Consider the following 55489-nt stretch of genomic DNA (forward strand, 5'->3'; position numbering starts at 1 on the left):
CCCCAACCCCCCCTCCCCTTCGTCACCCCCCCTCTCCCTTCCCTCCCTTCTTTTCCCCTCCCCTCCTCCCCCCCCCCCCCCCCTTTTCCCCCCCCCCCCCCCCCCCCGACGCGTCAGTCGGACAGCCCCGCGAGGTCGCGCAGACGGCGAGCCTGGGCGGCGCGCTCGGCGGTGCGCTGGTCGTCGTACGGGCGGGAGTGCGCGGCGCGCAGGAGTGCCTTGGTCTCGATCACGGCGTCCCGCGGCGGGGCCAGCAGGGCGGTGGTGAGGTCCTGGACGGCGGCGTCGAGCTCGTCGGCGGGGACGACCAGGTTGGCGAGGCCGACCCGCTCGGCTTCCTCGGCGTGCACGAAGCGGCCCGTCGCGCAGATCTCCAGCGCGCGGGCGTAGCCGACCAGGGAGGTCAGGGGCTGGGTTCCGGCCAGGTCGGGGACCAGGCCCAGGCTGGTCTCGCGCATGGCGAACTGCACGTCGTCCGCGACCACGCGCAGATCGCACGCGAGCGCGAGCTGGAAGCCGGCGCCGATCGCGTGCCCCTGCACGGCGGCGACGGAGATGATGTCGTTACGCCTCCACCAGGTGAACGCCTCCTGGTACTCGGCGATCGTGGAGTCGAGCAGTTCGTCCGATCCACGTGCCAGATCGAGGAAGGACGGCTCGCCCTCGAAGCCTTCGGGGGTGAACGCCTGCCGGTCGAGCCCTGCGGAGAAGGACTTGCCCTCACCGCGCAGCACGACGACCCGGACGGTGCCCGGCAACGACCTCCCGGCCTCGGCCAAAGCCCGCCAGAGCGCGGGGGATTGGGCGTTTCGCTTGGCCGGATTGGTCAGTGTCACCGTGGCGACCGTGTCGTCGACGGTGAGTCGTACGCCGTCCTTGTCGAGCAGAGCCATCTGTGTATGCCTCCGGTGTGCAGTCGGCCGCAAGCCCGGCCTAAGTGACTGCACAGTAACCACCCAGCCGGCCACGGGGCCGACCGGGGGTCACCGAAGGAAACGTCGGAACAAGTGAGCTGTGAAGCCGTTGGAGCCTTGGAGCGTTGGAACCGATGGGACCGGGGTCAGGCCGTAGCCGCCTTCTTACCGCGCGTCGCGCCTCCGCGACCGCGCAGCGAAACCCCGGACTCACTGAGCATCCGGTGGACGAATCCGTAGGACCGGCCGGTCTCTTCGGCCAGCGCCCGGATACTCGCACCGGAGTCGTACTTCTTCTTCAGGTCTGCCGCGAGCTTGTCGCGCGCGGCGCCGGTTACCCGGCTGCCCTTCTTCAGAGTCTCGGCCACCCGTGCCTCCTCATGGGAAGTGCGCTCTGGACTTCTCATGATCACCCCTCCCACGCTTCCTGGCCACCCATTCAGCAAGGTCGGTACGGCGGCATTTCTCAAGCGGTGGACACGCGAGCAGAACGGAATCTTCTCTTCCGCCGCATGACTTCCGTCACACTTCGCCGCCCCCGCCGGGAATCGCCAGGTCAGAGGCGGGGCAGCGGAAAACGAACGGCCCCGGTCGCGCACCTTCACGGGTGCGGCCGGGGCCGTCGAACGACGCGCAACGGTACGAGACCGTCTCACTCAGATGATGGATCACCCCTGAGCCGAATGATCCATAAGGAACTGGATCAGGGTCACCGCAGGCCCGGACCGTGATCGGACGGGACCCTTCCGGGGTCAGGCGAGCGCCACCAGGTCCCGGTAGTCCGGGCCCCACAGGTCCTCGACGCCGTCCGGGAGCAGGATGATCCGCTCCGGCTCCAGCGCCTCGACGGCGCCCTCGTCGTGCGTGACGAGGATGACCGCGCCCTTGTACGTGCGCAGGGCGCCCAGGATCTCCTCGCGGCTGGCCGGGTCGAGGTTGTTCGTGGGCTCGTCGAGGAGCAGCACGTTCGCCGAGGAGACGACCAGCGTGGCCAGGGCCAGGCGGGTCTTCTCGCCACCGGAGAGCACCCCGGCGGGCTTGTCCACGTCGTCCCCGGAGAAGAGGAAGGAGCCGAGCGTCTTGCGCACGGCGACCAGGTCCAGGTCGGGCGCGGAGGAGCGCATGTTCTCCAGGACCGTGCGCTCCGGGTCCAGGGTCTCGTGCTCCTGGGCGTAGTAGCCGAGCTTGAGGCCGTGACCGGGGACGACGGTGCCGGTGTCGGGCTTCTCGGTGCCCGACAGCAGGCGCAGCAGGGTGGTCTTGCCGGCGCCGTTGAGGCCGAGGATGACGACGCGGGAGCCCTTGTCGATGGCCAGGTCGACGTCGGTGAAGATCTCCAGCGAGCCGTAGGACTTGGAGAGGCCCTCGGCGGTCAGCGGGGTCTTGCCGCAGGGCGCCGGGTCCGGGAAGCGCAGCTTGGCGACCTTGTCGGAGACGCGGACGGCGTCCAGGCCGGCGAGCAGCCGGTCGGCGCGCTTGGCCATGTTCTGCGCGGCGACGGTCTTGGTGGCCTTGGCGCGCATCTTGTCCGCCTGCGAGTTCAGGGCCGCGGCCTTCTTCTCGGCGTTCTGGCGCTCGCGCTTGCGGCGCTTCTCGTCGGCCTCGCGCTGCTGCTGGTAGAGCTTCCAGCCCATGTTGTAGACGTCGATCTGGGCGCGGTTGGCGTCCAGGTAGAAGACCTTGTTGACGACGGTCTCGACCAGGTCGACATCGTGGGAGATCACGATGAAGCCGCCGCGGTAGTTCTTCAGGTAGTCCCGCAGCCAGACGATGGAGTCGGCGTCGAGGTGGTTGGTGGGCTCGTCGAGGAGCAGGGTGTCGGCGTCCGAGAAGAGGATCCGGGCGAGCTCGACGCGGCGGCGCTGACCACCGGAGAGGGTGTGCAGCGGCTGGCCGAGCACCCGGTCGGGCAGGCTGAGCGCCGCGGAGATGGTGGCGGCCTCGGACTCGGCGGCGTAGCCGCCCTTGGTGAGGAACTCGGTCTCCTGGCGCTCGTACTGCCTGAGCGCCTTCTCCCGGGTGGCGCCGGCGCCGGTGGCGATGCGCTCCTCGTTGGCGCGCATCTTCTTGATCAGTACGTCGAGACCGCGCGCGGACAGGATCCGGTCGCGGGCCAGGACGTCGAGGTCGCCGGTGCGCGGGTCCTGCGGGAGGTAGCCGACCTCGCCCGAGCGGGCGATGGAGCCGGCGGCGGGCTGTCCCTCGCCCGCGAGGCACTTGGTGAGGGTGGTCTTGCCCGCTCCGTTGCGGCCGACCAGGCCGATGCGGTCGCCCTTGGCGACGCGGAAGGAAGCGGACTCGATGAGGATGCGGGCGCCGGCGCGCAGCTCGATGCCGGTGGCGGTGATCACGGAAATACTCCAGGGCGGGTCGGGACGGCGGAAGGGGGGCAGGACGCGATGCTTCGACGCCGCTAATCCGCGAGGAGATTTGCCATGGGAGACATTCTACCGGGGGTGTGCAACTGGTTTCCGGGCGCGGGGCGGACCGCCCGGCGCCCCGGAGCCGCTCCGCCGGGTCCCCCGTTCGGACCACGCGTCCCGGGCGGTGCCGGGGCGCGTATCGGAAGGAATGGGCCGATACTCGCCGCAGGAGCGGCCGTGCGGCGAGCCCGGTCCCACGACGAGACGGCGGTGCGGGGATGCAGTTCGACGACGACGCCAGCCTGGACACCTCCGAGGTCAAGGATGTGCGCGGCAGCCGCATCCCCGGCGGGAGGGCCACGGTCGGCGGCGGACTCGTGGGCATCATCGCGCTCGTCCTGGGCCTGCTCTTCGGCGTGGGCCCGGACCAGCTGGGGCTGTCCTCAGGGGACCAGGAGCCGGGGCCGGCCGCGTCCTCCGTCAACGAGGTGCAGCAGCAGTGCCGGACGGGGCGGGACGCGAACGCGCGGGAGGACTGCCGGCTGGTCGCGGTGGTCAACAGCACGCAGGACTTCTGGAGGCAGGAGTTCGCCCGGCGCGGCGGCCAGTACAGCCCGGCGTCGACGGTGTTCTTCACCGGCCGGGTGAACACCGCGTGCGGAGCGGCCACCTCGGCGGTGGGCCCCTTCTACTGCCCCGCGGACCGGCAGGTCTATCTGGACCTCGGCTTCTTCAACGAGCTGCGGACGAAGTTCGGCGCGAGCGGCGGCCCCTTCGCCCAGGCCTACGTCGTCGCCCACGAGTACGGGCACCACGTCCAGAACCTGCTCGGCACGCTCCAGCGCTCCCAGGACGGGCGGCAGGGCGCGAACAGCAACGCGGTCAAGGTCGAGCTGCAGGCCGACTGCTACGCGGGGGTGTGGGCGCACAACGCGACGCGCACGCCGGACGAGTCCACCGGGCGACCGCTGATCACGAACCTGACCGACCAGGACATCAGGGACGGGCTGGACGCGGCGGCCGCGGTCGGCGACGACCGGATCCAGGAGAGGTTCCAGGGCCGGGTGACCCCGGAGTCCTGGACGCACGGCTCGGCCGAGCAGCGGCAGCAGTGGTTCTACCAGGGCTACCGCACGGGCGACATGGCCCGGTGCGACACCTTCCGCTGACTGTCGGCGCCGCCTGCCATGCTGGTGTGACGCGGGTCACCGTCACGAGAGGGAGTGATCGTCATGGCAGGCGTTCCGTCCATCTGTCCCACGCTGCTCTACCGCGACGCGAAGGCCGCCATCCGGCTGCTGACCGAGGCCTTCGGGTTCAGCCAGGTCGAGGTGTACGAGGGTGAGGACGGCTCGGTGGTGCACGCGGAGCTGAGCTATGGCAACGGCGTGGTGATGCTGGGCAGCAAGGGCACCGGCGGGGCCTTCGACAAGGCCATGGACGGCGCCGGTCCCGCGGGGGTCTATGTCGTGGTCGACGACGTGGACGCCCACCACCGGCGGGCCGCCGAGCACGGGGCGGAGATCGTGATGGAACCCAAGGACCAGGACTACGGCTCGCGCGACTACATGGCCCGGGACGGCGAGGGCAACATCTGGAGCTTCGGCACGTACGCGCCGCAGGTCTGAGCCCGCGGCCATGCCCGCGCCGCCATGCCCGGGCCGGGGAACGGCGGCGCGGATGCCGCACGGGGCAGCGGTACGCGGCCCCGTGCGGGGACGGCCCGGATACGGCGGCCCCTCACCGCACGGCGCCCGGCCAGGGGTCAGGCACCGCCCGTGTGGACCTGGAACGCGGCCCGGCGGACGGCCTTGGCCAGGGCCGGGTCCGGGTGGGCGGCGGCCAGCGCGACCAGGACCTGCACGGTACGCGGATGGCCGACGGCGCGGACCTCGTCCAGCAGCCGGGGGACGGTGGTCCGGACGGCCGAGTCCAGGTGGCGGGCCAGCAGCTCGGCCTCGCCGTGGTCGGCGATGGCGGCCGCGGTGTCCACCCAGAGCCAGGTGGACTCCTCGGCGGTGAGGACGTCCTGCGCCTCGTCGGGGTCGATCCCGTCGTGCTCGGCGAGCCAGAGCAGGGCGTAGGGGCGCAGGGCGGGCTCGCGCACGGTCGCGCGCACCTCGGGTTCGGCGGGGGCGCCGACCACGCGCAGCGCCTCGAAGGCGAGGCCGCGCAGGAGGGCGTCCTCGCCGCGGGCGGCCTGGAGCAGCTCGGCGACGGCGTGGCCGACGGGCCGGGCGGCGAGCCAGGCCTGGTACTCGGCGCGGGCCGGGCCGGGGGTGAGCCGGGCGCAGCCGTGCAGCATGGCGGCGGCGGACTGCTCGATGTTCCCGGCGGGGCTCTGCGCCGCGACGCAGATCTGCTCCAGCTTGACCCAGACGGCCCAGCTGCCGAGCGGGGTGAGCGCGGCCCGGGCGGGGCCGAGGGTGACGGCGTCCACGGCGGCGAGCCCGCCGAGCGCCCAGCGCAACAGCCGGGCGAGGGGGACGGGGGCGGGGCGGGTCTCCGCGGAGCCGGCTCCGGCGGCCGCGGGCTCTGCCTCGTACGGGATCTCGCACCGCTCGTCGCGCAGTTCGGTGACGCGCTGGCCGAGCAGGTCGAGCAGGTCGGGGACGCTCACCGGGCCGTCGGAGAGCTGGAGCAGGGAGAGGAGCTGGGGCATCGCCTCGACGACCTCGGCGACGGCCGCGGGGGCGATGTCGGCGGGGGCGGGGTGGACGAGCGACCAGGCGTCGAAGAGGGCGACCCAGCCGCGCAGCACGGCGCTGTCGTCGCGGTCCCAGGCCCGCAGCCGCCAGCCGGGCCGGGCGTGGCCGCCGTGCACCTCGACCAGTCCGGCGAGCCGTGCGCGGTCCCAGCCGACGCGGATCTGCCCGTGCGTCAGGCCCAGTTCCCCGGCGGCGCGTTCGACGTCCGAGGGTGGCAGGGCGCCCGTGGGTGCGGGCCGGCCGCCGTCTCCGGCGCCGAGGTTGCGCTCGGCCCAGCGGGTCAGGCGTACGGCGTCGGCGAGCGAGGCCCGGGCCCGGTTCGCGAGGTCGGCCGTGGCGGGGGTGCCCGCCGGGGGCCTCGGGGCGGGCCGACTGCGTCGGTCGGTCACCGCCTTGCGTGCCGCGGAGACGGAACGCGGGGAGACGAGTCGGAGTCTGGAGTCGCGAGCCAACTGCTCATCAGGCTTTCGGGACGTCACGGAAGCAGTCTCGCCCGTCACTGGCCGAAAGCCCAAACGGAATCAGCCGTTGCCACCACCTGCCCGTGGTGCAGACCGGGACAACACGCCCGCAGGACCTGGACCGTCACACGGCCTTCACATGACGGGTCCTCACATGAGGGGGGTGAGGAAGCGGCGCAGGGCCTCCTCGTAGCCGGCCGGGTCGGCGTTCCACATGGCCCCGTGTCCGGCCCCGGCCACGGTGTGCAGGCTGACGAGGTCGGGGCGGGCCGCGGCGAGCCGGCGGGAGGGGCCCCAGGGGGCGAGGGCGTCGTCCGGTCCGTGGAAGATCAGTACGGGGACGCGCAGGGCTCCGGGATCCGCCCCCGGCGGCCGGCGGTCGGCGCGCAGGCCCGCGCGGCCCTCGGCGGCCCAGACGGCCAGCGGCAGCACCACGGCGGGGGTGCGGCGCGCGGCGACGATACCGCGCAGGGTCGTGTGCCAGTCGAGCACCGGCGAGTCCAGGACCAGTCCGGAGATCCGGTCGGCCAGCGCGGAGCGTTCGGCGGCGTGCAGGGCCATGGTGGCGCCGGTGGACCAGCCGTGGAGGATCACGCGGCGGGCGCCGTAGCGCACCGCGTAGCGGATGGCGGCGTCCAGGTCCCGCCACTCCGATTCGCCGAGGTGGCCGATGCCGTCGGGGGAGGCGGGGGCGCCGAGGTCGCCGCGGTAGGCCAGGTCCAGGACGGGCAGCCGGTGGCGGTGCAGGAAGGGCATGACCACCATCGGGTGCTCGCGGGTACCGCCGAGCCCGTGCACGGCGATCACCCAGGTGTCCCGGGCGGCGGGCACGAACCAGGCGGGCAGCGCGCCGAGCTCCCCGGGGACGTCCACGTCGGCGTGGTCGAGTCCGAGCGCGGTGCTCGGATTGCCGACGTGCACCTGCGGCGTGAGGGTGACGCGGGTGCCGGGGGCGAGGGCGCCGTGGTTGACGGTGACGAGGCGGCGCACGACGGTGTCCGGGTAGTGGTCGGCGTCGGCGACCACGGGGCCGACCACGGCGTGCACCCCGGGTGCGACCAGGCCATAGGTGCCGGGGCGCAGGGAGGCCGGCGAGCGGGTCAGCGAGACCCGGCCGGTGGCGGTGGAGTGGACGCTGAGCGGCTGCCCGCCGGGGAGCGGGCGCCCCGGTTCGGAGCGCAGGGCCGCGTCGGCGGCGTACCGTCCGGCCGCGACCGCGGCCGCACCGGCGCCGAGGAGGGTGGTGGTGACGGCCGCTGCCGTTGCTGTCGCGGTACGCACCGTTCCAGTGTCCCGGCGGGGCGTGCGGAGGGCCACCGGAGCACTACCGGCGGCTCACCGGAAGAGATCGCTCCGCCGTTCGCCGCGGGAGCGCCGCGGACACAGTGATCTAGGTCTCTTTCCGGGGTCCGGGTGGAGGATCCCGTACACAACCGCCCGGGCGCGGAGGGGTGTATTCACCCGCCTTTGACCTTCATTTATCGCGTTATCTACGGCAGAATCGGGACGAATGTCCCGATCGACCCCCGCACCAGTACACCGCTCCGCCCGAGCCAGTTCACCTTCCGTTCATCCAGGTTGCCTACGGTCGCCGAGCCACTGACGTCAAACAGAAGCCTGGGTAAATGGAGCACATAACGCTTCTCCTCGGGATCGTGATCATTACCGCTCTCGTGTTCGACTTCACGAACGGTTTCCACGACACGGCCAACGCGATGGCCACCACCATCTCGACCGGCGCCCTCAAGCCCAAGACGGCGGTGGCCATGTCCGCCGTGCTCAACCTCGTCGGCGCGTTCATGTCCGTGGAGGTCGCCAAGACGATCTCCAAGGGCCTCGTCAACGAAGAGGGCATCCAGCCAGAAGTGATCTTCGCCGCCCTGGTCGGCGCGATCCTCTGGAACCTCGTCACCTGGCTGGTCGGACTGCCCTCCAGCTCCTCGCACGCCCTGATGGGCGGCCTGATCGGCGCCGCGGTGGCCTCCGCCGGCATCGGCGCGGTCAACGGCAGCGTCGTCGTCACCAAGGTGCTCATCCCCGCGATCGCCGCTCCGCTGGTGGCCGGCATCGCCGCCTTCCTGGCCGCCAGGCTCACCTACAAGCTGGGCGACAAGGTCGGCGAGAAGACCTCCACCAAGGGTTACCGCGCCGGTCAGATCGCCTCGGCCGGTCTCGTCTCCCTCGCGCACGGCACCAACGACGCGCAGAAGACGATGGGCATCATCACCCTGGCCCTCATCGCCGGCGGCGCGATCGCGCCGGACGCGAACCCGCCGGTCTGGGTCATCGTCTCCGCCGGCATCGCCATCGCGATGGGCACCTACCTGGGCGGCTGGCGCATCATCCGCACCATGGGCAGCGGCCTGACCGACCTGCACCCGCAGCAGGGCTTCGCCGCCCAGACCTCGGCCGCGTCCGTCATCCTCGCCTCCTCCAACCTGGGCTTCTCGCTCTCCACCACCCACTCGTGCTCCGGTGCGGTCATGGGTGCGGGCCTGGGCCGCAAGGGCGGTGTGGTCCGCTGGTCCACCGCGACCCGCATGTTCGTCGCGTGGGGCCTGACCCTGCCGGCCGCCGCGCTGGTCTCGGCCGGTGCCGAGCTGGTCATGCGCGCCGGTGACGTCGGCATCGCCGCGGTCACGCTCTTCCTGATCGGTTCCTGCCTGGCCATCTGGTTCATCTCGCGCCGCCAGGTCGTCGACCACACCAACGTCAACGACGTGGAGCCGGCCCCCGCCGAGGAGCCGGGTGTCGTCACCACGGCGATCGCCGCGGTCACCGTCCCGCCGACCGTCGCCGCCGCCGGCACCACCGCCGCGGCGACGACCGCCGAGGTCACGGACGAAGCCCTCAAGGCCACCATCCCGGCCGCGACGCAGACCCCGGCGGCTCCGGCCGCCGCGCTCTGACCGAGACAGACAGAGACCCGGACACTCAGAAAGCGGCAGTATGAAGATCGACTGGGAAGCGCTCGGCTCCGTCTTCGGGGTCAGCCTCTTCGCCACCGTCGCCCTCGTGGCCCTCTTCACCCTGGGCCTGGTGGGCCTCTCCAAGCACGAGACCGCCACCGAGCAGGGCGGCACCGCCACCCTCGCCCGCAGCGGCGCGTACGCCTGCTTCGCGGTGATCACCGCGGCCGTGGGCTACGGGATCTACCTGATCGTCGCCTGATCCGCCGCCCCGCGGCCGACCAGGCGTGAAGGCTCCCTCCGGGTTTGTCCCGGAGGGAGCTTTTCGCATCCCGCGCCCCGACCGCGGCGCAGGTCAACGGCGAGTTGACGGGCCTTCTCGGTGCGTGGTGGACTGCCCGAGCCAATACGGCGGCATGGAGAGGAAGTCCGGTGCGAATCCGGCGCGGTCCCGCCACTGTCACCGGGGAGCGCACGCCGTGCGCGCGCCCCGGGAGCCAGGAACTCTCGCCGCCGGACACGTCGAACCAGGGCGCGGACCCTGAGTGAGGACATACCTGCCACCATGCGTGCCGATCGCGTTTTCGCGTACGGCGCCACGGCGGGCCTGATCGGCGACCGGATCCTCGGTGATCCCCGCCGAGGGCACCCCGTGGCCGCCTTCGGACGGGCCGCCGCCGCCGTCGAACGTGCCCTGTGGCGCGACGACCGCGCCCGCGGCCTCCTGCACACGCTGGTGTGCGCCGGGGGCGCGGCCGCCGTCGGAGCGCTGGGCGCCCGCGCCGTGCGCTCCCGGCCCGCTGCCGCCCGTATCGCCCTGACCGCCGCAGCCACCTGGGCCGTCGTGGGAGGCACTTCGCTGGGCCGGGAGGCCCGCGCCATCGGCGGGGCGCTCGCCGCCGGGGACACCGAGGTGGCGCGGGAGCGGCTCCCGCACCTGTGCGGGCGCGACCCGCAGTCCCTGGACGGGCAGCAGATGGCCCGCGCCGTCGTGGAGTCGGTCGCGGAGAACACCTCCGACGCGGTGGTCGGGGCCCTGGTGTGGGGCGCCGTCGGCGGCGTCCCCGGCCTGCTGGCCTTCCGCGCCGTGAACACCCTGGACGCGATGGTCGGCCACAAGTCCCCCCGCTACCTGCGCTACGGCTGGGCCTCCGCCCGGCTCGACGACCTGGCCGGCTGGCCGGGGGCCCGGCTGACGGCCGCCGCCGCCGTACTGGCCGGCCCCGACCGGCGGGGAGCCGTACGCGCCTGGCGTGCGGACGCCGCCGCGCACCCGAGCCCGAACGCCGGGCCCGTCGAGGCCTCCTTCGCGGGAGCGCTCGGCGTACGCCTGGGCGGCACCCTCGCGTACGGCGGCCGCGTCGAGCACCGGGCGGTGCTGAACGGGGCCGGCCGGCCGGTGGAGGTTTCGGACATCGAGCGGGCCGTACGGCTGTCGCGACAGGTGACCTGGCTGGCGCTCGGGGCCTGTGTGGCCGCCCGGACGCTGGTCTCCGGCAGGAAGAGGAAGGGACGTCGATGAGCGGCGCGAAGCTCGGCGGCGGACTCCTGGTCGCCGGTACCACGTCGGACGCCGGCAAGAGCGTGGTCACGGCGGGCATCTGCCGCTGGCTGGCCCGCCAGGGCGTGAAGGTGGCGCCGTTCAAGGCGCAGAACATGTCGCTGAACTCCTTCGTCACGCGGGAGGGCGCCGAGATCGGGCGCGCCCAGGCCATGCAGGCCCAGGCGGCCCGCGTGGAGCCGACCGCGCTGATGAACCCGGTGCTGCTCAAGCCCGGCGGCGACCGCAGCAGCCAGGTGGTGCTGCTGGGCAAGCCGGTGGGCGAGATGAGCGCCCGCGGCTACCACGGCGGCCGGCAGGAGCAGTTGCTCGGCATCGTCACGGACTGCCTGGAGCAGCTGCGGGGCACGTATGACGCCGTGATCTGCGAGGGGGCGGGGAGTCCGGCCGAGATCAACCTGCGCCGGACCGACATCGTGAACATGGGCATCGCGCGGGCCGCGCGGTTCCCGGTGGTCGTGGTCGGGGACATCGACCGGGGCGGGGTCTTCGCGTCCTTCTTCGGGACGACGGCGCTCCTCTCGCCGGAGGACCAGTCGCTGATCGCCGGCTACATGGTGAACAAGTTCCGCGGCGACGTGTCGCTGCTGGAACCGGGCATGGAGATGCTGCGCGGCCTGACCGGCCGGGCCACGTACGGGGTGCTGCCCTTCCGGCACGGGCTGGGCATCGACGAGGAGGACGGCCTGCGGGTCTCCCTGCGCGGTGCCGTACGCGAGTCCGTGGTGGCGCCGCCCGTCGGCGAGGACGTGCTGCGGGTCGCGGTGTGCGCGGTGCCGCTGATGTCGAACTTCACTGACGTCGACGCCCTCGCCGCCGAGCCCGGGGTCGTGGTGCGGTTCGTGGACCGGGCCGAGGAACTGGCCGACGCGGACCTGGTCGTCGTACCCGGCACCCGCGGCACGGTGAAGGCCCTGGCCTGGCTGCGCGAGCGGGGGCTCGCGGACGCGCTGCTGCGGAGGGCCGCGGAGGGCCGGCCGGTGCTGGGCATCTGCGGCGGGTTCCAGGTGCTGGGCGAGCGGATCTCGGACGAGGTCGAATCGCGCGCGGGCGAGGTCGACGGCCTCGGGCTGCTGCCCGTACGCGTCCGCTTCGAACGGGAGAAGACCCTGGCGCGGCCGGTGGGCTCGGCGCTCGGGGAGCCCGTCGAGGGGTACGAGATCCACCACGGGGTGGCCGAGGTCTTCGGCGGGGAGCCCTTCCTGGACGGCTGCCGGGTCGGGTCGGTGTGGGGGACCCACTGGCACGGTTCGCTGGAGTCGGACGGCTTCCGCCGGGCGTTCCTCCGTGAGGTGGCCTCTGCGGCCGGGCGCCGCTTCGTCCCCGCCCCGGACACCTCCTTCGCCTCGCTCCGCGAGGAACAGCTGGACCTGCTCGGCGACCTGATCGGGGAGCACGCGGATACGGATGCGCTGTTGAAGCTGATCGAGGGCGGCGCCCCGGTCGGCCTCCCCTTCCTCCCGCCGGGCGCGCCGTGAGGGCGGCGCCGGCCCTGCGGGCGGCCATTGCCCACCCCGCCCCTTCCCGAAACCGGGGCTCCGCCCCCATCCAGCCCCACCGGCGTTTGAGGCGCGGGGTCCGGGGCGGAGTTCCGGGGAACGGTGGAAGGGCGGCGGGGGGACCCCGCTCCGCGCAGCGGCACCCCGGCCGCCCCGCACGGACCGCAAGCACACCCACCGGCACCCACATCACCACCCGCCCGCGCACGCGTTTCCGCACAGAAGGAGTGAGCACCGCATGAGCACCCCCTACCCGTTCACCGCAGTGGTCGGCCAGACCGACCTGCGGCTGGCGCTCCTGCTCAACGCCGTGAGCCCCGCCGTCGGTGGGGTGCTCGTACGCGGTGAGAAGGGCACCGCCAAGTCCACCGCCGTACGCGCCCTGTCGACCCTGCTGCCTCAGGTCGACGTCGTGCCCGGCTGCCGGTTCTCGTGCGCTCCGGCCGCGCCCGATCCGGCCTGCCCCGACGGCCCGCACGAGTCCGGCGCCGGCAGCGCCCGGCCGGCCCGCATGGTCGAGCTGCCCGTCGGCGCCTCCGAGGACCGGCTGGTCGGCGCCCTCGACATCGAACGGGCCCTCGCCGAGGGCGTGAAGGCCTTCGAGCCCGGCCTGCTCGCCGACGCCCACCGCGGGATCCTCTACGTCGACGAGGTCAACCTCCTCCACGACCACCTGATCGACCTGCTGCTGGACGCCGCCGCCATGGGCGCCTCGTACGTGGAGCGCGAGGGCGTCTCCGTCCGGCACGCGGCCCGCTTCCTGCTCGTCGGCACGATGAACCCCGAGGAGGGCGAGCTGCGCCCGCAGCTGCTCGACCGGTTCGGGCTGACGGTCGAGGTCGCCGCCTCCCGCGAGCCCGCCCAGCGGGTGGAGGTGGTGCGCCGCCGGCTCGCGTACGAGGACGACCCCGCGGGCTTCGCCGGCCGCTGGGCCGGGGACGAGAACGAGGTCCGCGCCCGGGTGGTGGCCGCGCGGGCACTGCTCCCGCAGGTCGTGCTCGGGGACACGGCGCTGCTGCAGATCGCGGCGACCTGCGCCGGTTTCGAGGTCGACGGCATGCGGGCCGACATCGTGATGGCGCGGACCGCGACCGCGCTGGCCGCCTGGGCCGGGCGGACCTCCGTACGGAAGGAGGACGTACGGCAGGCGGCCCTGCTGGCGCTCCCCCACCGGCGGCGCCGCAATCCCTTCGACGCGCCCGGGCTCGACGAGGACATGCTCGACCGGATCCTGGACCAGTTCCCCGACGAGGAGCCGGAGCCCGACCCGGACCCGGAGCCCGGCCACGACCCGGAGCCGGACGCCGATCCGGATTCCGAGGGCCCGGACGACGACGGCGGTGGCCCCGACGGCGGTGGCGGGGTGCCTCCGCAGGGCGGCGACCCCCGGCGCTCGGACGCCCCCGCGGACTCCACCGACACGGACCGACCCGCCGAGGCTCCCGACGAGACCCCGTCGGACGCCCCCGAGTCCCCGCAGCCCTCCGCTCAGGAGGCCGGCGGGCCCGAGCAGGCCGCCGTACGGGCAGCCGAGCCGTTCCGGACCAAGATGCTCAGCGTGCCGGGACTCGGCGAGGGCGCGGCCGGTCGGCGTTCGCGCGCCCGCACCGCCCACGGCCGGACCACCGGCGCCCAGCGCCCCCGCGGCCAGCTCACGAAGCTGCACCTGGCGGCCACCGTGCACGCGGCGGCCCCGCACCAGAAAGCGCGCGGCCGCGCCGGGCGCGGCCTGGTGATCCGCAAGGACGACCTGCGCCAGGCCACCCGGGAGGGCCGTGAGGGCAACCTCGTCCTCTTCGTCGTCGACGCCTCCGGCTCCATGGCCGCCCGGCAGCGCATGAGCGCGGTCAAGGGCGCCGTGCTGTCGCTGCTCCTGGACGCCTACCAGCGCCGGGACAAAGTCGGCCTGATCACCTTCCGGGGGGCCGCGGCCGAGCTGGCGCTGCCCCCGACCTCCTCGGTCGACGCGGCCGCGGCCCGGCTGGAGCAGCTGCCGACGGGCGGCCGCACCCCGCTGGCCGCCGGACTGCTGAAGGCCCACGAGGTGCTGCGGATCGAGCGGCTCAGGGACCCCTCGCGGCGGCCGCTGCTCGTCGTCGTCACCGACGGCCGGGCCACCTCGGCCGGCACCGCCGCGGGCCGGACGGACAGCACCCCGCGGGAGCTCGCGGGGCGCAGCGCGCGGCTGCTGCGGGCCGGGGGCGTCGCCTCGGTGGTCGTGGACTGCGAGTCGGGACCGGTCCGGCTGGGGCTGGCCGGCGTACTGGCCGCCGACCTCGGCGGACCCGCCGTCACGCTGGACGGGCTGCGGGCCGACTCGCTGGCCGGGCTCGTGAAGAACGTACGTACCGCAGTGACATCCGACAGCAACAGGAGGGCCGCGTAATGCCTCAGGGACAGCCGTCCGTCGTTCCGGACGACGGACTCACCACGCGCCAGCGGCGCAACCGCCCGCTCGTCTTCGTGCACACCGGCCCCGGCAAGGGCAAGTCGACGGCGGCCTTCGGGCTGGCGCTGCGCGCCTGGAACCAGGGCTGGTCGATCGGGGTGTTCCAGTTCGTCAAGTCGGCGAAGTGGAAGGTCGGCGAGGAGAACGCGCTCAAGGTGCTCGGCGCCTCCGGCGAGGGCGGCGCGGTCGCCTGGCACAAGATGGGCGAGGGCTGGTCCTGGGTCCAGCGGGACGCGCAGCTCGACAACGAGCAGGCGGCCAAGGAGGGCTGGGAGCAGGTCAAGCGCGATCTGGCCGCCGAGACGCACAAGCTGTACGTGCTGGACGAGTTCGCGTACCCGATGCACTGGGGCTGGATCGACGTCGACGAGGTCATCGAGGTGCTGCGCACCCGTCCCGGTACGCAGCACGTGGTGATCACGGGCCGCAACGCACCGGAGAAGCTGGTGGAGTTCGCGGACCTCGTTACCGAGATGACCAAGGTCAAGCACCCGATGGACACCGGCCAGAAGGGCCAGAGGGGCATCGAGTGGTGACTGCGTTCGACATGCCCCGGCTGGTCATAGCCGCTCCGTCGTCCGGCAGCGGCAAGACCACCGTCGCCACGGGCCTGATGGCGGCCTTCTCGGAGCGTGGCCTCGCCGTGTCCCCGCACAAGGCCGGGCCCGACTACATCGACCCGGGCTACCACGCGCTGGCCACCGGCCGGCCGGGGCGCAACCTCGACGCCTTCATGTGCGGGCCGGAGCTGGTCGCTCCGCTGTTCGCGCACGCGGCGGCCGGCTGCGACCTCGCCGTGGTCGAGGGCGTGATGGGGCTCTACGACGGGGCGGCGGGCCGGGGCGAACTGGCGTCGACGGCGCAGGTCGCGAAGTTGCTGCGGGCGCCGGTGGTGCTGGTGGTCGACGCCTCCTCGCAGTCGCGGTCGGTGGCCGCGCTCGTCCACGGCTTCGCTTCGTTCGACCCGCAGGTGCGGCTGGGGGGCGTGATCCTGAACAAGGTCGGCTCCGACAGGCACGAGGTGATGCTGCGGGAGGCCCTGGAGGAGGCGGGGATGCCGGTGCTCGGCGTCCTGCGGCGGGCTCCGCAGGTGGCGACGCCCTCGCGCCACCTGGGCCTGGTGCCGGTGGCGGAGCGGCGCGCGGATGCCGTTGCCGCGGTGGCGGCGCTGGCCGAGCAGGTCCGCCAGGGCTGTGACCTGGACGCCCTGATGGCCCTGGCCCGCACGGCTCCGCCGTTGACCTGCGAGGCCTGGGGTGCGGAACGTGCCCTGGCGGGCCCTCGGGGCTCCGCCCCGAACCCCGGTCCCCAAACGCCGGACGGGCTGGACGTCCTCGGCGCGCGGCCGGTCGTCGCCGTAGCCGGCGGAGCGGCGTTCACGTTCTCCTACGCCGAGCACGCGGAGCTCCTCACCGCCGCCGGGGCAGATGTCGTCACCTTCGACCCGCTCCGGGACGAGGAGCTCCCCGCCGGTACCGCCGGCCTGGTGATCGGCGGCGGCTTCCCCGAGGTGTACGCGCCCGAGCTGTCCGCCAACGAAGCGCTCCGCGCGGCCGTGGCCCGCTTCGCCGAGGCCGGCGGCCCGGTGGCCGCCGAGTGCGCCGGGCTGCTGTACCTCGCGCGTTCGCTGGACGGCAAACCCATGTGCGGGGTGCTCGACGCCGACGCCCGGATGTCGGAGCGGCTCACCCTCGGCTACCGCGAGGCGGTCGCGGTGTCGGACAGCGCGCTCGCCGCCAATGGCACCCGGCTGCGCGGGCACGAGTTCCACCGGACGGTGGTCGAGCCGGGCGCCGGGGCGTCGCCGGCCTGGGGGTTCACGCACCCCGAACGCCGGGTCGAGGGCTTCGTTCAGCAGGGCGTCCACGCCAGCTACCTGCACACGCACTGGGCGGCGGAGCCGTCCGTCGCGCTCCGCTTCGTCGCGGCGGCGGCGGCCCGGCCGTGAGATCAGTCCGCGATGCCGACCACGAGCCAGATCCCGGCCACCCCGCCCACCGTGCACATCAGCGTGGACAGGGCGGGGTGCTTGTGGTGGGCCTCGGGCAGGATCTCGGCGGCGGCGAGGTAGAGCAGGACGCCGCCGAAGAACCCGAGGTACGCGCCGAGAGGTTCCTCCGGAAGGGTGAACAGGAGAGTGGACGCCGCGCCGACGACCGGGGCGACGGCGTCCGCGAAGAGCATCATCAGGGCCTTGCGGCGGTCGTTCCCGTAGAGGCGGGTGAGCGTGTACGTGTTGAACCCGTCGGCGAAGTCGTGGGTGATGACCGCCAGTGCCACGGCGACGCCCATCCCGCCGCCGACCTGGAAGGCGGCGCCGAGGGCCACCCCGTCGGCGAGGCTGTGGCCGACCATCGCCGCGGCCGCGGTGAGCCCGACCTGCGGGACGCGGGCGCCGTCCTCGGCGCCGTGCGCGGCCTGGCGGACCGCCAGGAGCCGCTCCACGACGTGGGCGACGAGGAATCCGCCCACGAAGAGGAGCAGGGCGAGCGGGACGCCGAACACCTCGTCGCCCGCCGCCTGGACGGACTCCGGGAGCAGGTCGAGGCCGACGACTCCGAGCATCAGCCCGCCGGCCAGGCCCAGCACGAGGTGGCGGCGGTCGGTGACGCGCTGCGCCGCCCATCCGCCCGCCAGGGTCATCAGGAACGCGCCCAACGCCACGATCACGGCCATGTGCCCCTGAATACAGACTCCGCGCCCCGCGCGCACTTCCGTGCGCGGGTGGCGGGCATCGGAGTGTTGACGACGTACCGCTGCCGGCGACGCACGGGTGCGAAAGACGTGCCGGCGATGTGCCGGTGACGTGCCGGTGAGGGTGAGGGTGACGATGACTACGGAGGGAGGACTCCCGGTGGGCGATTACACGACCCGTCTGGTGGTCGGGGTCGGCGGACGCGCGGGGGTGTCCGTCGCGGAGGTCTGCGCCCTGATCGAGGAGACGCTACGGGGGGCCGGGCTGACCGCCGAGGCGGTGACGGCCCTGGCCACGGTGGAGTCGAAGGTGGGCGAGCCGGGGATCGCGGGCGCGGCGGAACGTTTCGGCGTACCCCTCGTCGGCCATCCGGCCGAACAGCTGGCCGCGATCGACGTGCCGCACCCCTCGGACACGGCGCGTACCGCCGCGGGGACCCCTTCGGTGGCGGAGGCCGCGGCCCTCGCGGCGGGCGGGGAACTCCTCGTGCCCAAGCGGCGGTCGATGGCGGCCACGTGCGCGGTGGCCACGGCGCACGCCCACGACCTGCGCCACCACGGGGACGCCGAGGTGGTCGACGGGGGCTCCGCGCTGGTGGACCTCGCGGTCAACGTACGGTCGGGCACCCCGCCGGCCTGGCTCAAGGAGCGGATCGCCGCGTCCCTCGGGGACCTCGCCGCCTACCCCGACGGCCGGGCGGCCCGCGCGGCCGTGGCGGCCCGGCACGGGCTGCCGGTCGAGCGGGTGCTGCTGACCGCGGGGGCCGCGGAGGCCTTCGTCCTGATCGCGCGGGCGCTGGGCGCCGTACGGCCGGTGGTGGTGCATCCGCAGTTCACCGAGCCGGAGGCGGCCCTGCGGGACGCGGGGCACCGGGTGGAGCGGGTGGTGCTGAGGGCGGCGGACGGGTTCCGGCTGGACCCGGCGGCGGTGCCCGAGGACGCGGACCTGGTGGTGATCGGCAACCCCACCAACCCGACGTCCGTGCTGCACCCGGCGGCGACGCTGGCCGCGCTGGCCCGGCCGGGCCGGATCCTGGTGGTGGACGAGGCGTTCATGGACGCCGTCCCCGGCGAGCGGGAGGCCCTGGCCGGGCGGACGGACCTGCCGGGGCTGGTGGTGCTGCGGAGCCTGACGAAGACCTGGGGACTGGCGGGACTGCGGATCGGCTACGTGCTGGCCGAGCCGGAGGTCATCGCGAAGCTGGCGGCCGCGCAGCCGCTGTGGCCGGTGTCGACCCCGGCCCTGGTGGCGGCCGAGGCCTGCGTGGCTCCGGCGGCGCTGGCCGAGGCGGAGGAGGCGGCGCGGCGGATCGCGGTGGACCGGGCCCATCTGCTGGCGGGGCTCGCGGAGTTCGACGAGGTGACGGTCGTGGGAGTGGCGGAGGGGCCGTTCGTGCTGATCCAGGTGGCGGGGGCCGCGGAGGTCCGCACCCGGCTGCGCGCCCTCGGCTTCGCCGTCCGCCGCGGGGACACCTTCCCGGGGCTGGACCGCTCCTGGCTGCGGCTGGCGGTCCGGGACCGGGTGACGACGGGCCGGCTGCTCCAGGCCCTGGACCACGCCCTGGCGCTCGCGGCGCGCTGAGCCGGGGCCGGGCCGGTGGACCCACTCACCGGGCCGCAGGGGCGGGCCGCGCCTACGATGGCGGGCAGGCGGGCAGGCGGGCAACCGATGACGGGGGGCGGTCCATGAAGCTGGCGGGGCGGATGGGGATCGGCCTGGCGGGGCTGGTGGTGGTCGGCGGCGGGGTCATCGCCGTGCCGCGGCTCCTGGACGACGGCGGCCGGGCGACGGCCCCGGAGCAGCGGCTGCGGGGGGAGCCCGTACCGGCGCCGAGCGCCGCGTCCCCCGCGCCCACCGGGCCGGCGCACGCGCCCTTCACCCTGGTGGCGACCGGGGACATCATCCCGTACCCCTCGATCGTCCAGCGGTCGGCGGACGACGCCGACAAGGCCGGGGAGTACGACTTCCGGAAGATACTCGCCGGGGTCAAACCCCTGGTCTCCGCCGCCGACCTGGCGATATGCCACCACGAGATACCGTACGGGCGCCCCGGCGGCCCCTACACGGGCTATCCCACCTTCAAGGCCCCGCACCAGTTGGCGGACGCCCTCAAGGACGCCGGGTACGACGGCTGTTCCACCGCCTCGAACCACACCCTGGACGACGGCTACGAGGGTCTCGCCCGCACCCTGGAACACCTCGACCGGGTCGGCATCCCGCACGTCGGCTCTGCCCGCAGCGCGGAGGAGGCCAAGGCCCCGGCCCGGCTCACGGCCGGCGGCGCGCAGGTCGCGCAGCTCTCGTACACGTACGGCACGAACGGCATCCCGCTCCCCCAGGACAAGCCGTGGGCCGTGAACCTGATCGACAGGGACCGGATCCTCGCCGACGCCCGCGCCGCCCGGGCCGGCGGCGCGAACGTGGTGGTGGTCAGCGTCCACTGGGGCACCGAGTGGCAGACGGCGCCGGACGAGCAGCAGAAGGAACTGGCGCAGGCGCTGACCGCCTCCCGCTCGGCCGACGGCCTCCCCGACATCGATCTGATCATCGGCACGCACAACCACGTGCCGCAGCCCTACGAGAAGATCAACGGCACCTGGGTGGTCTTCGGAATGGGCGACCAGGTCGCCAGCTTCGTACCGGCCGACAAGCTGCGCGGCAACCAGTCCTCGGTCCCCCGGTTCACCTTCGCCCCGGCGGCGGCCCACCCCGGCCGCTGGGAGGTGGTGAAGGCCGAATACCTCACGCAGTACTCGGACATGGGGCCGCCGTTCCGTGTCGTCTGCGCCTCGTGCTCGGCCTCCGACACCTCCCTGCCCGCCGCGAAGCGCAGCGAGTACGGCCGGATCGACCAGCAGGTCACCGAGGCGGTGCTGTCGCGCGGCGCGGGCGGGCAGGGGCTGGAGCACGCCACCCGCTGAGCACTCCCCTCCGTGTGCTCCTCGGGGCGGCGGCCCGGGCGGATCCGGGCGGCCCGGGTGGGTCCGAGCGGCCCGGGTGGGTCCGAGCGGCCCGGGTCGATCCGGCGCGGTCCTACGAGGTCCTGCCCCGTCGGGTCACCAGGAGCGCCACCCCGCCGATGCCGAGCAGGAACAGTGCCCCGCCCGCGACGTAGGGGGTCAGTGAACCGCCCCCGGTCTCGGCCAGGTTGGCGTTGGCGGTGCCACCCGGGGCGGTCCCGGTGCCCGTCCCGGTCTGGGGCTTGACGTCCGGGTCCGCAGCCGGCGGGGCGGACGAGGGCGCCGGGCCTGTCGGGGTCTCGCAGTGCGCCTCGGCGAGCACGATCTCGCCGTCCACCTGCGCCACGTTCAGGTTCAGCGGGTTCACCGAGACCTTCAGGCGCAGCGCGGCCGCGGCGGCCGTGGTGGAGGTGGTCTGCGTCCCGGACAGCTCCAGGTTGACCACGCCCACGCCCGGGACCTCCAGCTTGGCGGGGCCACCCGCCGACAGGGTGACCTTCTTGCCGAGCGCGGTCACCTTCCCGAGGACGTTCGCGCTGGCCACCGGCTTCTTGCCCGCCTCGCAGACGGCCTTGGAGGTGACCTTCTCCACCTCGACGAGGGAGAGCAGGGGCAGCCCGGGCACGTGCACGGAGGCCTTGGCGAGGTTCGCCTCGGCCTGCGCCCGGTTCTTGTCCGCGGTCGCCTTGGAGGTGGCCACGTCGGCGCGCAGGACGCTGACCGGCTTGTTCCCCTCGACCCCGTCGAGGGTGACCGTCAGCGCCGTCTTCTCGGCCTCCGCCGGGGCGCTGACCTCGTTGAGGGTCGCCTTCAGCGGAACGTGCACGGTCTTGTCGAGCAGGCCCACGTCGAGTCCCGCGCGCAGGACGACGGCGCCGGCCTTGCCCTCGCCGCCCGCCCCGGCTCCGCCTCCTCCCGTGGCGTAGGCGGGCGGGGCGGTGAGGAGGGCCACCGCTCCGGTGGCGAGCAGGACGGCCGCGGGCATGCGGAAGGTGTTGCTGTTCAAGATGGTGGAACCCCCGGGGAGATGGGTGCCGTCGCGCCGCCCATGGGGGACATCGCGCGCGCCGACGGCCTTGACCCCGGAATCTTTACGCACTGTGAGTGAACGGGCGGCGACCTGGCGTGAGTTCATCCCAAAGGGTGGTTTCCGCGTATGTATTCGATTTCTGGCGCCTCAGAAAGAACGGGAGTTCCCTCCTTTCACGGACGGTCGGCCCGTGCGGCCGTGTTCAACGACCGACGGGCCTGCGATGTCACGTGCCGTCAACAGAGTGCCGGCGCACGGCTCAGGCCCTGACCTCGCCGTTCACGACGACCCGCGACGGCTGCGCCAGCGCGCGCACGTCGGCCCTTGGATCGGCGCCGTAGACCACGAGGTCCGCCGGCGCCCCCTCCGTGAGACCGGGCCTGCCGAGCCACTCGCGCGCCGCCCAGGTCGTGGCCGAGAGGGCGTCCAGCGGCGGGATCCCGGCCTTCACCAGCTCCTCCACCTCCGCCGCGACCAGGCCGTGCGGGAGGGAACCCCCGGCGTCGGTGCCGACGTAGACCGGGATGCCCGCGTCGTAGGCGGCCCGGACGGTGTCATACCGGCGCTCGTGGAGCCGCCGCATGTGCGCCGACCATCGGGGGAACTTCGCCTCGCCGCCCGCCGCCATCTTCGGGAACGTCGCGATGTTCACCAGGGTCGGCACGATCGCGACCCCGCGCTCCGCGAACAGCGGGATGGTGTCCTCGGTGAGGCCGGTGGCGTGCTCGACGCAGTCGATGCCCGCCTCGACCAGGTCGCGCAGCGAGTCCTCCGCGAAGCAGTGCGCGGTGACGCGGGCGCCCAGCCGGTGCGCCTCGGCGATGGCCGCCTCGACCTCGGCGCGCGGCCAGCAGGCGGCCAGGTCCCCGGCGTCGCGGTCGATCCAGTCACCGACCAGCTTCACCCAGCCGTCGCCGCGCAGCGCCTCCCGGCCCACGTACGCGACCAGGTCGGCCGGCTCGATCTCGTGCGCGTAGTTGCGGATGTAGCGGCGGGTGCGCGCGATGTGCCGACCGGCCCGGATGATCTTCGGCAGGTCCTCGCGGTCGTCGATCCACCGGGTGTCGGAGGGTGATCCGGCGTCGCGGATGAGGAGGGTGCCGGCGTCCCGGTCGGTGAGGGCCTGGCGCTCGGCGGTCGCGGCGTCGACCGGGCCGTGGGAGTCCAGTCCCACGTGACAGTGCGCGTCGACCAGCCCCGGCAGTGCCCAACCGGTCACCGTGGTGATCTCGCGGGCCCCGGGCGGGCGCTCGTACGAGACCCGCCCGCCGACCACCCAGAGCTCGTCGCGGACCTCGTCGGGCCCGACCAGCACCCGCCCCTTCACGTGCAGCACATCGCTCATGGCGGCACTGTACGTGCGCCCCGCACGGGCGCGCCGTCCGCCTCAGGGAGCGGAGAGGACGTCCAGCAGCCGGTCCACGTCCGCCTCCGTGCTGTAGAGGTGGAACGAGGCCCGCAGGGATCCGGCGCGGGCCGAGGTGGCGATGCCGGCGGCCAGCAGGCCGGGCTGCCGGTCCGCGAGCCCCGGCACCGAGACGATGGCGGCGGTGCCGGGCACGGGCTCGTGGCCGAGGCGGGCGAGGCCGGCCCGGTAGCGGGCGGCGAGGGCGGTGTCGTGGGCGTGGATGGCCTCGACGCCGATCCGCTCGATGAGGGCCAGCGAGGCCTCGGCCGCGTGGTAGGCGAGGAAGGCCGGGGACTCGTCGTACCGGCGTGCCCCGTGGGCCAGTTCCGCGATCGGCCCGTAGGTGGAGTCCCACATGGACTCGGCCGCCACCCAGCCGGCGTGCAGCGGGGTCAGGGTGCGCTGGGCCTCCTGCGACACGGTCATGAACGAGGCCCCGCGGACGGCGAGCAGCCATTTGAAGCCGACGGCGACCGTGTAGTCGTAGGGCGAGGCGTCGAAGGGCAGCCAGCCCACCGCCTGGGACGCGTCCACCAGCATCCGGGCACCGTACGCCGCCGTCGCCGCGCGCACCGCGGACAGGTCGGCGATCCGCCCGTCCGCGGACTGTACGGCGCTCAGCGAGACCAGCGCGGTGTCCGGTCCGACGGCCTCGGCGAGGGACTCCAGCGGCGCGAAGCGGACCTTGAGGTCGCCGCGCACCACGAAGGGGTTGATCACGGAGGTGAAGTCGCCCTCCGGGCACAGGACTTCGGCGCCCGGTGGGAGGGAGGCGGCGACGAGGCCGACGTGGGTGGACACGGCCGAGCCGACGGCCACCCGGTCGGCGTCCACCCCGACCAGGCGGGCGAAGGCCTCCCGGGAACGGTTGACGCGGTCGAAGTCACCGAAACCGGCGGGGACACCGGCACCGGCCGCCTCGGCCAGCTCACGTACGGCCGCGACGGCGGAACGCGGGAGCACCCCGCAGTTGGCGGTGTTGAGGTAGGCGTTGGAGTGGGCGAACTCGGCACGGGTCGCTTCCGCGAGCGAAAGATCCATGCCGTCAACTCTGCGCCAGGAGCGACCCAAAGTCCATTGCCGAGTTATCTGCGCCCACCCCAAGTCATCCTTATGCCTGCGGGACGGCGCAGGCCCCCTCGGGCTCGCACGCCTCGGCCCCGGCGGCCGGCTCCTCGATCTCCCGCCCCGCCCACGCCTGCTCCAGGGCCCGGGTGAACACCTCGGCCGGCTGCCCGCCGGAGATCCCGTAGCGGCGGTCGAGGACGAAGAACGGCACGGCGTTCGCGCCCAGCTCGGCGGCCTCGCGCTCGTCGGCGCGGACCTCGGCGGCGTAGGCGGAGTCGTCGGCGAGGACGGCGCGGGCCTCGGCCTCGTCCAGCCCGGCCTCGACGGCGAGCACCACCAGCGTCTCCGGGTCGAAGACGGAGCGCTCCTCGGCGAAGTTGGCCCGGTAGGCGAGGTCGAGCAGCTCCTCCTGCCGGCCCCGGGCGGCGGCCAGGTGCAACAGGCGGTGGACGTCGAAGGTGTTGCCGTGGTCGCGGCCCTCGGTCCGGTAGTCGAGCCCCTCGGCGCGGGCGCTGGCGGCGACGTGCTCCTCCATGCCCCGCGCCTCGTCGAGGGTGCGGCCGTACTTCTTGGCGAGCATGTCCACCACGGGAGCGGTGACCCCCTTCGCGCTGCCCGGGTCGAGCTCGAAGGACCGGAACACGACCTCCACCTCGTCGCGGTGCGCGAACTCGGCCAGCCCCTTCGTGAAACGGGCCTTTCCGACGTAGCACCAGGGACAGGCGATGTCCGCCCAGATCTCGACGCGCATGATCCTTCTTCTCTCCGGGGTTCGGGGGGCCAAACGGTTTCCCCTTCAACCACCCCGGGCCGCGTCTCATTCCCCGGACACGCCGGCGCGCGGGCGCGCGGGCAGCGGGCGTGCGGGCAGCATGCGGGGACTGCACCGCCGGGTGGGCGGGCGCAGTCCCCGTGGGCATGCGGGTCCGGAGGCCGGCCGTCAGCGCTGGGGCGGCCGGGGCTCCCCGGGAGCGGGGGGCTCGTTGCCGCCGATCTGCTCGTTGAGCTTCTGCTGCGCCGTGTCGACCTGGCTCTGGTACTTGCTGCCGGTCCTCGCGTCGAAGGCGTCTCCGGCCTTTTCGACGCCTTGGCGGGCCTGGTCAGGGTGTCCCTTGATCAGGCCTTTGAGCTTGTCGAGCATGGACATGGGGCGTCCTCTCTACGGAATGCCGGTCGCTTCAAGCTTCTCCGCGAAGGGCGCTGTCCGCACCCGGAGCGTCCGCGGGCTCCTCGACCCGGTCCGCGGCGGGCGGGGGAGCGATCCGGAGCCAGAGCGTGCGGTGGGTGCCCGCCTGGGAGGCGGACGGGTCCGGGCGCCAGCCGTGGCTGGCGTAGAAGGCCTGGGCGCGGAGATTGTGGGCGTAGACCTCGAGGCGGACCCGGCTGACTCCGGCGCGGCGCCAGACGTCGAGGCAGGCGGCGTGCAGGGCGGCCCCGGTGCCGCGGCGCCAGTGGACCGGGTCGACGTGGAGCTGGGTGAGGGTGGTCTCGCCGTACTCCGTACGGAAGGCGGCCACCCCGGTGAGCTCGCCGTCCTGTTCGGCGCAGAGCACCGCGCCCTCGGCCGGGTCACGGGCGACGGCCCGGGACCAGCCCTCGCGCGTCCGCTGGAGCTCGGCGTCCCCCGCGTAGGCCTGCTCGGGGATGTGGCCCTGGTAGTACGTGGCCCGGGCCCGGGTGTGCAGGGCGGCGATGGCGTCGAGGTCTGCGGGCTCCGCGGCTCTGATCACGGGAGGGCAAACGCGCCGGAAGCCCCTTGGGTTCCCGGCGCGTCGGCCCTGACGGCGGCGCGGCTACTTCTTCAGCCACGCCTCCATCATCTTCTGGGCGATGGGGGCGGCCAGCCTGCCCCCGCCGATCTCGGAGCGGTCGGTGTCCGAGTTCTCGATCACCACGGCGACCGCGATCTGCTTGCCGCCCAGCTTGCCGTACGAGGTGAACCAGGCCAGCGGGGCGAGGCTGTTGTTGACCCCGCGCTGGGCGGTACCGGTCTTGCCGCCCACCTCGGCGCCCGTCACCTGGGCCGGCTTGCCGCCGCCCTCGGTGGCGACCGTGCGCATGGCGTCCCGGATCATCGACGCGGTCTTCTCGTTCATCACCTGCTGGGACTTCGCGTCCTTGAAGCTCTCCAGCACGTCGCCGTTGCCGTCGGTGACCTCGGAGACCAGGTGCGGGGCGACGAGCCTGCCGCCATTCTCGATCGCGGCCGTCACCATCGCCATCTGGAGCGGGGTGGCCTGTACGTCGAACTGGCCGATACCCGTCTGCGCGACCTGGTCGATCGACATCTTCTTCGACGGGTACCTGCTCGGCGGGTTCGTCCGGACGGGGGTGTCGATCTGCACGTTGAAACCGAGCTTCTCGGCCGTCGCGCGCATCTTGTCCTGGCCGAGCTTGGACGCGAGCTCGGCGAAGACGTTGTTGCAGGACAGCCGCAGGGCGGTGCGCACCGAGACGTTGTTGCAGGCCGCGGAGCCCGCCTCGCTGGGCAGCAGGGTGCGGGTGCCGGGGATCGTGTACGGGTCGGCGATGCCGGTCTGCCGGTCGAGGTCGGTGACGAGGCCGTTCTCGATGGCCGCCGCGAGGGTGACCAGTTTGAAGGTGGAGCCGGGCGCCTGCGGCTTGCGCAGCGCCACGTTCTCCAGGGCCTTGCCCTTGTCCGCGGAGAGTGCGTCCCAGGCCTGCTGGTCGTTGGCGCCCGCGATGCTGCCCGGGTCGAAGGAGGGGTTGTTCACGACGGCGAGGATCTCGCCGGTCTTCGGGTCCATGGCGACGGCCGCGCCCTGCTTGCCCTGGAGCGCGTCGTAGGCGGCCTTCTGCACGTCCTTGTCGATGGTGGTCAGGACGTTGCCGGGGGTGGCCCGCTTGTTGGTCAGCATGTCCATCACGGTCTTCAGCCGGTTGTCCGAACCGTTGAGGACGTTCTTGTAGATGCCCTCCAGCATGGACGTGCCGTAGGCCTGGGAGCTGTAGCCGGTGACGGGCGCGTAGAGCGGACCGTCGACGTAGGTCCGCTTGTAGCCGAAGTCCTTGCCGCCCGTCTTCACCGAGCCGGTGATCGCCTCCCCGCCCACGATGATGTTGCCCAGCGGGTTCTCGTACTGCCCGATGAGGTTCCGGCGGTTGTGCTTGTCGTCTGCGAGGGCCTGGCCTTGGTATGCCTGCACCCAGGTGACGCGGACCAGCAGGGCCAGCACCAGGAGCAGACAGAAGACCGACGCACGCCTGATCGTCTTGTTCATCCCCCAGAAGGACGTCTCAGTGACCCCGGCCGTTCCGCTCTGCCCCGATTGTGGCGGGGTTCTCAGCTTTTCTTCATGATGAAGCCTCCTTCATAGGCCGCGATGACCGCCTGGGTGCGGTCGCGGGAGCCGGTCTTGGTGAGGACGGACGCGACGTGCGTCTTGACCGTCTGCGGGCCGACTCCGAGGCGCTCGCTCATCTCGTGGTTGGACAGCCCGGTGGCCATCAGGCGCAGTACGTCGGCCTCGCGGTCGGTGAGCCGGGCCACCCAGGGGGCGGTGGCGGCCGGGGCGCCGGCGGGCGTGTGGGCGGCCGCGAGGGAGCGCACCGCGGCGGGGAAGAGCAGCGAGTCGCCGCGGGCGACGAGCCGGACCGCGCCGATCAGCTCGTCGGGGTCGGCCCGTTTGAGGAGGAAGCCCGCGGCTCCCGCGCGCAGCGCGTCATAGACGTGGGCGTCGTTCTCGAAGGTGGTGACGACCACGATCCTGGGCGGCGCGGCCATCGTGGCGAGGATCTGCTCGGTGGCCCGGATGCCGTCGATCTCGGGCATCCGGACGTCCATCAGCACCACGTCGGGGGCGAGGGACCGCACGAGCGGGACCGCCTCGGCGCCGGTGGCGGCCTCGCCGACGACCTCCAGGTCGTCCTCGGCCTCCAGGATGACCCGCAGCGCGGTGCGGACCATCCGCTCGTCGTCGCAGAGCACGATCCGCAGCCGCGGTCGGCCCGCCGGCGCCGGCGCCGGCGCGGTCCCCTCGGCCTGCGGCGCCGGCGAGGTCGGTGGGGTCGGTGGGGTCGGCGCGCTCATCGGCCGCCCCCGGCGAGCGGGAGGACGGCGCGCAGCCGCCACCGGTCCTCGTACGGTCCGGCCTCGACGCTGCCGCCGAGCAGCGCGGCCCGTTCCGCGGAGCCGCGCAGTCCCCGGCCCCCGGTGGTGCGGGGTTCCCCTTCGCCGGGGGCGGCGGGTGCGTTGGTCATGGTGATCTCCAGTTCGCGTTGTCCGTCCTCGTGGCCGGCCCGCACCCGGATCCGCAGGTCCACCGGGCCCGTGCCGTGGCGGAGGGCGTTGCTGAGGCCCTCCTGGACGATCCGGTACGCCTCGCGGGAGGTGATCTCCGGGAGCCGGGCCCAGTCCCCCACGGGCCCGGGGTCCTGGTGCGCGGTGATGGTGGTGCCGGAGGCCCGGGAGCGGGCCAGCAGCCCGTCCAGGTCGACGGCGAGCGTCGGGGCGGGAGCGGTCGCGCCGTCCGGCCCGGCCGGGTCACCCTCGCGCAGCAGGCCCAGTACCGCGTCCAGCTCGCCCACCGTCCGCCGCGTCGTGTCCTCGATCGCGGCCAGCGCCTCCCGTACGAAGCCGGGGTCGCGGTCCAGCATCCGCCGGGCGGCGGCCGCCTGGAGGGTGACGGCGCTCAGCGCGTGCCCGACCGCGTCGTGCAGCTCCCGGGCCAGCCGGTTGCGCACGGCCAGGTCGGCGGCCCGCTCCTCGGCCGCAGCCAGCCGGTCCGCCGCCGTCGGCCCGAGGAGTACGGGCGCCAGCCGGGCCAGCAGCGCCCCCGCCCCGGCGGCGCACAGGGCGAGTGCCGCCAGCAGACCGACCCCGAGAAGGGGGGCCGCGTACGTTTCGACGCCGGTGTCGAACCACCCGAAGCCCAGCCGGACTTCGCGCAGTCCGCTCACGAACGGCAGCACGAGCAGCACCGCGGCCATGGGCGGCACCGCCAGGGTCATCCCGCTGACGAGCGCTCCGACGCCCAGGTGCAGGGTCCACCAGGCCGAGGCCCGCCCCCGCGCCGCCCAGGACCGTGCGGCCCCTTCGGCGAGCCGCTCCCCCGGCACCCCGCACATGGCCCGGACGGCGGTCACCGACAGCGGCCGGACCAGCCCGTACACCCCGGTGACGGCGACCAGCGGCAGGGCCGCGGCGTAGGCGGCGAGGGACAGGGGGAGGGAGGCCAGGGCGTTGGCTCCGCCGGCCGCCGAGCCGACGCCCACCGAGGCCAGGAGGAAGTACGGCATCAGCAGGGCGCCGCCGAGGATCTGGTGGACCCATCGCAGCCGGGCGCGCGCTCCCAGCAGCCGCCCCAGGCCGTCGCGCATCAGCTCTCGCGTCGGGATATGAGGAACCGGACGAGGACGGCGGTGGCGAGCGATCCGGTGACCATCTGGCCAGCGTAGATCAACTGGGTGCTGAGGGGCGTTCCTTCACCTGCGTCCAACTGCGGCCCCAGCGAGGCGATCAGCACCCAGGACCCCCAGGCCAGGGTGGAGGCGGCGCCGACCCAGGCGAGCCCGAGCGGCCACCGCGCCCCGAGTGACCCGCCGCGGGCCAGGAGCACCGCTCCCGCCCCTGCGGCGAGCGCGCATATCGCGTTGACCACGGAGCCCACGGCGCTCTGCGCCGAGTGCGCCTCGACCCGCTCGGCGCTCAGCCCGGCGCTGCCGCCGAAGGCCCAGTAGACGTATATCGCGGCCAGAACCACGGCGCCCGAAGCCGCGGCTGCCGCCACCACCCCCGTGGGCGACGGCAGCCGCTCTCCCAGCACGCCCTGCCACCGCCGGCCCCAGCGCTTGCGCGCGTAGGGCACGAACAGTGCGGCCAGAGCGAGTCCTTGGACGGTGAATCCGGTGTACACGACGATGAAGACCCAGTCGTCCAGGAAGGGCACCCGGGCGGCCGCCGCCTGCGGGCCGGTCCCGAAGCCCAGGGCCCGGACGAGCAGCTGGCCCGGGAAGGCGAGGAGGATCGGGGTCAGCAGGCCCGTGGCCGTGAACACCGGAACGGTCAGCATCCAGGCGGGTGTTCTCAGCCCCCACGGTCTGGTGAGCACCAGGACGAGCAGGATCACGCACGCGTCCATGGCCAGCGTGACGGCATTGGCCACCGTGAGGAAGATTCCGGCGTCCAGCAGCACGCTGCCGTCCGGTATCCCGATCCGGCTGCCGGACAGCCAGGCGGCTTTGAGCGCCAGATACGGCACCGTGGCAGCCAGGGCCACAGCCGTGAGGAGGTGCCTCCGGGCCCCCGGCGACGGGACGGAGGACTGCGGTGCGTGCGTCGTGTGAACGGCTCGTGTGGTCATGCCCCAACGGTCCCGTGTACGGCCGCCCGCCACCTCCCCCGCAAAGGGGAACCGCCTCCCCCATGCGGGGGAGGAACCACCCGCCCCGGATGTCACATGCGGCGCGTCACCACCGACAGCCGGTCCCGCGCCTCGAACAGCGCCGCCTTGATGACCTGTTCGTGCGCCGCCGTCAGCCGGGCCACCGGCACCGAGCAGCTCACCGCGTCCCGCGCCGGCGTCCGGTACGGGACGGCCACCCCGAAGCAGCGCAGCCCCAGCGTGTTCTCCTCCCGGTCCAGCGCGTACCCCTGCTCCCGCACCAGCGCCAACTCCTCGACGAGCTGCTCGCGGTCGGTGATCGTGTGCTCGGTGACGGCCTCCAGCCGCTTCGGCAGCAGCGCGCGCACCTCGTCGTCCGTGTGCGTGGCCAGCAGCGCCTTGCCGAGCGCCGTCGAGTGCACGGGCAGCCGCCGCCCGACCCGGGTGAAGGGCCGCAGGTAGTGCTGGGACTGCCGGGTGGCGAGGTACACCACGCTCGTCCCGTCCATCCGCGCCAGGTGGATGGTCTCCGTCGTGTCGTCGGAGAGCCGGTCCAGGGTGGGCCGGGCCGCCGCGACCACCTCGTCGCCGTCGATGTACGAGCTGCCGACCAGCAGGGCCCGTACGCCGATGCCGTACCGGGTGCCCGTCGCGTCCGTCTCCACCCACCCCAGGTTCACGAGCGTGCGCAGCAGCATGTACAGGCTGGACTTCGGCAGGGAGAGGTCGTGCTGGATGTCGGCCAGGCTGTGCAGCCCGGGCCGGGCCGCGAAGTGCTCCAGCAACAGGACGGTCCGCACGGCCGATTTGACCGGCGCCGCCGCGGCCGGGAGCCCCGACTCGGTCGTCGTCATACGCCTGCTTCCCCTCTGGTCGCCTCTTGTCACGCGGAGGACGCGGAAATAGAGTCCGCAGCAGATGTGATCATTCATCCACCGGAACGGCGTTCAGAATACTGAACGATCCAGGAGGCAGTGGGCCATGGCAACGACACCAGTCTGGAGTGTGGACCCCCGCACCGGGAAGCAGCGCGAGCAGGTCGCGGTGGAAGCCACGCCGCAAGAGGTCGACGGAGCCGTACGGGCGGCCCACGCGGCCCGCGGCCCGCTCGCCGACGCCACCGTCCGCGCCGCCTTCCTGCGCGCCGCCGCCACGCTGCTCGACGAGGCCGCCGCCCACGTCATCGAGGCCGCCGACGCCGAGACCGCGCTCGGCCCGGGCCGGCTCACGGGCGAACTGGCCCGCACCACCGGCCAGCTGCGCGCCTTCGCCGACGCCGTCGACGAGGGCGCCTACCTCGACGTCCGGATCGACCGCGCCGACCCCTCCCTCAGCCCGCCCCGCCCCGAACTGCGCCGCTACAAGGTGCCGCTCGGCGTGGTCGCGGTCTACGCCGCCTCCAACTTCCCGCTCGCCTTCTCCGTCCCCGGCGGGGACACCGCGAGCGCGCTGGCCGCCGGCTGCCCGGTGGTCGTCAAGGCGCACCCCGACCACCCGGCCACCTCCGAGCTGTGCGCCTCGCTGCTGCGCCGGGCCGCGGTCGCCACGGGGCTCCCGGCCGACGTGGTGACCGTGGTCCACGGCTTCGACGCCGGCCTGGAGCTGATCCGCCATCCACTGGTGTCCGCCGCCGGATTCACCGGTTCCATCCGGGGCGGACGGGCGCTGTTCGACGCGGCCGCCGCCCGGCCCGTGCCGATCCCCTTCCACGGCGAACTGGGCTCCCTCAACCCCGTCGTGGTCACCCCGGCGGCGGCCGCCGAGCGCGCCGAGGAGATCGGCGCCGGGCTCGCGGGCTCGGTCACCCTCGGCCTCGGCCAGTTCTGCGTGAAGCCCGGGCTGGTGCTGGTCCCCGAGGGGGCGGCGGGCGACCGCCTCACCGGAGCGCTCACCAAGGCGCTCGGGGAGACGGAACCCGGGGTGCTGCTCGACCACCGGATGCGCGACGACTTCGTCTCCGGGGTGCGCGAGCGGGCCGGGCTGCCCGGCGTCGACGCCCCCGTCACCCCGGGCTCCGGCGGGGAGCACACCGTCGGCGCGGGCTACCTGACCGTGACCGCCGCGGACCTGCTCGGGGGCGGGACGTACGACCTCCTCCTGGAGGAGTGCTTCGGCCCGGTCACCGTCGTCGTGCGGTACGCCGACCAGGACGAGGTGCGCGCGGTGCTCGGCCGGCTTCCGGGGAACCTGAGCGCCACGCTCCAGTTGTCGGCCGCCGAGACGCAGGGCGCGCCGGGCCCGGCCGCCGAGCTGATCCGGCAGGTCACGGGGCTGGCGGGGCGGATCGTGGTCAACGGCTGGCCGACCGGGGTGGCGGTGGCCCCGGCCCAGCACCACGGCGGCCCCTACCCGGCGGCGACCTCGCACTCCACCTCGGTGGGCGAGACCGCGATCGAGCGCTGGCTCCGGCCGGTGGCCTACCAGTCGGTGCCGGACGCGCTCCTTCCGGCGGAGCTGCGCGAGGCGAACCCGCTGGGGCTCCCGCGCCGGGTCACGGGCGGCTGACCCCAACCGGCCCGGTACCACCCCCGCGACCGGCGCTGAAATCTCGAGCGAGGGTAAGGGAACGGCAAAGCCCCTCCGGTCGTTCTCCGGGCATGACCGCTATGACCCCTGGTTCCAATCTGCCGCTCAATGCCGTCCGTGTGACGGTGGACGTGGCTGCGCCGGTGCGGCTCGACGTATCGGCCCTGCTCCTGACGGCCGACGGCAAGGTGCGCTCCGACGCCGACTTCATCTTCTTCAACCAGCCCTCCGGCCCCGGTGTCAGCTACCGGTCCGGCGGGGGTGCGGCGCCGGACTCGATCACCGTGGACACCGGCGCGGTGCCGCCGGGCATCGAGCGGATCGTGGTCACCGCCAGCCCGGACGCCGCCGGGCAGACCTTCCAGGGCATCGAGCCCACGGCCACCGTGCGCGGCGCCGACGGCGGCGCGGTGATCGCCTCCTTCACCCCGCCGCAGCTGGGCTCCGAGACCGCGCTCGTCGTCGTCGAGATCTACCTGCGCGGCGGCGTGTGGAAGGTGCGCGCGGTCGGCCAGGGGTACGCGAACGGCCTCGCCGGCATCGCCACCGACTTCGGCGTCTCCGTGGACGAGGAGCCGGCTCCCGCCGCCGTCGCCCCGCCCGTCGCCCCGGCGCCCCCCGCCCCGCCCGCCCCGCCGGTCTCCTACCCGCCCTCCCCCTGGCTCGGCGGCGCCACGACCCCGACGGCGCCCACCCCGGTCGCGCCGGTCCCGGCGGCGGCCCCCGCCGCACCCCCGGCCGCCGCGGCCGGCACGGGGAAGATCAACCTCGACAAGGGCCGGGTCAGCCTCCAGAAGAACCAGACCGTGTCCCTGGTCAAGGGCGGCCGCCCGCTCCTGTCCCAGGTCAAGATGGGCCTGGGGTGGGAGCCCGCCTTCGGCGGCCGGGACATCGACCTCGACGCCTCCGTCATCGCGTACGGCCCCCAGCGCAACCACATCGACAGCTGTTACTTCGGCAAGCTGTCCATCCTCGGCGGCTCCATCAAGCACTCGGGGGACAACCTCACCGGTGAGGGCGCGGGCGACGACGAGGTGATCGTCGTGGACCTCGGCCGGCTGCCCGCCGAGGCCACCGGGCTGGTCTTCACGGTCAACTCCTTCTCCGGCCAGAAGTTCACCGAGGTGGCGAAGGCCTACTGCCGCCTGATCGACGCGGCGAGCGGCGAGGAGCTGGTGCGCTTCGACCTGACCTCCGCCGAGCCGCAGACCGGCGTGATGATGGCCAAGCTGATCAAGCAGTTCAGCGGCGAGTGGGAGATGACGGCCATGGGCGAGTTTGTGAAGTCGCGCACAGTGCGCGGCATGGTCAAGCCCGCCGCACAGGCACTCTGAGCAGGTGGGCGGGCACCGGCAGCCACGGCGGCGCATCCCGGGTGATGGATGCCACGCGTAATCCGTAAGTGGCTGTCAGTGCCCGCCCGTAGCCTTGAAACCATGCACGAGACACTCACACCCGCGGGTCCCGCCCGCCCGTCCGCCGCCGAGGCGAACGAGGCGATACGGCACCTCGTCGAATCCCGGGTGGACGGCGAGTGGCCCTCGGAGGCGTATGAGTTCCTCCTCTCCGAATGGGCCGAGGCCTCGCGTGCGGAGGTTTCCGCAGGCCCGTGAGCGCGGGCGGCTGTCCGCCCGCGCCCGTCCCGCACGCACGGGCCCGTTCACACCCGCGCGCTCGGGCACGCCGTGCGCCGTCCGCGTCAGTGACCGCGCCGCCACGGTCCGGTGATGGCCAGCATGATGCCCGGCGTCTGGAGGTTGGCGAACAGCGTGCGCCCGTCCGGGGAGAAGCAGACCCCGGTGAACTCGGAGTACTCCGGCTCCTCCGCCGTTCCGAGATTCAACTCGTTGCGCGCGAGCGGGTAGGTGCGGCCCGACTCGGTCGCGCCGAACAGGTGCTGCAGCCCCGAGCCGTCCTCCGCGATGACGAGGCCGCCGTACGGGGACACCGTGATGTTGTCCGGACCGTCGTAGCCGCCGTCCACCGCCGGATCCGCGTTGACGCCGATCAGGACGGTCAGGCGGACCGTGCGCCGCTTCGGGTCGTAGAACCAGACCTGGCCGTCGTGCGCCGCGCCCGGGCTCTCCTGGCGGGCGTAGGAGGAGACGAAGTACGCGCCGCCGTCGGCCCACCACATGCCCTCCAGCTTGCGCCCGCGCGTCACCACCCCGTCCGCGAACTGCTTGCGCACCGCCGTGGTGCGGGCGTCGCGGTCCGGGACGTCCACCCAGTCGACCCCGTAGACGGTGCCGATCCGCGTCGCGCGCGAGAAGTCGTCGACGAACCGGCCGGAGCTGTCGATGCACTTGGCGGCCTGGAGCACGCCGGCGTCGGCCGCGAGCGTACGGAGCCTGCCGCGCCCGTGGTGGAAGCCGCGGGGCGGGGTCCAGCGGTAGAGCAGCCCGTTGGGGCCGGAGGCGTCCTCGGTCAGGTAGGCGTGGCCCTGGCGCGGATCGATGACGACGGCTTCGTGGTCGTACCGCCCGAACGCCTTGATCGGGCGCGGGTCGCGGTTGGCGCGGCGGTCGTGCGGGTCGACCTCGAAGACGTAGCCGTGGTCCTTGGTCATGCCGTTCTTGCCGGCGAGGTCCGAGTTCTCCTCGCAGGTCAGCCAGGTGCCCCAGGGGGTGGCGCCGCCCGCGCAGTTGGTGGACGTGCCGGCGATGCCGACCCATTCGGCGACCTCGCCGCCGCGCCGGACCTCGACGACCGTGCAGCCGCCGGCCGCGGCCGGGTCGTAGACCAGGCCCTCGGTGAGCGGGACGGGGTGGGTCCAGCCCGAACGGGGGCCCTTGAGCTCGTGGTTGTTGACGAGGAGGGTGACTCCCCGGTGGCCCTCGAAGGCGGCGGTCCCGTCGTGGTTGGACGGGGTGCTCTCGCCCGACTCCAGCGTGGTGACCCCGCTGTGCGTGATCACGCGGTAGGTGAACCCGGCGGGGAGGGCGAGGATGCCGGCCGGGTCGGGGACGAGCGGGCCGTAGCCGGGCTCGCAGGGCCGCCCGTGCTCGTCGCGGTGGGTGCTGTCGTCGGCCGCCAGCGCTCCCGGGGCGGTGGCGAGTGCGCCGACGGTCCCGGTGAGGGCCACGCCCGCGCCGGCGATGACGGTACGGGCGGTGAAGTCTCTGCGGCTGAGCGGCATCGGGTCTCCTGGGGTGGGGAGGTGGTGCGCCTGTCGTGCGGTCGTCGGCGCACACGCTCTCGCCCGCACGTGAACGGCGGCTGAACTACCCACGAAGAGGATCAGTCCCCTTGCCGGTGGCCGGAATGGCCAACTCCGGCCGCAGGAACGGCGCATTGTCGCCGCCCACCAACCGCCCCACGAGCCACCCCACCGACCGCCCCACGAGCCACCCCACCGACCGCCTCACGAGCCACCTCACCGACCACCCCACCGACCCACCAGCCATCCCGCAGGCCATCCCGCCGGCCGTCCGGATCAGGGGCGGCGGGAGCGCGCCTTGAACGCGGCCTTGCGGGCCTCCTTCGCCGCCTTCTTGTCCGGGTGCAGCCGGCCCATCGCCTCCAGGACGTACGCCGTCGCCGGGTGCTCCACCCGCCACACCTGCTCGAAGAAGCCCGTGTGATGAGCGGTCAGGGTCTCCATCAGGAGCGGCAGCTCCTCCGTCTCCCCGTCGGCGGCCAGCTGCGCCGCGACCGTGTCGACCGTCAGCCAGAACACCATCTCCGGGTCCGGCGCCGGTACGTCGGCCACCCCGCGCTCCGCCAGCCAGACCCGGGCGAGGCCGCCGAGCTCCGCGTCGTCCAGCACCGCCCGGACCGCCGGCTCCGCCTCGGGCCCGGCCGGCGCCAGGGCCTGCTGGCACCGGAGCCGGCGCAGCGGGCCGCCCTCGTCGTCCCCGCGCGCGGCGGCCAGCAGTTCGGCGACCGCGGCGGGCAATTCGCGGCCGGCGAGCCACTGCTCGATCTCGGCCTGGGCGGCGTTCTCGGGGTAGAAGGCGACCGCGTCGAGCAGTGCGTCGGCGCCCTTGTCGGCCAGTTCGCCGACGGCGGGGGCCTCGACCCCGGCCTCCAGCATCCGGGCCCGGATCCCGTACAGGCCGAGCGGGGTGAGGCGGACCATGCCGTAGCGGGAGACGTCCTCGTCGTCCACGGCGCCCGTGGCCTTCGGCTCCAGCGGTCCTTCGGCCTCCGCCATCAGCTCCTCGTCGACGGGCCGGAACTCGACCAGCCCGATCGGCTCCAGCTGCCTGAACTGGTCGTCGAGGCGCATCATCGCGTCCGAGACCTGCTCCAGCACGGCGTCGGTGGGCTCGCCCATCCCGTCGGGCACGACCATCGACGCGGCGAGCACCGGCAGCGGAACCGGCCGGTCCGCCGCCCCGCCCTCGGTGACGGTGAGCAGGTAGAGGTTGGCGAGGACCCCGTCGAGGAAGTCCGCCTCGCGGCCCGGGTTCCAGTCGAGCTGGTCGAAGTCGATCTCACCGCCCGCGTCCAGCGCGTCGACGAGGCCGTCCAAGTCGGGGACCGCCGCGTCGGCGAGCACCGTGTCCAGGGCCGCCAGCCAGAGGTCGAGCACGTCGCCGGGGGCTCCGCTCGTCACGAGCGCCAGGTCCTCGCCGGGCGCGGCCGTGCCGAAGCGCTCCTCACCATCGTGGCCGGCTCCTTCGCGGACGCCCTGCCCGGCGTCCTCCTCCGGCTCCGTCACGTCGACCAGGCCGGTGTCCACGGCCACCCGCCAGGCCTGGCCCGCGTACCCGGTGGAGTCCTGGTCGGCGGCGTCGAGGCCGAGCACGGCGACGGCCTCGGGCAGCTGCTCCGCGACGAGTTCGCCGCCGACGTCGACGCGGGTTCCGGGTCCGGCCCAGCGGGCGAGGCGCACGGCGCGCGCGAACAGCGGGGCGACGAGGGCGTCGCGGGCCAGTTCCGCGTCGGAGTGCAGCCGTACCGGCGGCAACGTGGGGTGCGACTCTGCGGACATGGTGCTGTTCTCCTCGCGGACGCGGTGGGGCCGGGCGCGCAGCCGGGCCGACGGGTCGTAACGGCCGGTTGGTCCGTCATGTGCGCGCGGACATCGGCGACATGGCCGACATGCCAGGCAAGGCGGCGCGGGTCGGATGTGGCGCAGATGACAGCGGTGGCCGTCGTTCGGCGTCCCAGCGTAGACGCATTTCGGGACCATCCGGCGGGCCATCACCGTTGGTTCATCCCACAGTCAGCCGTCGTATTCCCTGGAGGGCTTGACAACTTTGCTGGCCACACAGGAAATTGACGCGCGTAGATGTATCGGGAGCGGCACGCCCCCCGCAGATCTCGCTGCGACCCCGCTGCCGCGCCCCTCCTTTCCCTCTCCCACACCGGAGTTCCTGCCCATGCGCTCCTCGCATCCCCGTTCCGCCGCCGTCGCGGCCCTCGTCGCCACCGCACTGGCCACCGGCCTGCTCGCGGGCTCCGCCGACGCGGCCGAAGGCGCCGTGTCCGCCGATCCGATACGCATCCACGACATCCAGGGCACCACCCGGATATCCCCGCTGAACGGCAAGCAGGTCACCGACGTCGAGGGCATCGTGACGGGCGTGCGGACGTACGGCTCGCGCGGCTTCTGGATCCAGGACCCGGACGCCGACGACAACGACGCCACCAGCGAGGGCGTGTTCGTCTTCACCAGCTCGGCCCCCACCGTCGCCGTGGGCGACGCGGTCAAGGTCTCCGGCACCGTCGGCGAGTACGTCCCCGGCGGCCTGACCTCCGGAAACCAGTCGGTCACGCAGATCTCCAAGCCGACGGTGACCGTGGTCTCCTCCGGCAACGCGCTGCCCGAGGCCACCGCGATCAACGAGTACTCGGTGCCCGCCGAGTACGCCCCGGCGGGCGACCCGGCCGCCGCCGGCAGCATCAACGGCCTGGCCCTGGAGCCCGCGCGCTACGCCCTGGACTACTACGAGTCCCTGGAGGGCATGAACGTCAGGATCGGCACCTCCCGCGTGGTCGGCGCCACCGACCCGCACGCGGAGCTGTGGGTCACGGTGAAGGGCTGGGAGAACACCGCCAAGCGCGGTGGCACGATCTACGGCTCCTACGAGTCCCAGAACACCGGCCGCCTCCAGATCCAGCAGCTCGCGCCCCTCGCGCAGCAGCCCTTCCCGGTGGCCAACGTCGGCGACAAGCTGGAAGGCACCACCGAGGGCCCGCTGGACTTCAACCAGTTCGGCGGCTACACGCTGGTGGCCCGCACCCTCGGCACGGTCAAGGCGGGCACCCTCGCCCCCGAGAAGACCAAGCCGCAGGCCGAGCAGGAGCTCGCGGTGGCCACGTACAACGTGGAGAACCTCGACCCGACCGACCCGCAGGAGAAGTTCGACGCGCTGGCGAAGGCGGTCGTCGAGAACCTCGCCTCGCCCGACGTCCTCGCCCTGGAGGAGATCCAGGACGACAACGGCGCCAAGAACGACGGCACCGTCTCCGCCGAGCAGACGCTGACGAAGTTCACCGCGGCGATCACGGCGGCGGGCGGCCCGGCCTACCAGTGGCGGTCCGTCAACCCGGAGGACAAGAAGGACGGCGGCGAGCCCGGCGGCAACATCCGCCAGGTCTTCCTCTTCAACCCGGCGCGGGTCTCCTTCACCGAGCGCGCCCCGGGCGACGCGGTGACGGCGACCGGTGTGGTCAAGGAGAACGGCAAGGCCGCCCTGACCCACTCCCCCGGCCGCGTCGACCCCGCGAACCCGGCGTGGGCGGACAGCCGCAAGCCCCTCGCGGGCGAGTTCGTCTTCCGCGGCAAGACGGTCTTCGTGATCGCCAACCACTTCGGCTCCAAGGGCGGCGACGAGGGCCTGACCTCGCACCACCAGCCGCCGGTCCGTTCCTCGGAGGCCAAGCGGCTGCTGCAGGCGCAGGCCGTGAACGGCTTCGTCAAGGAGATCCTGACGGCGGACAAGAACGCGAACGTCCTGGTCCTCGGTGACATCAACGACTTCGAGTTCTCGGCGACGACGGACGCGCTCGCGGACGGCGGGGCGCTGTACCCGGCGATCAAGTCGCTGCCGAAGGCGGAGCGCTACTCGTACGTCTACCAGGGCAACGCGCAGGTGCTGGACCAGATCCTGACCAGCCCGGCGGTCAAGAAGTTCACGTACGACAGCGTGCACATCAACGCGGAGTTCTCGGCCCAGAACAGCGACCACGACCCGCAGGTGCTGCGCTTCAAGCCGTAGCCACGCGGCCGCGGGGGTCCGGCCGCCGTCCCGGCCGGGCCCCCTGCCACAATCCGGCCATGGACTTCCGCAATGCCGGGCGCCGGGACCTGCCCGCCGTACTCGCCCTGCTCGCCGACGAGGACCAGGTCCTCGACCCGGCCTCGATCGTGGTCGGCGAGGCGCACGAGCGGGCCTTCGCCGCCATCGGGGCGGACCCCCGCAACGAGATGATGGTCCTCACCGACGGGGCGGCCGGGGCGGAGGTCGTCCTCGGCTGCCTCCAGCTGACGTACATCCCGGGCCTGGGGCAGAACGGGCAGGAGCGGGCCGTCGTGGAGGCCGTACGGGTCCGCGCGGACCGGCGGGGCGCGGGACTCGGCGCGGAGCTGATGCGCCTGGCCGTCGAGCGGGCCCGCGAGCGCGGCTGCGGCCTGGTCCAGCTGACGAGCAGCAAGCGGCGCACCGCGGCCCACCGCTTCTACGAGCGGCTCGGCTTCGCGCGCAGCCACGAGGGCTTCAAGCTGAAGCTGACGCCGTAGCGGGCCCTTTTCCGGGCAAGGCGGGGACTTTCGCCCCTGGCGTGACGCTCGACACATCCCTACCGAATCCACCGGTTGTGGTGTTGAGTATCTCCACGCCCGATCTTGCCCGGCTTGTACCGCCCCCTCCCTGGAGGATCCGCGTGTTCCCCTCCATCTCCCTCGCCCACGAAATCGGCCTCGCCGTCCTGCTCGTGGCCGCGCTCGTCTGGGTCGTGGGTTTCGGTCACATGCTGTGGGACAGCCGCTTCCACCAGCCGGAGCCCAGCGCGCCCGAGGGTCTGCCGATGATCCCGGCGCAGCGCGGCTGTGCCGGGCACCCGATGGAGTCGGTGGAGCTGACCGAGGCGGAGCAGCAGGCCTTCGCCGGCCTGGTCCGCACGATCCCGCTGCACTGACCGCCGCCGAACCCCTCGCCGCGTCCCCGGCCTACTCGTGGACGCGCCGCGGAGGCTGTCGCCGTCCCACCGCGCCGATCAGGGCGCAGACGCCGGCGGTCACGACGAGGCTCCCCACCATGACCATCCCGACGCCGATGACGAAGAGCCCGCTGGCGTCGTCCGACCAGTCGTAGGCCGCGGCGATCGTCAGACCGGCCGTGACGCCCGCGACGACGCCCGCCGCGTTGCCGCGCAACGCCGCCCAGCACACCGGCACCAGCAGGGTCACCACGAGCCCGATCACCTGCCATGCCTCGTACGGGCCGGTCTGCGAACCGTCGGGGTGTACGTCGCGCTGCTGGTCCCAGCCCAGCCAGGCGGCCCAGGCCGCCGACGCCAGCACGGCGAGCAGCAGAGCGGTCAGGAGCCGGGGAGCGGGGCCGGAGAGGGGTCGTCGTCTCATGTCCCCCAGCCTTCCCTGCGGCCCCACCGCCGACCAGAGCGCACGTACTCAGTCCCGACCGAGTACCGGCCCCGCCCACGACCGAGCGCCCTCCCGACCCGCGAGGGGCCGAAAGGGCGCTCGGTGCTGACATCGGGCAACCGGCAACCGGCGGAGCGTCAGTTGTGGCTGTGCAGGACCTCGTTCAGGCCGCCCCAGGCCGCCTTGTACGGACGGGCCTCGACGGCGCCGGTGACCGAGTTGCGGCGGAAGAGGATGTTGCTGGCGCCGGAGAGCTCCAGGGCCTTGACGATCTGGCCGTCCGGCAGCGTGACGCGGGTGCCCGCGGTCACGTACAGGCCGGCCTCGACGACGCACTCGTCGCCCAGCGCGATGCCGACGCCGGCCTCGGCGCCGATCAGGGTGCGCTCGCCGATCGAGATGATCTGCTTGCCGCCACCCGAGAGGGTGCCCATGGTGGAGGCGCCGCCGCCGATGTCGGAGCCGTCGCCGACCACGACGCCCGCGGAGATGCGGCCCTCGACCATGGAGGTGCCGAGGGTGCCGGCGTTGAAGTTGACGAAGCCCTCGTGCATGACGGTGGTGCCCTCGGCGAGGTGCGCGCCGAGGCGAACGCGGTCCGCGTCGGCGATGCGCACGCCCTTGGGGGCGACGTAGTCGGTCATCCGCGGGAACTTGTCGATCGAGGTGACCTGGAGGTGCAGGCCCTCGGCGCGCGCGTTCAGGCGGACGGTCTCGACCTGGTCGATCGCGACCGGGCCCAGCGAGGTCCAGGCGACGTTGGCCAGCAGGCCGAAGACTCCGTCGAGGTTCTGGCCGTGCGGCTTGACCAGGCGGTGGCTGAGCAGGTGCAGGCGCAGGTACGCGTCGTGCGCGTCCAGCGGCTTGTCGTCCAGGGAGGCGATCACCGTGCGGACGGCTACGACCTCGACGCCGCGGACCGCGTCCGTGCGGATCGCCTTGGCCGCGGCGGCGCCGAGGAGCTCCACGGCCTGCTCGGCGGTGAGGCGCTCGGTGCCGGCCGGGCCGGGCTCGGCGACCAGCTCGGGAGCGGGGAACCAGGTGTCGAGGACGGTGCCGTCGGCGGTGAGGGTGGCAAGTCCGGCGGCGACGGCGCCGGTGGTACGCGTAGCAGTCATATCCGAAACCTAACCGGCGACGACCTGCGGTCGCGAACCGGTCTCATGTGCCGGGCGGAGCGCGTGTCGCCGCTGCCGCGCCGAGGCCCACAGCACCGCCCCGCCCGCCGCCACCGCCAGCCCGGCACAGAGCGGCCACAGCAGGCCGGGAGCGGCCGAGTACAGCGCGCCGCCCAGCGGCGGCCCGATGACGACCCCGCTGACCGAGACGCCCGCGTACAGGCTCTGGAACCGCCCGATGGCGTGCTCGGGCGCCTCGTCGGCCACGTAGGCGGTGGCGGTGGTCTTGTAGAGGATCTCCCCGAGGCTCAGCAGGACCATCATCACCACGGCGCTCGCGATCCCCGCCCCGAAGAGCAGCGCCCCGTAGCCGGCCCCGACCAGCACCAGCCCGGCCGCGATCACCGGCAGCGCCGGCCGTTCGCGCAGCGCGACGGCGGCGGGCAGCTCCAGCAGCAGGATCACCCCGCCGTTGAGGGCGATGACGAGCCCGAAGGCCCGCGGGTCCAGGCCGTGGTCGGTCAGGAAGACGGGGAAGGTGGAGTACTGCTGGCGGTAGACGACGTCGGTCACCAGGATCGCGCCGAGCAGCACCAACAGGGCGGGCCGGGCCCGCAGTTCGGCGGCGAGTCCGCGGCCCCGACCCCCGTCCGGGGCCGCGGGGCTCTTGCGGGACGCGCCGCGCGCCGGGACGACGCGGGCGGTCCAGAGGGCGAAGACGAGGGTCCCGACGCCGTCGGCGACGAAGAGCCAGTCGTACGAGAGCCCGGTGGCGATCAGGGCGCCGAGCGGCGGCCCGAGGGTGAATCCGCCGTTGGACGCGCAGCGTACGAGCGCGAAGGCCTGGCGGCGGTCTCCCTCCGGTACGGCGACCGCGACCAGCGCGGAGTTCGCGGCCCGGATCACGCCCGAGGCGTACTGGGCCACCGGCATGGCCACGAAGAGGAGCGGCGTGGGCAGCAGCGGGAAGGCCGCGAGGGCCAGTCCACCCAGAGTGGCGGCGGCCAGCAGCACCCGGCGGTGGCCGAAGCGGTCCCCGTACCAGCCGCCGCTGAAGTTGCCCGCGACCAGGCCGACCCCGCTGATGCCGCTGACGAGGCCGGCCTCGGCGGCCCCGAGGCCGCGCGGGCCGGTCAGGTAGAGGAAGACGAAGACGAAGGTGAAGCTGACGACGGCGTTGACGAACACCCCCGCAGCCAGCAGCCACACGACCCTCGGTATGTCCTTGAACCCCTGCAGCACACCCGTGTCCCCCGCATCCGATGAGTTAGTTCCTTTTGGGAACTGACTATGTCAGCATGACAACCTCGGGTCAACGGACGAAGGAGTTCCCATGGCCCAGCGCACACACCTCGGCGACGCGGACTGCGCCATCGCCCAGGCCCTCGACGTGGTGGGCGACTGGTGGACGCTGCTGATCGTGCGCGACACCGCGCGCGGCGTGCACCGCTTCGACGAGCTCCAGCGCGAGCTGGGCATGTCCCGCAAGGTGCTGACGGAGCGGCTGAAGATGCTCGTCGAGGCCGGGGTGCTGACGCGCGAGCCGTACCAGGAACGACCGGTGCGGTACGAGTACCGGCTGACCCCGCGCGGGCGGGGGCTGCTGCCGGTCCTGGTGGCCCTCCAGGACTGGGGAGACACCTGGGTCCTGGGAGAGGGCGAGATGACGGCGACGACCGACGCGGCCTCGCGGGAGGCGGAACGGGTGCACGCGCTGCGCGGCACGCGGGTACCGGAGCTGCTGCTGCCGGACCGTTTCGGCGGGCTGAGCGACCCGGTGGCGGACACCCCGTTCACGGTCCTGTACTGCTTCCCGGGCGCGTACGCCCGCGCCGAGGCCTACCCGCCCGGCTGGGCCGGCATCCCCGGCGCCAAGGGCTGCACCTTCGAGTCGTGCACGTACCGCGACCAGCTCGCGGAGTTCACCGCGGCCGGCGCCACCGTGCACGGGGTGTCGGCCCAGCGCCCGGACGAGCAGCGGGAGTTCGCCGAGCACGAGCGGCTGCGGTTCCCGCTCCTGTCGGACGCGGACCTGGCGCTGACGGCTGCGCTGCGACTGCCGACGTTCCGCGCGGGGGGCGTGAGCCGGATCAAGCGGCTGACCCTGGTCGTGGACCGCGACCGCACGGTCCGTGAGGTGATCTACCCGATCCGGGACATCGAGGCGAGCGTGGCCACGGCACTGACCGCGGTCCGCTCCGCGGGCTAGGTGGTGCGCCCCAGCACCCGGCCCAGGACCTCCCGGGCGTACGCCTCGTCGTACGGGGCGTCCGTCAGCAGGACCTGGAGGCCGATGCCGTCCATGACGGCCACCAGCGCCCGCGCCGTCACCGGATCCGTCCGGGCGGCGAGCGCCGCGCACACGGACTCGCACCACTGCGACGCCACCGGACGCAGCGCCGGCCGGCGCAGGGCCGCGAGGTAGAGCTCGTACTCCAGCTCGACCCGGCCCCGGTCCGCCGCCAGGAGCTCCCCCAGCAGGCGGGCCAGCGCCCGGGCGAGGTCCGCTTCCGGGTCGGCCAGCGCCGCCGAGTCCGCCACCGCCCGCGCGAAGCCCTCGTTGGCCTGGCGCAGCGCCGCGACCAGCAGGTCGTCCAGGGTCTTGAAGTGGTACGTCGTCGACCCGAGCGGTACGTCGGCCTCCGCGGCGGCGCTGCGGTGGCTCAGCCCCGCGATGCCCTTGGGCGGGGAGAAGGGGCGGCCCGCGCATGGCGCAGCATTGGACCCACCACGGCAGCGGCTGGCTGCCCTCGCGCTCTCCCCTGCCGGGCGTGATACCTCTGCGCCCGCTGGCACCGCGGGAGATCCTCGGCGGCGCCCTCGTCACCCTGCGCCGCTACGGCGGCCGGCTGCTCGGCGCCCTGCTCCTCGGGCAGCTCGGCGGGCTGCTGCCGGTGGCCGTGGTCGCCGGGGCGGCCACCCTCGCCTCCCTGACCCGTACCGCCGGCAGCCGGGCGTTCGTCTACGCCCTCATCCCGGCCTTCGCCCTGTTCCTGCTGTTCGGCTGGGCCCTGTCCGGTGCCCTGGCCGCGGCCCTGCTCCGGCCGGCCGTCCTCGGGCGCCGCGTCGCCGCGCGCGAGCTGCTGCGGGCCGCCCTGCCCCGGACGCCCGCGGTGCTCGGCGCCGGGCTGCTGGCCCTGCTCGCCGCCGCCGGACCGGCCGCCGCCGCCTTCGCCGCCGGGCTGCCGGCGCTCGCCCTGCTCCCGCTCGCCCCGGTCGCCCTGTGGCTCGCCGTGCTCTTCGCCCTGGCCCCCACGGCCGCCGGGTACGAGGGGCTCGGCCCCCTGGCGGCCCTGCGCCGCTCGGCCCGCCTGGTGCGCGGCGCCTGGTGGCGCACCCTGTGCGTCACCGCTCCGGCGGCGGCGCTGGCGCTGGGCGTCGGCTACGCCCTGCAGTACTGGTTCGGCGCCGTCGGCGTGCTGCTCGCGGCGGCCCTGCTGCCGGCCTTCCCCCAGCTGACCGCCGGCCTGCTCTACGCCGACCGGCGGCTCCGCGGTGAGCACCCGGCCGGGTCGTTCACGGCGGAGCCCCTGATCACGGATTCAGCGTGAACCAGGCCGCCCGCGCCTTCTTCCACTCGGCGTGCGTCAGGTCCTTGGCCTCGGTGCCGTCGCCGTAGAGGTCCGCGGACCCGCTGTCGGTGACCAGCTGCACCCGGGCGCCCGCGGCCGTCAGGTCCGGGACGTCCACGACGGCCTCCCAGCCGCCCGGGTCGGTGGTCGGCAGATCGGCCCGCTTGACCGGGGCGTGCCCGGGAACGCCGTCCCACTGGTAGAGCGCGTACGGGTCGGAGTTGTCGTCCGCGGCCCAGGAGCCGGCCAGGATCAGGTACTGCCCGGCCGTGTTCTTGCGCAGGTCCCGGACGGCCAGTCCGCCGAGGTCCAGCTCGATGCCCGCCCCGAAGACGGCCTTGGCCCCGCTCGCAAGGACCTTGTCGAAGTTGGTGACGGGCACGATCAGCGCCTTGCCGCCCGGCACGGCCGGCGCCAGCGGGGCCCGGAAGCCCAGGTAGGCGGTGGTCGTGGAGCCGGGCGCGAACTCCAGCCCCTCCACGTTGAAGCCGTCGATCTGCTTGGGCGCCTGGCCCGCCGCGGTGCCGGCCGCGAAGCCGTAGCGGTTGCCGTTCGCCGTGTCCCAGGCGACCAGGTCCTCGCGGAGCTTCTTGTACGAGCGCCCGTACGCCAGCTGCGTGCCCGTGCCGGACCCGCTCACCGTGGTGGTGAACACCGTGTTCCGGGGCGCCTTGTACTCGCCGTCCTTGTTGTTGCCGAGCGAGCCGGTCCAGTAGACGGTGTCGCCGATCCGGGTCGCCCCCTCGATGTCCACCTCCTTGGTGACCCCGAGCTGCGAGCTGAAGTCCCAGGTCCGCACGGGCGCGCCCGAGCGGGAGCGGTCGTACAGGCGCAGCACGTTGGACTCGTCGTCCGCCACCACCGCGTACCCGCCGCCCACGTCCACGGCGGCCGAGGCGTCCGCGGAGCCGGTGAGGTAGCGCGCGTCGGCCGGGTTCCGCACCTCGGAGGAGGCGGCGTACGAGAGGGTCCTGGTGGCGGTCTTGCCGCCCAGCCCGGTCACCTTGACGGTGAGGTCGGTGTAGCCGCGGCCGCGCGCCGTGACGGCCAGCTGCCGCACCGCCCCGGCGCCGGTGACGGTGACGTCGCCGGTCCCGGCGACCGAGGCCTTGCTCGACGCCGAGGCGCTGACCGTCAGGGCGGAGGCGTCGGCCCCGCTCTGGCCGACGGTGACGTTCACGACCGGGTCCCCGACGGCCCCGACGGCTCCGGAGAGGTAGGACGCGGACAGCGCGATCGTCGGCGTCCCGTACGTCACGGCCTGTGCGGGCGCGGTCAGCCCGACGAACAGCAGGGCGGCGGCGCCGGCTGTCCCGGCGGCGAAACGAACGGTCACAGAGGGTCCTCTCGTATTCGGCGCCACGTCGTGACGGCCGTCGAGAAGGTTCGGCGACGGTGGACAACTGCGGGTGCACGCCATCCGTCCACCCGGAGAACAGCGTTCCCGATCAAGAAGACAACGGTGGAGAGCAGAAGGGCCCCCGGCACGACCGTGCCGGGGGCCCTCGTCCGCGAGCGGTGATCAGACGTTGAAGCCGAGCGCGCGGAGCTGCTCACGACCGTCGTCCGTGATCTTGTCCGGGCCCCACGGCGGCATCCAGACCCAGTTGATCCGGAGCTCGTTGACGATGCCGTCCGTCGCCGACTTCGCCTGGTCCTCGATGACGTCGGTCAGCGGGCAGGCCGCCGAGGTCAGCGTCATGTCGAGGGTGGCGATGTTGGCGTCGTCGATGTGGATGCCGTAGATCAGGCCCAGATTGACGACGTCGATGCCCAGCTCGGGGTCGACCACGTCGTAGAGGGCCTCACGGACCTCCTCCTCGGTGGCCGGCTTGGTCGACGCCTCGGGCGTCGCGTTCTCGGTCATGCCGTCTTCCTCTCCGCGTCGCCCAGAGCCTGGGCGGTCGCGTCCTTCCACGCCATCCAACTCAGCAGAGCACATTTCACGCGAGCCGGGTACTTGGAGACCCCGACGAACGCGACCGCGTCCTCCAGCACGTCCTCCATGGCCTCGTCCGGCTCGATCTTGCCCTTGGACTGCATCATCTCCAGGAACACCGCCTGGATCTTCTGCGCCTCGGCCAGGTCCTTGCCGACCAGCAGCTCATTGAGTACGGACGCGCTGGCCTGGCTGATGGAGCAGCCCTGGCCCTCGTACGAGACATCGGTGAGCGTCTCGCCGTCGTACTTCACGCGCAGCGTGATCTCGTCGCCGCACGTCGGGTTGACGTGGTGCACCTCGGCGTCGCCGTCGCGCAGGCCACGCCCGTGCGGGTGCTTGTAGTGGTCCAGGATGAGTTCCTGGTACATCGAATCCAGCTTCACAGCGTCCTCGTCAGCCTCATCGTCGTCGACTCGTCGTCACCCGAAGAAGTTCCGTACGTGCTCCAGCCCGTCGACCAGCGCGTCGACGTCGGCCGGAGAGGAGTACAGATAGAAAGACGCTCGCGTCGTCGCCGGAATTCCGTAGCGCAGGCAGACGGGGCGCGCGCAGTGGTGTCCCACGCGGACCGCGATGCCCTGCTCGTCCAGCACCTGGCCGACGTCGTGCGGGTGGATGTCGCCGAGGACGAAGGAGATCGCGGCGCCGCGGTCCTCGGCCGTGGTGGGGCCGATGATCCGCAGGTCGGGCACCTCGGCGAGACGCTTGATCGCGTACTCGGTGATCGCGTGCTCGTGCGCGGCGATCTTGTCCATGCCGATCGCGGACAGGTAGTCCACGGCCGCGCCGAGGCCGACGGCCTGGGCGATCGGGGGCGTACCGGCCTCGAACTTGTGGGGCGCCGGGGCATAGGTCGAGGCGTGCATCGACACGGTCTCGATCATCTCGCCGCCACCGAGGAACGGGGGCAGGTCCTCCAGGAGCTCCTGGCGGCCCCAGAGGACGCCGATGCCGGTCGGGCCGCACATCTTGTGGCCGGTGAAGGCCACGAAGTCGGCGCCGAGCGCCTGGACGTCCAGCGGCATGTGCGGGGCGGCCTGGGAGGCGTCGATCAGCACCAGGGCGCCGACGTCCTGGGCACGCCGGACGATCGCCTCGACCGGGTTGACCGTGCCCATGATGTTGGAGACCAGCGTGAAGGAGACGATCTTCGTCTTCTCCGTGATGACCTCTTCGATGTTGGACAGGTCGAGCCGGCCGTCGTCGGTGAGGCCGAACCACTTCAGCTTCGCACCGGTGCGCTGCGAGAGCAGCTGCCACGGGACGATGTTGGAGTGGTGCTCCATCTCCGTGATGGCGATCTCGGTCTCGCGGTCGACCCGGTAGGGCTCGTCCGCCCAGCCGAGCATGTTCGCGACCAGGTTGAGCGACTCCGAGGCGTTCTTGGTGAAGATCACCTCGTCGCGGCTCGGCGCGTTGATGAAGGCGGCGACCTTGTCGCGGGCGCCCTCGTACAGCGCCGTGGCCTCCTCGGCGAGCACGTGCACGCCGCGGTGGACGTTGGCGTTGTGCTGCTCGTAGTACTCGTTCAGCGCGTCGAGCACCTGGCGCGGCTTCTGCGAAGTCGCCGCGTTGTCCAGGTAAACGATCTTCTTCCCGTCGTGGACCACACGATCCAGAAGGGGGAAGTCCTTGCGGATCGCCTCGATGTCGAGGAGGCCAGGCAGCTGTGTCACGCGGTCGCGCCACCCTTCACGTACTTGTCGTAACCCTCGGCCTCCAGCTGGTCGGCGAGCTCGGCGCCACCGGACTCGGCGATGCGGCCGTTCGCGAACACGTGCACGAAGTCGGGCTTGATGTAGCGCAGGATGCGCGTGTAGTGGGTGATCAGCAGGGTGCCGACCTCACCGGTCTCGCGGACGCGGTTGACGCCCTCCGAGACGATGCGCAGCGCGTCGACGTCGAGGCCGGAGTCGGTCTCGTCGAGGATCGCGATCTTCGGCTTCAGGAGCTCCAGCTGCAGGATCTCGTGGCGCTTCTTCTCACCACCGGAGAAGCCCTCGTTGACGTTGCGGTCGGCGAAGGCCGGGTCCATGTGGAGCTGCTCCATCGCGGCCTTGACCTCCTTCACCCAGGTGCGCAGCTTCGGCGCCTCGCCGCGGATGGCGGTGGCCGAGGTGCGGAGGAAGTTGGAGACCGAGACGCCGGGGACCTCGACCGGGTACTGCATGGCGAGGAAGACGCCGGCGCGGGCACGCTCGTCGACGGACATCTCCAGGACGTCCTCGCCGTCGAGGGTCACGGTGCCACCGGTGATGGTGTACTTCGGGTGACCGGCGAGCGAGTACGCCAGGGTGGACTTGCCGGAGCCGTTCGGACCCATGATGGCGTGCGTCTCACCCTGCTTGACGGTGAGGTCGACGCCCTTGAGGATCTCGCGGGCGCCGTTCTCGGCCTCGACGGAGACGTGCAGGTCGTGGATTTCAAGCGTTGCCATGGATACCTCAGGACTCCTGGGTGAGGGAGACGAGCACGTCGCCCCCTTCGATCTTTACGGGGTATACGGGTACGGGGCGCGTCGCGGGCAGACCGGAGGGCTTGCCGGTGCGCAGGTCGAAGGCCGACCCGTGCAGCCAGCACTCGATCATGCAGTCCTCGACCTCGCCCTCCGAGAGCGAGACGTTCGCGTGCGAGCAGATGTCGTTGATCGCGAACACCTCCCCCTCGGTGGAGACGATGGACACCGGCGTGCCGTCGAGTTCCACCCTCTTCGGGGTGTTCTCCTCCAGCTCGCTCAGCGCGCAGGCCTTGACGTAGTTCATCAGACGGAACCCTGGAGCTCGGCCTCGATCTTGCTGAGCAGGCGCTCCTCGATGTCCGGGACACCGATCTGCTGGACGAGCTCGGCGAAGAAGCCGCGGACGACCAGGCGGCGGGCCTCGTCGGCCGGGATGCCGCGGGCCTGGAGGTAGAAGAGCTGCTCGTCGTCGAAGCGGCCGGTCGCCGAGGCGTGGCCGGCGCCGACGATCTCGCCGGTCTCGATCTCGAGGTTCGGCACCGAGTCGACGCGCGCGCCGTCCGTGAGGACGAGGTTGCGGTTCATCTCGTAGGTGTCGGTGCCCTCGGCGGTCTTCTCGATGAGCACGTCACCGATCCACACCGCGTGGGCGTCCTGGCCCTGGAGCGCACCCTTGTAGACCACGTTCGACTTGCAGTGCGGCGCTGCGTGGTTGACCAGGAGGCGGTGCTCCTGGTGCTGGCCGGCGTCCGTGAAGTACAGGCCGAAGAGCTCGGCCTCGCCGCCGGGGCCGGCGTAGGTGATCCGCGGGTGGATGCGGACGACGTCGCCGCCGAAGGTGACCACGACGGACTTGAAGCTCGCGTCGCGGCCGATCAGCGTGTTGTGCTGCGAGCAGTGGACGGCCGTGTCGTCCCAGTCCTGCACGGAGACGACGGTGAGCTTGGCGCCGTCGCCGACGAGGAAGTCGACGTTGGCGGCGCGCACGGCGTCACCGGTGTGGTCGATGACGATGACGGCCTCGGCGAAGGCCTGCACGTCGAAGACGGTGTGTCCGAAGGTGGTACCGCCCTCGCCGTGCAGCGAGAGGCGCACCGGCTCGGTCAGGACGGCCTCCTTGGGCACGGTGACGACCGTGGCCTTGGCGAAGGACGAGTACGCCTGGGCGGCGATCCGGTCCACCGGGGTGCCGGCTTTGCCGATGCGCGCGTCGTCGCGGTCCACCGACTCGACCGTGACGCCCTCGGGCGCGTCGATCTGGGCCTTGATGGCGCCGTCGGCGACCGCGGTGCCGTCGTGGAGACCGCGCAGGCGGGCCAGCGGGGTGAAGCGCCACTCCTCCTCGCGGCCGTGGGGCACGGGGAAGTCCGCCACGTCGAAGGACGGGGGGGCACTCATCCGGGTGGCGACGGTGGACTCGGCGGCCACCGCGATCGCGCCGGCGGTGGTCGAACCCGCCGGAATGTTCTGAGCCTCAGCCATGGCTGTCTTCGTGCTCGCTCTCTTTAAAACACACGTCTACGTCAAATGATGTCTGCGGGACTCGGGCGGGTCGGGACTAGCCGACCGAGCCCTCCATCTGCAGCTCGATCAGCCGGTTCAGCTCCAGGGCGTACTCCATGGGCAGCTCGCGCGCGATGGGCTCGACGAAGCCGCGCACGATCATGGCCATCGCCTCGAACTCCGTCATACCGCGGCTCATCAGGTAGAAGAGCTGGTCGTCGGAGACCTTGGAGACGGTGGCCTCGTGGCCCATGGAGACGTCGTCCTCACGGACGTCCACGTAGGGGTACGTGTCCGAGCGGGAGATGGTGTCGACGAGGAGCGCGTCGCACAGCACGTTGGACTTCGAGCCGTGGGCGCCCTCGCCGATCTCGACCAGGCCGCGGTACGAGGTGCGGCCGCCGCCTCGCGCCACCGACTTGGAGACGATGTTCGAGGAGGTGTTCGGCGCCATGTGGACCATCTTGGAGCCGGCGTCCTGGTGCTGGCCCTCGCCGGCGAAGGCGATGGAGAGGGTCTCGCCCTTGGCGTGCTCGCCCATCAGGTAGACGGCCGGGTACTTCATGGTGACCTTGGAACCGATGTTGCCGTCGATCCACTCCATGGTCGCGCCCTCGTACGCCACGGCGCGCTTGGTGACCAGGTTGTAGACGTTGTTCGACCAGTTCTGGATCGTCGTGTAGCGGCAGCGGCCGCCCTTCTTCACGATGATCTCGACCACGGCGCTGTGCAGCGAGTCCGAGGAGTAGATCGGGGCGGTGCAGCCCTCGACGTAGTGGACGTAGGCGTCCTCGTCGACGATGATCAGCGTCCGCTCGAACTGGCCCATGTTCTCCGTGTTGATGCGGAAGTAGGCCTGGAGCGGGATGTCGACCTTGACGCCCTTGGGCACGTAGATGAACGAGCCGCCCGACCACACGGCGGTGTTCAGCGACGCGAACTTGTTGTCGCCGACCGGGATGACCGTGCCGAAGTACTCCTGGAAGAGCTCGGGGTGCTCCTTCAGCGCGGTGTCCGTGTCGAGGAAGATGACGCCCTGCTCCTCCAGGTCCTCACGGATCTGGTGGTAGACGACCTCGGACTCGTACTGGGCCGCGACACCGGCGACGAGGCGCTGCTTCTCCGCCTCCGGGATGCCGAGCTTGTCGTACGTGTTCTTGATGTCCTCGGGCAGGTCCTCCCAGGAAGCGGCCTGCTTCTCGGTGGAGCGCACGAAGTACTTGATGTTGTCGAAGTCGATGCCCGAGAGGTCGGAGCCCCAGTTCGGCATGGGCTTCTTGTCGAACAGCTTCAGGCCCTTGAGGCGCAGCTTCAGCATCCACTCGGGCTCGGACTTCTTCGCCGAGATGTCGCGGACGACCTCTTCGGACAGACCCCGCTTGGCAGCGGCACCGGCCGCGTCGGAGTCGGCCCAGCCGTATTCGTAGGTGCCCAGGCCATCGAGCTCAGGGTGAGCAGTCTCCGTGGTCATGCGGGGTTCCTCCCGGCCGTACTTGCAGATACTGATGTGTCGGTCTGTGTGGTGCCCGCGCTGCGCGGAATGAACGTCGTGCACACTCCGTCGCCGTGGGCGATCGTGGCGAGGCGCTGTACGTGCGTTCCCAGCAGGCGAGAGAAGACCTCGGTCTCCGCCTCGCAGAGCTGCGGGAACTGCTCGGCCACGTGGGCGACCGGGCAGTGGTGCTGGCAGAGCTGTTCACCGCTGTGCGGACCGGGAGCGCTCTTCGCCGTAGCAGCGTACCCGTCCGCGGTCAACGCCTTGGCCAGGGCCTCCGCGCGGTCCGCGGGGGCGGCCGCGTCGACGGCTTCCCGGTAGCTCCGCGCCTGCGTCTCCATCCGCGCCCTGGCGAAGGCGGCGACGGCCGCCTCGCCCTGTTCGCCGCCGCCGACCGACTGCGCGATCCAGCGCAGGGCGTCGGCGGCGAGGGTGTCGTAGGACTGGTCGAAGGCGTCCCGGCCGCAGTCGGTGAGCGCGAAGACCTTGGCGGGCCGACCCCGGGTGCGCGCACCGTACACACGCTGCTCACGGGCCTCGACCACGTCGTCGGTGACGAGCGTGTCGAGGTGGCGGCGGACGGCGGCCTGGGTGAGGCCGAGGCGCTGCGCGAGGTCGGCGACGGTGGACGGACCGTGGTCCAGGATCGAGCGCGCCACTCGGTTGCGGGTTGACCGCTCCCCGGTGGCGAGCTCCCCCTGGGGGGTCTCGATCTGCCGTTCGCCGTATTTCACAACGCCATTGTTGCGTAATTAGTCGAGCCCCGACAAGCCGTGACCGAGGCCACTCCTGGTGGCCTCCATCACTAAGGGTTACCTAATCTGTCGACGCAGAGTTACTTCGAGGGGAGCCTTCCGCGGTCCTCCCGAGCGGGTCCGGAGCACCGGCAAACGGCCCCCACCAGCACACCTCCACCCCTGGGCGTTCCCCGCAGCCGTGCGCACCGAGCACCGGAAAGGATCACGGAAAGCGGCCGGGTCATCCGGACAGGCCGGCGGAAAAGAACCGTATTCCGCTACGCCAGGTCAGGAACGAGCCGCCCGTCACCCCCCGACCCGGGGCCCGTGCCCCCTCCCGCGGCTCCGTAGACTCACCCCTCATGAGCAACGACCCCGCCGTGGAGATCCGCGGACTGGTGAAGCGGTTCGGCGCCAAGACAGCGGTGGACGGGCTGGACCTCACCGTCCGCAGGGCCACCGTCACCGCGGTCCTCGGTCCCAACGGCGCGGGCAAGACGACCACGGTGGAGACCTGCGAGGGCTACCACCGCCCCGACGCCGGGACCGTCCGCGTGCTCGGCCTCGACCCCGTCGCCCAGGCCGGGGCACTGCGCCCGCGGATCGGCGTGATGCTCCAGTCCGGAGGCGTCTACTCCGGAGCCCGCGCGGTCGAGATGCTGCGCCACATGGCCAAGCTCTACGCCGACCCGCTCGACGTCGACACCCTGGTGGAACGCCTCGGACTCGGCGGCTGCGGCCGCACCCCCTACCGCCGGCTCTCCGGCGGCCAGCAGCAGCGCTTGGCCCTGGCCATGGCCGTCGTCGGCCGCCCCGAGCTGGTCTTCCTGGACGAGCCCACCGCCGGCCTGGACCCCCAGGCCCGCCGCGCGACCTGGGACCTCGTACGGGAGCTGCGCACCGACGGGGTCGGCGTCGTCCTCACCACCCACCACATGGACGAGGCCGAGCAGCTCTCGGACGAGGTCGCCATCGTGGACGCGGGCCGGGTCATCGCGCACGGCAGCCCCGAGCAGCTCTGCCGGGGCGGCGCCGAGAACACCCTGCGCTTCACCGGCCGCCCCTCCCTCGACCTCGCCTCGCTGCTGAAGGCGCTGCCCGACGGGACCCAGGCCGCCGAGATCCTCCCCGGCACCTACCGGGTCACGGGCGACGTCCACCCGCAGCTGCTGGCCACCGTGGCCTCCTGGTGCGCGCAGCACGGCGTGATGC

The 55489-nt window shown here is 72.9% G+C and carries 51 protein-coding genes, 1 pseudogene and 1 riboswitch (1 of these 53 running past the window's edge); of the genes and pseudogenes, 20 read left to right on the forward strand and 32 right to left on the reverse strand.

Features of this window, described 5'->3' with window-relative positions:
- Nucleotides 1–113 precede the first annotated feature (113 nt).
- From ACZ6JT_RS33170 to ACZ6JT_RS33180, 3 genes are all read right to left on the reverse strand, one after another.
- The gene (locus tag ACZ6JT_RS33170; RefSeq protein WP_030716921.1) at nucleotides 114–893 is read right to left on the reverse strand and encodes an enoyl-CoA hydratase/isomerase family protein; all 780 of its coding nucleotides are present in this window, start codon (nucleotides 891–893) and stop codon (nucleotides 114–116) included.
- A 167-nt stretch (nucleotides 894–1060) separates the two neighbouring features.
- The gene (locus tag ACZ6JT_RS33175) at nucleotides 1061–1282 is read right to left on the reverse strand and encodes a helix-turn-helix domain-containing protein (RefSeq protein ID WP_030010789.1); all 222 of its coding nucleotides are present in this window, start codon (nucleotides 1280–1282) and stop codon (nucleotides 1061–1063) included.
- A 384-nt stretch (nucleotides 1283–1666) separates the two neighbouring features.
- Nucleotides 1667–3265 (reverse strand): ABC-F family ATP-binding cassette domain-containing protein, encoded by a 1599-nt coding sequence (locus ACZ6JT_RS33180; RefSeq protein ID WP_362805653.1) that lies wholly within the window; start codon nucleotides 3263–3265, stop codon nucleotides 1667–1669.
- A gap of 290 nt (nucleotides 3266–3555) precedes the next feature.
- On the opposite strand from ACZ6JT_RS33180, the gene ypfJ reads away from it, so the two are divergent.
- Together ypfJ and ACZ6JT_RS33190 are read left to right on the forward strand one after the other, a co-directional pair.
- Nucleotides 3556–4446 (forward strand): KPN_02809 family neutral zinc metallopeptidase, encoded by an 891-nt coding sequence (gene ypfJ, locus ACZ6JT_RS33185; protein ID WP_469215607.1) that lies wholly within the window; start codon nucleotides 3556–3558, stop codon nucleotides 4444–4446.
- Between the two features lie 63 nt (nucleotides 4447–4509).
- Nucleotides 4510–4905 (forward strand): VOC family protein, encoded by a 396-nt coding sequence (locus ACZ6JT_RS33190; RefSeq protein ID WP_469215608.1) that lies wholly within the window; start codon nucleotides 4510–4512, stop codon nucleotides 4903–4905.
- A gap of 137 nt (nucleotides 4906–5042) precedes the next feature.
- On the opposite strand, the gene ACZ6JT_RS33195 is transcribed toward ACZ6JT_RS33190, so the two are convergent.
- Together ACZ6JT_RS33195 and ACZ6JT_RS33200 are read right to left on the reverse strand one after the other, a co-directional pair.
- Nucleotides 5043–6464: a hypothetical protein gene (locus ACZ6JT_RS33195; protein ID WP_469215609.1), complete on the reverse strand. Its 1422-nt coding sequence runs from the start codon at nucleotides 6462–6464 to the stop codon at nucleotides 5043–5045.
- Between the two features lie 132 nt (nucleotides 6465–6596).
- Nucleotides 6597–7727, reverse strand: a complete 1131-nt coding sequence (locus ACZ6JT_RS33200; RefSeq protein WP_469215611.1) for an alpha/beta hydrolase family protein — start codon at nucleotides 7725–7727, stop codon at nucleotides 6597–6599.
- 344 nt (nucleotides 7728–8071) lie between these two features.
- Here ACZ6JT_RS33200 and ACZ6JT_RS33205 point away from each other — a divergent pair, with 344 nt between their 5' ends.
- The 7 genes and pseudogenes from ACZ6JT_RS33205 to ACZ6JT_RS33235 all read left to right on the forward strand — a co-directional run bounded on the left by ACZ6JT_RS33205 (nucleotide 8072) and on the right by ACZ6JT_RS33235 (nucleotide 16812).
- Nucleotides 8072–9355: an inorganic phosphate transporter gene (locus ACZ6JT_RS33205; protein WP_469215613.1), complete on the forward strand. Its 1284-nt coding sequence runs from the start codon at nucleotides 8072–8074 to the stop codon at nucleotides 9353–9355.
- A 40-nt stretch (nucleotides 9356–9395) separates the two neighbouring features.
- Nucleotides 9396–9617, forward strand: a complete 222-nt coding sequence (locus ACZ6JT_RS33210; protein WP_266598020.1) for a hypothetical protein — start codon at nucleotides 9396–9398, stop codon at nucleotides 9615–9617.
- Between the two features lie 112 nt (nucleotides 9618–9729).
- A riboswitch (cobalamin riboswitch) is annotated at nucleotides 9730–9883 on the forward strand.
- A gap of 37 nt (nucleotides 9884–9920) precedes the next feature.
- The gene (locus tag ACZ6JT_RS33215) at nucleotides 9921–10877 is read left to right on the forward strand and encodes a cobalamin biosynthesis protein (protein ID WP_469215615.1); all 957 of its coding nucleotides are present in this window, start codon (nucleotides 9921–9923) and stop codon (nucleotides 10875–10877) included.
- A pseudogene (locus tag ACZ6JT_RS33220) lies at nucleotides 10874–12391 on the forward strand (cobyric acid synthase); the annotation flags it as partial. The gene ACZ6JT_RS33215 and the pseudogene ACZ6JT_RS33220, both read left to right, overlap by 4 nt.
- Before the next feature lie 262 nt (nucleotides 12392–12653).
- Nucleotides 12654–14801, forward strand: coding sequence for a putative cobaltochelatase (locus ACZ6JT_RS33225; protein ID WP_469215617.1), 2148 nt, complete (start codon nucleotides 12654–12656; stop codon nucleotides 14799–14801).
- A complete protein-coding gene (cobO, locus tag ACZ6JT_RS33230) occupies nucleotides 14801–15400 on the forward strand; it encodes a cob(I)yrinic acid a,c-diamide adenosyltransferase (RefSeq protein WP_469215618.1) in 600 nt (199 codons plus the stop codon). The genes ACZ6JT_RS33225 and cobO overlap by 1 nt, the downstream gene beginning before the upstream one ends.
- An 11-nt stretch (nucleotides 15401–15411) precedes the next feature.
- On the forward strand, nucleotides 15412–16812 hold the full coding sequence (locus ACZ6JT_RS33235; RefSeq protein ID WP_469215810.1) for a cobyrinate a,c-diamide synthase: 1401 nt from the start codon (nucleotides 15412–15414) through the stop codon (nucleotides 16810–16812).
- Nucleotides 16813–16814: 2 nt separating this feature from the next.
- Here ACZ6JT_RS33235 and ACZ6JT_RS33240 read toward each other — a convergent pair whose 3' ends face one another.
- On the reverse strand, nucleotides 16815–17540 hold the full coding sequence (locus ACZ6JT_RS33240) for a ZIP family metal transporter (protein ID WP_469215620.1): 726 nt from the start codon (nucleotides 17538–17540) through the stop codon (nucleotides 16815–16817).
- Nucleotides 17541–17694: 154 nt separating this feature from the next.
- Between ACZ6JT_RS33240 and cobC the strand changes: the two genes are divergently transcribed.
- On the forward strand, nucleotides 17695–19140 hold the full coding sequence (gene cobC / locus ACZ6JT_RS33245; RefSeq protein ID WP_469215621.1) for an Rv2231c family pyridoxal phosphate-dependent protein CobC: 1446 nt from the start codon (nucleotides 17695–17697) through the stop codon (nucleotides 19138–19140).
- A gap of 104 nt (nucleotides 19141–19244) precedes the next feature.
- Nucleotides 19245–20480 (forward strand): CapA family protein, encoded by a 1236-nt coding sequence (locus ACZ6JT_RS33250; RefSeq protein ID WP_469215623.1) that lies wholly within the window; start codon nucleotides 19245–19247, stop codon nucleotides 20478–20480.
- A gap of 112 nt (nucleotides 20481–20592) precedes the next feature.
- Here ACZ6JT_RS33250 and ACZ6JT_RS33255 read toward each other — a convergent pair whose 3' ends face one another.
- The 11 genes from ACZ6JT_RS33255 to ACZ6JT_RS33305 all read right to left on the reverse strand — a co-directional run bounded on the left by ACZ6JT_RS33255 (nucleotide 20593) and on the right by ACZ6JT_RS33305 (nucleotide 31223).
- Nucleotides 20593–21525, reverse strand: coding sequence for an SCO1860 family LAETG-anchored protein (locus ACZ6JT_RS33255; RefSeq protein WP_469215625.1), 933 nt, complete (start codon nucleotides 21523–21525; stop codon nucleotides 20593–20595).
- A gap of 283 nt (nucleotides 21526–21808) precedes the next feature.
- On the reverse strand, nucleotides 21809–22894 hold the full coding sequence (locus tag ACZ6JT_RS33260) for an amidohydrolase family protein (RefSeq protein WP_469215626.1): 1086 nt from the start codon (nucleotides 22892–22894) through the stop codon (nucleotides 21809–21811).
- A 42-nt stretch (nucleotides 22895–22936) separates the two neighbouring features.
- Nucleotides 22937–23998, reverse strand: a complete 1062-nt coding sequence (locus tag ACZ6JT_RS33265; protein WP_469215627.1) for an aminotransferase class V-fold PLP-dependent enzyme — start codon at nucleotides 23996–23998, stop codon at nucleotides 22937–22939.
- Nucleotides 23999–24068: 70 nt separating this feature from the next.
- Nucleotides 24069–24776, reverse strand: a complete 708-nt coding sequence (locus tag ACZ6JT_RS33270; protein ID WP_469215629.1) for a DsbA family oxidoreductase — start codon at nucleotides 24774–24776, stop codon at nucleotides 24069–24071.
- Between the two features lie 189 nt (nucleotides 24777–24965).
- Nucleotides 24966–25172: an antitoxin gene (locus ACZ6JT_RS33275; protein ID WP_469215630.1), complete on the reverse strand. Its 207-nt coding sequence runs from the start codon at nucleotides 25170–25172 to the stop codon at nucleotides 24966–24968.
- A 31-nt stretch (nucleotides 25173–25203) separates the two neighbouring features.
- The gene (locus ACZ6JT_RS33280) at nucleotides 25204–25755 is read right to left on the reverse strand and encodes a GNAT family N-acetyltransferase (RefSeq protein ID WP_469215632.1); all 552 of its coding nucleotides are present in this window, start codon (nucleotides 25753–25755) and stop codon (nucleotides 25204–25206) included.
- 63 nt (nucleotides 25756–25818) lie between these two features.
- Nucleotides 25819–27267, reverse strand: coding sequence for a peptidoglycan D,D-transpeptidase FtsI family protein (locus ACZ6JT_RS33285; RefSeq protein ID WP_469215633.1), 1449 nt, complete (start codon nucleotides 27265–27267; stop codon nucleotides 25819–25821).
- Nucleotides 27268–27329: 62 nt separating this feature from the next.
- Nucleotides 27330–27953 carry a response regulator gene (locus ACZ6JT_RS33290; RefSeq protein WP_469215812.1) on the reverse strand — a complete coding sequence of 208 codons (624 nt, stop codon included), beginning with the start codon at nucleotides 27951–27953 and terminating at the stop codon, nucleotides 27330–27332.
- Nucleotides 27954–28072: 119 nt separating this feature from the next.
- The gene (locus tag ACZ6JT_RS33295; RefSeq protein ID WP_469215635.1) at nucleotides 28073–29365 is read right to left on the reverse strand and encodes a sensor histidine kinase; all 1293 of its coding nucleotides are present in this window, start codon (nucleotides 29363–29365) and stop codon (nucleotides 28073–28075) included.
- Nucleotides 29365–30348, reverse strand: a complete 984-nt coding sequence (locus tag ACZ6JT_RS33300; RefSeq protein WP_469215637.1) for a hypothetical protein — start codon at nucleotides 30346–30348, stop codon at nucleotides 29365–29367. Before ACZ6JT_RS33300 ends, ACZ6JT_RS33295 begins: the two co-directional genes overlap by 1 nt.
- 92 nt (nucleotides 30349–30440) lie before the next feature.
- Complete coding sequence (locus tag ACZ6JT_RS33305) at nucleotides 30441–31223, reverse strand: IclR family transcriptional regulator (protein WP_469215639.1); 783 nt, start codon at nucleotides 31221–31223, stop codon at nucleotides 30441–30443.
- A 127-nt stretch (nucleotides 31224–31350) separates the two neighbouring features.
- Between ACZ6JT_RS33305 and ACZ6JT_RS33310 the strand changes: the two genes are divergently transcribed.
- The 3 genes from ACZ6JT_RS33310 (at nucleotide 31351) to ACZ6JT_RS33320 (ending at nucleotide 34508) form a co-directional block, all read left to right on the forward strand.
- On the forward strand, nucleotides 31351–32874 hold the full coding sequence (locus tag ACZ6JT_RS33310; RefSeq protein WP_469215641.1) for an aldehyde dehydrogenase (NADP(+)): 1524 nt from the start codon (nucleotides 31351–31353) through the stop codon (nucleotides 32872–32874).
- A gap of 101 nt (nucleotides 32875–32975) precedes the next feature.
- Nucleotides 32976–34229: a TerD family protein gene (locus ACZ6JT_RS33315; protein ID WP_469215814.1), complete on the forward strand. Its 1254-nt coding sequence runs from the start codon at nucleotides 32976–32978 to the stop codon at nucleotides 34227–34229.
- 102 nt (nucleotides 34230–34331) lie between these two features.
- On the forward strand, nucleotides 34332–34508 hold the full coding sequence (locus tag ACZ6JT_RS33320) for a hypothetical protein (protein WP_469215643.1): 177 nt from the start codon (nucleotides 34332–34334) through the stop codon (nucleotides 34506–34508).
- 86 nt (nucleotides 34509–34594) lie between these two features.
- On the opposite strand, the gene ACZ6JT_RS33325 is transcribed toward ACZ6JT_RS33320, so the two are convergent.
- Together ACZ6JT_RS33325 and ACZ6JT_RS33330 are read right to left on the reverse strand one after the other, a co-directional pair.
- The gene (locus ACZ6JT_RS33325; RefSeq protein WP_469215645.1) at nucleotides 34595–36034 is read right to left on the reverse strand and encodes an alkaline phosphatase PhoX; all 1440 of its coding nucleotides are present in this window, start codon (nucleotides 36032–36034) and stop codon (nucleotides 34595–34597) included.
- Nucleotides 36035–36331: 297 nt separating this feature from the next.
- Entirely contained in the window at nucleotides 36332–37834 is a 1503-nt protein-coding gene (locus tag ACZ6JT_RS33330; protein ID WP_469215646.1) for a hypothetical protein, read from the reverse strand.
- A 391-nt stretch (nucleotides 37835–38225) separates the two neighbouring features.
- Between ACZ6JT_RS33330 and ACZ6JT_RS33335 the strand changes: the two genes are divergently transcribed.
- The 3 genes from ACZ6JT_RS33335 to ACZ6JT_RS33345 all read left to right on the forward strand — a co-directional run bounded on the left by ACZ6JT_RS33335 (nucleotide 38226) and on the right by ACZ6JT_RS33345 (nucleotide 40986).
- A complete protein-coding gene (locus ACZ6JT_RS33335; protein ID WP_469215647.1) occupies nucleotides 38226–40067 on the forward strand; it encodes an endonuclease/exonuclease/phosphatase family protein in 1842 nt (613 codons plus the stop codon).
- 59 nt (nucleotides 40068–40126) lie between these two features.
- Nucleotides 40127–40588, forward strand: coding sequence for a GNAT family N-acetyltransferase (locus tag ACZ6JT_RS33340; protein WP_469215649.1), 462 nt, complete (start codon nucleotides 40127–40129; stop codon nucleotides 40586–40588).
- 143 nt (nucleotides 40589–40731) lie between these two features.
- Nucleotides 40732–40986, forward strand: a complete 255-nt coding sequence (locus ACZ6JT_RS33345; protein ID WP_469215651.1) for a hypothetical protein — start codon at nucleotides 40732–40734, stop codon at nucleotides 40984–40986.
- A gap of 31 nt (nucleotides 40987–41017) precedes the next feature.
- Here the strand turns inward: ACZ6JT_RS33345 and ACZ6JT_RS33350 are convergent, their stop codons facing one another.
- The 3 genes from ACZ6JT_RS33350 to ACZ6JT_RS33360 form a co-directional block, all read right to left on the reverse strand.
- Nucleotides 41018–41431: a hypothetical protein gene (locus ACZ6JT_RS33350; protein WP_469215653.1), complete on the reverse strand. Its 414-nt coding sequence runs from the start codon at nucleotides 41429–41431 to the stop codon at nucleotides 41018–41020.
- Nucleotides 41432–41589: 158 nt separating this feature from the next.
- The gene (gene dapD / locus ACZ6JT_RS33355; protein WP_385809660.1) at nucleotides 41590–42570 is read right to left on the reverse strand and encodes a 2,3,4,5-tetrahydropyridine-2,6-dicarboxylate N-succinyltransferase; all 981 of its coding nucleotides are present in this window, start codon (nucleotides 42568–42570) and stop codon (nucleotides 41590–41592) included.
- Between the two features lie 9 nt (nucleotides 42571–42579).
- Entirely contained in the window at nucleotides 42580–43809 is a 1230-nt protein-coding gene (locus ACZ6JT_RS33360; protein ID WP_469215815.1) for an MFS transporter, read from the reverse strand.
- Nucleotides 43810–43903: 94 nt separating this feature from the next.
- Between ACZ6JT_RS33360 and ACZ6JT_RS33365 the strand changes: the two genes are divergently transcribed.
- Nucleotides 43904–44779 carry a winged helix-turn-helix transcriptional regulator gene (locus tag ACZ6JT_RS33365; protein ID WP_469215655.1) on the forward strand — a complete coding sequence of 292 codons (876 nt, stop codon included), beginning with the start codon at nucleotides 43904–43906 and terminating at the stop codon, nucleotides 44777–44779.
- On the opposite strand, the gene ACZ6JT_RS33370 is transcribed toward ACZ6JT_RS33365, so the two are convergent.
- Nucleotides 44776–45366, reverse strand: a complete 591-nt coding sequence (locus tag ACZ6JT_RS33370) for a TetR/AcrR family transcriptional regulator (RefSeq protein ID WP_469215657.1) — start codon at nucleotides 45364–45366, stop codon at nucleotides 44776–44778. The genes ACZ6JT_RS33365 and ACZ6JT_RS33370 overlap by 4 nt on opposite strands.
- On the opposite strand from ACZ6JT_RS33370, the gene ACZ6JT_RS33375 reads away from it, so the two are divergent.
- A complete protein-coding gene (locus ACZ6JT_RS33375; protein ID WP_469215659.1) occupies nucleotides 45342–46121 on the forward strand; it encodes a hypothetical protein in 780 nt (259 codons plus the stop codon). The genes ACZ6JT_RS33370 and ACZ6JT_RS33375 overlap by 25 nt on opposite strands.
- Here ACZ6JT_RS33375 and ACZ6JT_RS33380 read toward each other — a convergent pair.
- From ACZ6JT_RS33380 to ACZ6JT_RS33420, 9 genes are all read right to left on the reverse strand, one after another.
- Entirely contained in the window at nucleotides 46105–47436 is a 1332-nt protein-coding gene (locus tag ACZ6JT_RS33380; RefSeq protein WP_469215816.1) for a hypothetical protein, read from the reverse strand. The two genes, ACZ6JT_RS33375 and ACZ6JT_RS33380, sit on opposite strands and share 17 nt — an antisense overlap.
- A 228-nt stretch (nucleotides 47437–47664) precedes the next feature.
- Nucleotides 47665–48009: a metal-sulfur cluster assembly factor gene (locus ACZ6JT_RS33385; protein ID WP_030027092.1), complete on the reverse strand. Its 345-nt coding sequence runs from the start codon at nucleotides 48007–48009 to the stop codon at nucleotides 47665–47667.
- The gene (gene sufU / locus ACZ6JT_RS33390; protein WP_351291359.1) at nucleotides 48006–48467 is read right to left on the reverse strand and encodes a Fe-S cluster assembly sulfur transfer protein SufU; all 462 of its coding nucleotides are present in this window, start codon (nucleotides 48465–48467) and stop codon (nucleotides 48006–48008) included. The genes ACZ6JT_RS33385 and sufU overlap by 4 nt, the downstream gene beginning before the upstream one ends.
- A 36-nt stretch (nucleotides 48468–48503) precedes the next feature.
- A complete protein-coding gene (locus ACZ6JT_RS33395) occupies nucleotides 48504–49760 on the reverse strand; it encodes a cysteine desulfurase (protein WP_469215662.1) in 1257 nt (418 codons plus the stop codon).
- The gene (sufC, locus tag ACZ6JT_RS33400) at nucleotides 49757–50521 is read right to left on the reverse strand and encodes a Fe-S cluster assembly ATPase SufC (protein ID WP_376614111.1); all 765 of its coding nucleotides are present in this window, start codon (nucleotides 50519–50521) and stop codon (nucleotides 49757–49759) included. Before sufC ends, ACZ6JT_RS33395 begins: the two co-directional genes overlap by 4 nt.
- A 7-nt stretch (nucleotides 50522–50528) precedes the next feature.
- Nucleotides 50529–50846 (reverse strand): bifunctional 3-phenylpropionate/cinnamic acid dioxygenase ferredoxin subunit, encoded by a 318-nt coding sequence (locus ACZ6JT_RS33405; protein ID WP_469215664.1) that lies wholly within the window; start codon nucleotides 50844–50846, stop codon nucleotides 50529–50531.
- Nucleotides 50846–52024 (reverse strand): Fe-S cluster assembly protein SufD, encoded by a 1179-nt coding sequence (sufD, locus tag ACZ6JT_RS33410; protein ID WP_469215666.1) that lies wholly within the window; start codon nucleotides 52022–52024, stop codon nucleotides 50846–50848. The genes ACZ6JT_RS33405 and sufD overlap by 1 nt, the downstream gene beginning before the upstream one ends.
- A gap of 76 nt (nucleotides 52025–52100) precedes the next feature.
- The gene (sufB, locus tag ACZ6JT_RS33415) at nucleotides 52101–53516 is read right to left on the reverse strand and encodes a Fe-S cluster assembly protein SufB (RefSeq protein WP_469215667.1); all 1416 of its coding nucleotides are present in this window, start codon (nucleotides 53514–53516) and stop codon (nucleotides 52101–52103) included.
- Nucleotides 53513–54274: a helix-turn-helix transcriptional regulator gene (locus tag ACZ6JT_RS33420; protein ID WP_469215669.1), complete on the reverse strand. Its 762-nt coding sequence runs from the start codon at nucleotides 54272–54274 to the stop codon at nucleotides 53513–53515. Before ACZ6JT_RS33420 ends, sufB begins: the two co-directional genes overlap by 4 nt.
- A 365-nt stretch (nucleotides 54275–54639) precedes the next feature.
- Between ACZ6JT_RS33420 and ACZ6JT_RS33425 the strand changes: the two genes are divergently transcribed.
- Nucleotides 54640–55489 carry the 5' portion of an ABC transporter ATP-binding protein gene (locus tag ACZ6JT_RS33425; protein WP_469215670.1) on the forward strand. It continues 77 nt past the right edge of the window, so 850 of the gene's 927 nt are visible here — the first part of the coding sequence; its start codon is at nucleotides 54640–54642; the stop codon falls past the right edge of the window.

Source organism: Streptomyces sp. NPDC046308 (assembly GCF_055588065.1).

Excerpts from the sequence above, each read along its gene's own strand:
- ACZ6JT_RS33170 (WP_030716921.1), bottom strand. The coding sequence starts at position 893 with ATGGCTCTGCTCGACAAGGACGGCGTACGACTCACCGTCGACGACACG.
- ypfJ (WP_469215607.1), top strand. The coding sequence starts at position 3,556 with ATGCAGTTCGACGACGACGCCAGCCTGGACACCTCCGAGGTCAAGGAT.
- ACZ6JT_RS33190 (WP_469215608.1), top strand. The coding sequence starts at position 4,510 with ATGGCAGGCGTTCCGTCCATCTGTCCCACGCTGCTCTACCGCGACGCG.
- ACZ6JT_RS33205 (WP_469215613.1), top strand. The coding sequence starts at position 8,072 with ATGGAGCACATAACGCTTCTCCTCGGGATCGTGATCATTACCGCTCTC.
- ACZ6JT_RS33210 (WP_266598020.1), top strand. The coding sequence starts at position 9,396 with ATGAAGATCGACTGGGAAGCGCTCGGCTCCGTCTTCGGGGTCAGCCTC.
- ACZ6JT_RS33215 (WP_469215615.1), top strand. The coding sequence starts at position 9,921 with ATGCGTGCCGATCGCGTTTTCGCGTACGGCGCCACGGCGGGCCTGATC.
- ACZ6JT_RS33225 (WP_469215617.1), top strand. The coding sequence starts at position 12,654 with ATGAGCACCCCCTACCCGTTCACCGCAGTGGTCGGCCAGACCGACCTG.
- cobO (WP_469215618.1), top strand. The coding sequence starts at position 14,801 with ATGCCTCAGGGACAGCCGTCCGTCGTTCCGGACGACGGACTCACCACG.
- ACZ6JT_RS33235 (WP_469215810.1), top strand. The coding sequence starts at position 15,412 with ATGCCCCGGCTGGTCATAGCCGCTCCGTCGTCCGGCAGCGGCAAGACC.
- ACZ6JT_RS33240 (WP_469215620.1), bottom strand. The coding sequence starts at position 17,540 with ATGGCCGTGATCGTGGCGTTGGGCGCGTTCCTGATGACCCTGGCGGGC.
- cobC (WP_469215621.1), top strand. The coding sequence starts at position 17,695 with ATGACTACGGAGGGAGGACTCCCGGTGGGCGATTACACGACCCGTCTG.
- ACZ6JT_RS33250 (WP_469215623.1), top strand. The coding sequence starts at position 19,245 with ATGAAGCTGGCGGGGCGGATGGGGATCGGCCTGGCGGGGCTGGTGGTG.
- ACZ6JT_RS33260 (WP_469215626.1), bottom strand. The coding sequence starts at position 22,894 with ATGAGCGATGTGCTGCACGTGAAGGGGCGGGTGCTGGTCGGGCCCGAC.
- ACZ6JT_RS33265 (WP_469215627.1), bottom strand. The coding sequence starts at position 23,998 with ATGGATCTTTCGCTCGCGGAAGCGACCCGTGCCGAGTTCGCCCACTCC.
- ACZ6JT_RS33270 (WP_469215629.1), bottom strand. The coding sequence starts at position 24,776 with ATGCGCGTCGAGATCTGGGCGGACATCGCCTGTCCCTGGTGCTACGTC.
- ACZ6JT_RS33275 (WP_469215630.1), bottom strand. The coding sequence starts at position 25,172 with ATGTCCATGCTCGACAAGCTCAAAGGCCTGATCAAGGGACACCCTGAC.
- ACZ6JT_RS33285 (WP_469215633.1), bottom strand. The coding sequence starts at position 27,267 with ATGAACAAGACGATCAGGCGTGCGTCGGTCTTCTGTCTGCTCCTGGTG.
- ACZ6JT_RS33290 (WP_469215812.1), bottom strand. The coding sequence starts at position 27,953 with ATGGTCCGCACCGCGCTGCGGGTCATCCTGGAGGCCGAGGACGACCTG.
- ACZ6JT_RS33295 (WP_469215635.1), bottom strand. The coding sequence starts at position 29,365 with ATGCGCGACGGCCTGGGGCGGCTGCTGGGAGCGCGCGCCCGGCTGCGA.
- ACZ6JT_RS33300 (WP_469215637.1), bottom strand. The coding sequence starts at position 30,348 with ATGACCACACGAGCCGTTCACACGACGCACGCACCGCAGTCCTCCGTC.
- ACZ6JT_RS33305 (WP_469215639.1), bottom strand. The coding sequence starts at position 31,223 with ATGACGACGACCGAGTCGGGGCTCCCGGCCGCGGCGGCGCCGGTCAAA.
- ACZ6JT_RS33310 (WP_469215641.1), top strand. The coding sequence starts at position 31,351 with ATGGCAACGACACCAGTCTGGAGTGTGGACCCCCGCACCGGGAAGCAG.
- ACZ6JT_RS33315 (WP_469215814.1), top strand. The coding sequence starts at position 32,976 with ATGACCCCTGGTTCCAATCTGCCGCTCAATGCCGTCCGTGTGACGGTG.
- ACZ6JT_RS33320 (WP_469215643.1), top strand. The coding sequence starts at position 34,332 with ATGCACGAGACACTCACACCCGCGGGTCCCGCCCGCCCGTCCGCCGCC.
- ACZ6JT_RS33325 (WP_469215645.1), bottom strand. The coding sequence starts at position 36,034 with ATGCCGCTCAGCCGCAGAGACTTCACCGCCCGTACCGTCATCGCCGGC.
- ACZ6JT_RS33330 (WP_469215646.1), bottom strand. The coding sequence starts at position 37,834 with ATGTCCGCAGAGTCGCACCCCACGTTGCCGCCGGTACGGCTGCACTCC.
- ACZ6JT_RS33335 (WP_469215647.1), top strand. The coding sequence starts at position 38,226 with ATGCGCTCCTCGCATCCCCGTTCCGCCGCCGTCGCGGCCCTCGTCGCC.
- ACZ6JT_RS33340 (WP_469215649.1), top strand. The coding sequence starts at position 40,127 with ATGGACTTCCGCAATGCCGGGCGCCGGGACCTGCCCGCCGTACTCGCC.
- ACZ6JT_RS33350 (WP_469215653.1), bottom strand. The coding sequence starts at position 41,431 with ATGAGACGACGACCCCTCTCCGGCCCCGCTCCCCGGCTCCTGACCGCT.
- dapD (WP_385809660.1), bottom strand. The coding sequence starts at position 42,570 with ATGACTGCTACGCGTACCACCGGCGCCGTCGCCGCCGGACTTGCCACC.
- ACZ6JT_RS33365 (WP_469215655.1), top strand. The coding sequence starts at position 43,904 with ATGGCCCAGCGCACACACCTCGGCGACGCGGACTGCGCCATCGCCCAG.
- ACZ6JT_RS33385 (WP_030027092.1), bottom strand. The coding sequence starts at position 48,009 with ATGACCGAGAACGCGACGCCCGAGGCGTCGACCAAGCCGGCCACCGAG.
- sufC (WP_376614111.1), bottom strand. The coding sequence starts at position 50,521 with ATGGCAACGCTTGAAATCCACGACCTGCACGTCTCCGTCGAGGCCGAG.
- ACZ6JT_RS33405 (WP_469215664.1), bottom strand. The coding sequence starts at position 50,846 with ATGAACTACGTCAAGGCCTGCGCGCTGAGCGAGCTGGAGGAGAACACC.
- sufD (WP_469215666.1), bottom strand. The coding sequence starts at position 52,024 with ATGGCTGAGGCTCAGAACATTCCGGCGGGTTCGACCACCGCCGGCGCG.
- sufB (WP_469215667.1), bottom strand. The coding sequence starts at position 53,516 with ATGACCACGGAGACTGCTCACCCTGAGCTCGATGGCCTGGGCACCTAC.